Source organism: Corynebacterium sp. CNCTC7651 (assembly GCF_021496665.1).
GTDB lineage: Bacteria > Actinomycetota > Actinomycetes > Mycobacteriales > Mycobacteriaceae > Corynebacterium.
The window spans coordinates 792,793-850,463 of sequence record NZ_CP071246.1 but is presented as its reverse complement, the minus strand read 5'-3'; the positions used below and the strand labels follow the sequence as shown (position 1 = coordinate 850,463).

The 57,671-nt window shown below is 63.6% G+C and carries 41 protein-coding genes, 1 tRNA gene and 4 pseudogenes (2 of these 46 only partly in view); 16 read left to right on the top strand and 30 right to left on the bottom strand.

Going from position 1 to position 57,671, the window contains the following annotated elements; translation table 11 throughout:
* On the top strand, window positions 1-300 hold the end of the coding sequence (locus JZY91_RS04145; protein ID WP_234948693.1) for a cadmium resistance transporter. It extends 300 nt beyond the left edge of the window; the window shows 300 of its 600 coding nt (coding positions 301-600); its start codon lies off the left edge, out of view; it ends in the stop codon at window positions 298-300.
* Between the two features lie 271 nt (window positions 301-571).
* On the opposite strand, the gene JZY91_RS04140 is transcribed toward JZY91_RS04145, so the two are convergent.
* From JZY91_RS04140 to JZY91_RS04100, 9 genes are all read right to left on the bottom strand, one after another.
* Window positions 572-645, bottom strand: a tRNA-Arg gene (locus tag JZY91_RS04140).
* Between the two features lie 151 nt (window positions 646-796).
* On the bottom strand, window positions 797-1,162 hold the full coding sequence (locus JZY91_RS04135) for a type 1 glutamine amidotransferase domain-containing protein (protein ID WP_234948692.1): 366 nt from the start codon (window positions 1,160-1,162) through the stop codon (window positions 797-799).
* Window positions 1,143-1,481: a hypothetical protein gene (locus tag JZY91_RS04130; RefSeq protein ID WP_234948691.1), complete on the bottom strand. Its 339-nt coding sequence runs from the start codon at window positions 1,479-1,481 to the stop codon at window positions 1,143-1,145. Before JZY91_RS04130 ends, JZY91_RS04135 begins: the two co-directional genes overlap by 20 nt.
* Before the next feature lie 213 nt (window positions 1,482-1,694).
* Window positions 1,695-1,910: a PspC domain-containing protein gene (locus JZY91_RS04125; protein WP_234948690.1), complete on the bottom strand. Its 216-nt coding sequence runs from the start codon at window positions 1,908-1,910 to the stop codon at window positions 1,695-1,697.
* Window positions 1,911-2,035: 125 nt separating this feature from the next.
* Window positions 2,036-2,569 carry a MarR family winged helix-turn-helix transcriptional regulator gene (locus JZY91_RS04120; RefSeq protein ID WP_234948689.1) on the bottom strand — a complete coding sequence of 178 codons (534 nt, stop codon included), beginning with the start codon at window positions 2,567-2,569 and terminating at the stop codon, window positions 2,036-2,038.
* A gap of 30 nt (window positions 2,570-2,599) precedes the next feature.
* Window positions 2,600-5,236: an AAA family ATPase gene (locus JZY91_RS11740; protein ID WP_304504134.1), complete on the bottom strand. Its 2,637-nt coding sequence runs from the start codon at window positions 5,234-5,236 to the stop codon at window positions 2,600-2,602.
* Between the two features lie 4 nt (window positions 5,237-5,240).
* Window positions 5,241-6,389, bottom strand: coding sequence for a metallophosphoesterase (locus tag JZY91_RS04110; protein WP_234948688.1), 1,149 nt, complete (start codon window positions 6,387-6,389; stop codon window positions 5,241-5,243).
* Window positions 6,390-6,398: 9 nt separating this feature from the next.
* On the bottom strand, window positions 6,399-7,220 hold the full coding sequence (locus tag JZY91_RS04105; RefSeq protein WP_234948687.1) for a hypothetical protein: 822 nt from the start codon (window positions 7,218-7,220) through the stop codon (window positions 6,399-6,401).
* On the bottom strand, window positions 7,213-10,233 hold the full coding sequence (locus JZY91_RS04100; protein ID WP_234948686.1) for a DEAD/DEAH box helicase: 3,021 nt from the start codon (window positions 10,231-10,233) through the stop codon (window positions 7,213-7,215). Before JZY91_RS04100 ends, JZY91_RS04105 begins: the two co-directional genes overlap by 8 nt.
* 136 nt (window positions 10,234-10,369) lie before the next feature.
* On the opposite strand from JZY91_RS04100, the gene putP reads away from it, so the two are divergent.
* From putP to JZY91_RS04085, 3 genes are all read left to right on the top strand, one after another.
* Window positions 10,370-11,944: a sodium/proline symporter PutP gene (gene putP, locus JZY91_RS04095; protein ID WP_234948685.1), complete on the top strand. Its 1,575-nt coding sequence runs from the start codon at window positions 10,370-10,372 to the stop codon at window positions 11,942-11,944.
* 3 nt (window positions 11,945-11,947) lie between these two features.
* Entirely contained in the window at window positions 11,948-12,553 is a 606-nt protein-coding gene (locus tag JZY91_RS04090) for an HNH endonuclease family protein (RefSeq protein ID WP_234948684.1), read from the top strand.
* Window positions 12,554-12,851: 298 nt separating this feature from the next.
* A complete protein-coding gene (locus tag JZY91_RS04085; RefSeq protein ID WP_234948683.1) occupies window positions 12,852-13,334 on the top strand; it encodes a DUF2269 domain-containing protein in 483 nt (160 codons plus the stop codon).
* A gap of 94 nt (window positions 13,335-13,428) precedes the next feature.
* On the opposite strand, the gene JZY91_RS04080 is transcribed toward JZY91_RS04085, so the two are convergent.
* Both JZY91_RS04080 and JZY91_RS04075 read right to left on the bottom strand, forming a co-directional pair.
* Complete coding sequence (locus JZY91_RS04080; protein WP_234948682.1) at window positions 13,429-14,367, bottom strand: trypsin-like serine protease; 939 nt, start codon at window positions 14,365-14,367, stop codon at window positions 13,429-13,431.
* A 357-nt stretch (window positions 14,368-14,724) separates the two neighbouring features.
* Complete coding sequence (locus tag JZY91_RS04075) at window positions 14,725-17,160, bottom strand: DEAD/DEAH box helicase (protein ID WP_234948681.1); 2,436 nt, start codon at window positions 17,158-17,160, stop codon at window positions 14,725-14,727.
* Window positions 17,161-17,329: 169 nt separating this feature from the next.
* Between JZY91_RS04075 and JZY91_RS04070 the strand changes: the two genes are divergently transcribed.
* From JZY91_RS04070 to JZY91_RS04055, 4 genes and pseudogenes are all read left to right on the top strand, one after another.
* A complete protein-coding gene (locus tag JZY91_RS04070; protein WP_234948680.1) occupies window positions 17,330-18,754 on the top strand; it encodes an amino acid permease in 1,425 nt (474 codons plus the stop codon).
* Window positions 18,755-18,847: 93 nt separating this feature from the next.
* Window positions 18,848-19,788: pseudogene (locus JZY91_RS04065) on the top strand (L-lactate dehydrogenase).
* Window positions 19,789-19,873: 85 nt separating this feature from the next.
* Window positions 19,874-20,272: a (deoxy)nucleoside triphosphate pyrophosphohydrolase gene (locus JZY91_RS04060; protein ID WP_234948679.1), complete on the top strand. Its 399-nt coding sequence runs from the start codon at window positions 19,874-19,876 to the stop codon at window positions 20,270-20,272.
* Window positions 20,269-23,391: a DUF3427 domain-containing protein gene (locus tag JZY91_RS04055; RefSeq protein WP_234948678.1), complete on the top strand. Its 3,123-nt coding sequence runs from the start codon at window positions 20,269-20,271 to the stop codon at window positions 23,389-23,391. The genes JZY91_RS04060 and JZY91_RS04055 overlap by 4 nt, the downstream gene beginning before the upstream one ends.
* Here the strand turns inward: JZY91_RS04055 and JZY91_RS04050 are convergent.
* The 11 genes from JZY91_RS04050 to JZY91_RS04000 form a co-directional block, all read right to left on the bottom strand.
* Window positions 23,388-24,533 carry a DNA cytosine methyltransferase gene (locus tag JZY91_RS04050; RefSeq protein WP_234948677.1) on the bottom strand — a complete coding sequence of 382 codons (1,146 nt, stop codon included), beginning with the start codon at window positions 24,531-24,533 and terminating at the stop codon, window positions 23,388-23,390. The genes JZY91_RS04055 and JZY91_RS04050 overlap by 4 nt on opposite strands.
* A 68-nt stretch (window positions 24,534-24,601) precedes the next feature.
* Window positions 24,602-25,381, bottom strand: a complete 780-nt coding sequence (locus JZY91_RS04045; protein ID WP_234948676.1) for a hypothetical protein — start codon at window positions 25,379-25,381, stop codon at window positions 24,602-24,604.
* Between the two features lie 26 nt (window positions 25,382-25,407).
* Window positions 25,408-26,253, bottom strand: a complete 846-nt coding sequence (locus JZY91_RS04040; protein ID WP_234948675.1) for a hypothetical protein — start codon at window positions 26,251-26,253, stop codon at window positions 25,408-25,410.
* Between the two features lie 40 nt (window positions 26,254-26,293).
* A complete protein-coding gene (locus JZY91_RS04035; RefSeq protein WP_234948674.1) occupies window positions 26,294-27,676 on the bottom strand; it encodes a hypothetical protein in 1,383 nt (460 codons plus the stop codon).
* Window positions 27,677-28,173: 497 nt separating this feature from the next.
* Complete coding sequence (locus tag JZY91_RS04030; RefSeq protein WP_234948673.1) at window positions 28,174-29,172, bottom strand: PD-(D/E)XK motif protein; 999 nt, start codon at window positions 29,170-29,172, stop codon at window positions 28,174-28,176.
* Window positions 29,173-29,174: 2 nt separating this feature from the next.
* A complete protein-coding gene (locus JZY91_RS04025) occupies window positions 29,175-31,817 on the bottom strand; it encodes a Z1 domain-containing protein (protein ID WP_234948672.1) in 2,643 nt (880 codons plus the stop codon).
* Between the two features lie 115 nt (window positions 31,818-31,932).
* Complete coding sequence (locus JZY91_RS04020; RefSeq protein WP_234948671.1) at window positions 31,933-33,126, bottom strand: ATP-binding cassette domain-containing protein; 1,194 nt, start codon at window positions 33,124-33,126, stop codon at window positions 31,933-31,935.
* Entirely contained in the window at window positions 33,117-33,797 is a 681-nt protein-coding gene (locus tag JZY91_RS04015; RefSeq protein ID WP_234948670.1) for an energy-coupling factor transporter transmembrane component T, read from the bottom strand. Before JZY91_RS04015 ends, JZY91_RS04020 begins: the two co-directional genes overlap by 10 nt.
* Window positions 33,798-34,589 (bottom strand): ECF transporter S component, encoded by a 792-nt coding sequence (locus JZY91_RS04010; protein ID WP_234949047.1) that lies wholly within the window; start codon window positions 34,587-34,589, stop codon window positions 33,798-33,800.
* Window positions 34,590-34,742: 153 nt separating this feature from the next.
* Entirely contained in the window at window positions 34,743-35,741 is a 999-nt protein-coding gene (locus JZY91_RS04005; protein ID WP_234948669.1) for a nucleoside hydrolase, read from the bottom strand.
* Entirely contained in the window at window positions 35,738-37,054 is a 1,317-nt protein-coding gene (locus JZY91_RS04000) for an MFS transporter (RefSeq protein ID WP_234948668.1), read from the bottom strand. The genes JZY91_RS04005 and JZY91_RS04000 overlap by 4 nt, the downstream gene beginning before the upstream one ends.
* A gap of 264 nt (window positions 37,055-37,318) precedes the next feature.
* Here JZY91_RS04000 and JZY91_RS03995 point away from each other — a divergent pair, with 264 nt between their 5' ends.
* Window positions 37,319-37,840, top strand: a complete 522-nt coding sequence (locus JZY91_RS03995) for a hypothetical protein (protein WP_234948667.1) — start codon at window positions 37,319-37,321, stop codon at window positions 37,838-37,840.
* Between the two features lie 242 nt (window positions 37,841-38,082).
* Here JZY91_RS03995 and JZY91_RS03990 read toward each other — a convergent pair.
* Window positions 38,083-38,925 (bottom strand): annotated as a pseudogene (locus tag JZY91_RS03990) (DNA primase); the annotation flags it as partial.
* A gap of 102 nt (window positions 38,926-39,027) precedes the next feature.
* Window positions 39,028-40,608 carry a carboxylesterase/lipase family protein gene (locus JZY91_RS03985; protein ID WP_234948666.1) on the bottom strand — a complete coding sequence of 527 codons (1,581 nt, stop codon included), beginning with the start codon at window positions 40,606-40,608 and terminating at the stop codon, window positions 39,028-39,030.
* Between the two features lie 133 nt (window positions 40,609-40,741).
* Between JZY91_RS03985 and JZY91_RS03980 the strand changes: the two genes are divergently transcribed.
* From JZY91_RS03980 to JZY91_RS03970, 3 genes and pseudogenes are all read left to right on the top strand, one after another.
* A complete protein-coding gene (locus JZY91_RS03980; protein ID WP_234948665.1) occupies window positions 40,742-41,668 on the top strand; it encodes a hypothetical protein in 927 nt (308 codons plus the stop codon).
* A pseudogene (locus tag JZY91_RS03975) lies at window positions 41,628-45,368 on the top strand (ABC transporter ATP-binding protein); the annotation flags it as partial. The gene JZY91_RS03980 and the pseudogene JZY91_RS03975, both read left to right, overlap by 41 nt.
* Window positions 45,369-45,525: 157 nt before the next feature.
* A pseudogene (locus tag JZY91_RS03970) lies at window positions 45,526-49,277 on the top strand (multifunctional oxoglutarate decarboxylase/oxoglutarate dehydrogenase thiamine pyrophosphate-binding subunit/dihydrolipoyllysine-residue succinyltransferase subunit).
* Between the two features lie 79 nt (window positions 49,278-49,356).
* On the opposite strand, the gene JZY91_RS03965 reads toward JZY91_RS03970, so the two are convergent.
* Window positions 49,357-50,040, bottom strand: coding sequence for a hypothetical protein (locus JZY91_RS03965; RefSeq protein ID WP_234948663.1), 684 nt, complete (start codon window positions 50,038-50,040; stop codon window positions 49,357-49,359).
* Between the two features lie 55 nt (window positions 50,041-50,095).
* Window positions 50,096-50,734, bottom strand: a complete 639-nt coding sequence (locus JZY91_RS03960) for an ABC transporter permease (RefSeq protein WP_234948662.1) — start codon at window positions 50,732-50,734, stop codon at window positions 50,096-50,098.
* 103 nt (window positions 50,735-50,837) lie between these two features.
* On the opposite strand from JZY91_RS03960, the gene JZY91_RS03955 reads away from it, so the two are divergent.
* The gene (locus tag JZY91_RS03955; protein WP_234948661.1) at window positions 50,838-51,992 is read left to right on the top strand and encodes an Mrp/NBP35 family ATP-binding protein; all 1,155 of its coding nucleotides are present in this window, start codon (window positions 50,838-50,840) and stop codon (window positions 51,990-51,992) included.
* On the opposite strand, the gene tatB is transcribed toward JZY91_RS03955, so the two are convergent.
* The 3 genes from tatB to sigE all read right to left on the bottom strand — a co-directional run bounded on the left by tatB (window position 51,989) and on the right by sigE (window position 53,506).
* A complete protein-coding gene (tatB, locus tag JZY91_RS03950) occupies window positions 51,989-52,396 on the bottom strand; it encodes a Sec-independent protein translocase protein TatB (RefSeq protein ID WP_234948660.1) in 408 nt (135 codons plus the stop codon). The two genes, JZY91_RS03955 and tatB, sit on opposite strands and share 4 nt — an antisense overlap.
* Window positions 52,397-52,406: 10 nt before the next feature.
* Complete coding sequence (locus JZY91_RS03945; protein ID WP_234948659.1) at window positions 52,407-52,781, bottom strand: anti-sigma factor; 375 nt, start codon at window positions 52,779-52,781, stop codon at window positions 52,407-52,409.
* A 137-nt stretch (window positions 52,782-52,918) separates the two neighbouring features.
* A complete protein-coding gene (gene sigE, locus JZY91_RS03940) occupies window positions 52,919-53,506 on the bottom strand; it encodes an RNA polymerase sigma factor SigE (protein WP_304504132.1) in 588 nt (195 codons plus the stop codon).
* 88 nt (window positions 53,507-53,594) lie between these two features.
* On the opposite strand from sigE, the gene JZY91_RS03935 reads away from it, so the two are divergent.
* Window positions 53,595-54,272, top strand: a complete 678-nt coding sequence (locus JZY91_RS03935; RefSeq protein ID WP_234948657.1) for an O-methyltransferase — start codon at window positions 53,595-53,597, stop codon at window positions 54,270-54,272.
* A 66-nt stretch (window positions 54,273-54,338) separates the two neighbouring features.
* Here JZY91_RS03935 and glgC read toward each other — a convergent pair whose 3' ends face one another.
* Window positions 54,339-55,556 (bottom strand): glucose-1-phosphate adenylyltransferase, encoded by a 1,218-nt coding sequence (glgC, locus tag JZY91_RS03930; RefSeq protein WP_234948656.1) that lies wholly within the window; start codon window positions 55,554-55,556, stop codon window positions 54,339-54,341.
* A 115-nt stretch (window positions 55,557-55,671) separates the two neighbouring features.
* Here glgC and glgA point away from each other — a divergent pair, with 115 nt between their 5' ends.
* Window positions 55,672-56,826 (top strand): glycogen synthase, encoded by a 1,155-nt coding sequence (gene glgA, locus JZY91_RS03925; protein WP_234948655.1) that lies wholly within the window; start codon window positions 55,672-55,674, stop codon window positions 56,824-56,826.
* A 17-nt stretch (window positions 56,827-56,843) separates the two neighbouring features.
* Window positions 56,844-57,671, top strand: partial view of a GH32 C-terminal domain-containing protein gene (locus tag JZY91_RS03920; protein WP_234948654.1) — the 5' portion only. 612 nt of this gene lie beyond the right edge of the window; only the first 828 of its 1,440 coding nucleotides appear in the window; its start codon is at window positions 56,844-56,846; its stop codon lies beyond the right edge, outside the window.

Here is a 57,671-nt window from a genome sequence, read left to right as displayed (position 1 = left end):
GCCAAGGTTTCCGGCAAGAAGGTCGGCGTAGGGACAGTCGCAGGCGTCACTTTTGCCAATGGCGGCGACAACATCGGTGTCTACACCCCTGTCTTCCTCAGCGTGGAACCTCTCGCAGTAGTCGCCTACTGCGTTATCTTCCTCGCACTCGTTGCGGTCTTGGTGGCCCTGGCAAAGTTCGTCGCCACCCGCCCCCCGATCGCGGAAGTGCTCGAACGCTTTGAGAACATCCTCTTTCCCATCGTTCTCATCGGCCTCGGCATCGTGATCCTCGTCAGCGGCGGAGCCTTCGGGCTCTGACGTAGCGACAGAGTTCCAAACGGCCCCGACCCGACCGGGCGCACCCCTCTCGGTTCAGGCCCCAACAACCCACAGCCAGTTCTGCGTGATCGCAGCAACAAGACCGCCACGAAGCGCTGAAATAACCCGCCACCAAGCGAACGAAATCACAGCCTCTGGGTGATCAGGCGGAGCCGGATTGACGGGCGCCAAAGAAAATTGAAAACCGAGACGCTGGTTTATCAACCATGCCGCGACTGAACTGTCAAGCATGTCGCGACTGATGACATAGTGTCCCCGACAGGATTCGAACCTGCGACCTTCGGTACCGGAAACCGATGCTCTAATCCACTGAGCTACGAAGACGCGCTAGCCAGTAACCGCTAAACGGCGATCAAGCCAACACCGAGAGGTTACCACTGAGCGTTGGCACGCCTGTAATCGCTCCCGGGGTGGGCAGCGGTAGCGGGCCAAGACTGCTCGGCCGAACCACTGGCCCGCTTACCAGCCCGCAGGTCTAGCGCCCCAGCAGCTCCACCACGGCCTCGCCAACGCCCGACGCGCTCATCGGGTTCTGGCCGGTAACCAGGTTGCCGTCCACAACCACGTGCTTGGTCATCGGGACGGTAGCGGTGGAGTACTCGCCCGCTTCGGCCTCGAGCCGCTCTTCCAGGCTGAACGGAACTTCCTCCGCGCGGCGTGCGAGCTTCTCCTCTGCCCAGGAGTAGCCGGTGACTTTCTTTCCGGCGAGGAGGGAGGAACCGTCGGCAAGCGTAACGCCCAGGAGCCCGCAGGGGCCGTGGCAGACGCCGGAGACGATCTTGCCCGCGTCGGCGAAGTGGGCCACTGCGCGGGAGAGATCCTCAGAGTCGAAGTCGAACATCGTGCCGTGGCCGCCGATGAGGTAGATGCCGTCGAACGCGTCGAGGTCGAATGTCGGCGATGGCCGGAGTGTCGTCCAGAAGCGACATGAACTCCGGGTCCTCGTAACGCTTGTTGGTGCCGCCCATCTGGATCACCGGGGTCTTGAGGCTGACCGGGTCAATCGGGATGACGCCGCCGGCGATGCTGGCCAGTTCCACTTCGTGGCCTGCTTCGGTGAGGACGTCGTAGAAGTGAGTGAACTCCCCGAGCCACATGCCTGTACGCAGGCCGGAGGAGGTGTAACGGTGGGCGCTTGTTGATACTGCAAGAATCTTCATGCGGCCCATTACAGCACAGCTTTCCTCCCCAGGTTTCTGCTAAGAAATCGCCCAAGAACACACAGCGCGATGCCATGGCACTCGAGGGTTGCTCCCCCATAATCACTCATGCGCGCGATGACAAGCGTGGCACGGGAAACAATGACAGCGAGACGGCCAGTCGCTTCCGCAAGGGAGTGGCTGGCCGTCTCGTTTCCGTGAGGCGGTGAGTACCTAGAACTCAGCCGGCATGATCATCCAGGAGATGAAGTACGCCAGCAGGCCCGGCATAACGCCCATCAGGGCGAGGATGACAAAGATGATGCGGACCAGGGTGGAGTCAACGCCCAGGTAATCGGCGATGCCGCCGCAGACACCGGCGATCATCTTGTCGGACATGGAGCGGGTGAGGCGCTTCTCTGGCTGCGGTGCGGGGTACGGGGTGCTCATTGTGGGCCACCTTTCAAGGGGAGGGTGTGTTTTCTAACACTTCCCATTGTCCGAACTTTCGGCCGAGCCGGCAACGGGGCAAACCCTGAACTTCGCCCCTGAAGTTTCCCGGGGGCTCCCCCGAGCTACTTCCCCGTGTTCAGCTCCCCGGCGATCTCCGCCTCCACCTCGTCGCAGGCGGGGCAATCCCGGGCCAGCAGGTCGGAGGTGTCCGTCTCCAAAATGTTGGTCAAAAACTGCTTGATGCCGTCCACGCTCACTACCTCGAGGCCGTCGAACACCAGGCGGCGCACCACCTCGACGTGGTCGGGGGCGGCTTCGATAAGGCGCTGCATGCCATCGTCGGTAAGCGTAATCAGCACCCCGCGCGCGTCGTCCGGGCACGGGCCCTTGGTTACCAGCCCGCGCTTCTCCATGCGGGTGACCAGGTGCGATGCGCGAGAACGGTCCCAGGACAGGGTGCTGCACAGGTCGCGCAGACGGCACTGGTGGTCCTCGGCTTCAGAGAGCGTCACCATCACGGCGAACTCGGACGAGGAGAGGTTCGCGTTGCTCTGCAGCGCATCATCGATCGTGCGCGTGACCTTGCCCCCGGCGGCCAGCATGAGCCGCCAGAGTGCCTGCTCATCGTCCGTGAGCCAGTTCGCCGTTTTCGCCATGCCAGGAATATATCACCGCACGTCGCGCGCTTACCTGCTACCGGTCTTAAGATCCTCGATAGCAAACCGCCGCGCGGCATCCACCCGGTCGAAGCGCTGCGGGTAGCACGTGAGCACGAGTACCTGAGCACGCTTCCCCACCTCCTCGAACAGGAGATTCATGCGGATCAGGCGCTCGGGGTCGGTGGCGCCAAGCGCGTCATCCACAATCACCGGCACCGGCGCGGTCCCGCCGCTTGCGGTCACCACATCCGCAATGGCGAAGCGGGTGAGAATGGCCAGCTGCTCCTTCGCGCCGCCGGAGAGATCCGCGACCGGAATCGGCGTGCCGTCAACAGTGCGCTGCGTGATATCCAGCGCGTCGCCGAAGCCGAAATCCACGCTCGGCCCGTAGATCATGCGCGCATGAGTGCGCAATGCCTCATTGAACGGGGCCGCGTACCTCGCGCGCGCCGCGTCCCGGTGCGCAACCATCGTGTCCCGCAGCAGTTTCGCAGCCTCCGCGCGGCGCGTCATGCTCGCCAGCGCGGCCTCCGCCGCCTCTAGCGCCGCCTTCGCACGGTCCGCGCGCTCCGCCGCACCCGCCGCCAGCTCAATGCGCGCCGAAAGCTCCGTGATCCTGGTCCGCGCATCCGCGTGCCGCTTCTCCAGGCTGACCACGCGGTTCGCGGCGCCGTCCGCCAGCTTCTGCGCCAGCTCCGGCTCCGCAGCCGCAGACGCCGCAGCCAACTCATCCGCCTCCGCCTTCGCGCCGGCCACCGCCACGCGCGCGGCCTCCAGCGCCGCCTTCAGCGTCTCCCGCGGGGCACTCGCCTCCGCCGCCTCCAGCTCGGCCGCAGCCCCCTTCGCCTCCGCCGCCTTGGCCTCCGACAGGATCTCCGCGCGCGTCAGCGCCTGCGCCGCCGGCCGCTCCAGGTACGGGCGCAGCGCGGCCTCAGCCTGCTCCAACTCCCGCTCGGCGCCGGCCAGGGCAGCTTCCTGCTTATCGACGTTCCCCTCACCGCCCTCAACCCCCGAAAGCTCAGCCGCCAGCGCCTCCACCTCGCGCTCCAGCCCGGCCCGCTGCGCCCGCAGCGCCGCCACATCCTTGCCGCCGAGCAGATCGTCCCTGCGCTGGCGCGCTGCAGCCAACTTGGCCGCGTGCTCCGCGTGCACGTCGCGCAAACGCCGCGCCTCCTCGACGCTGTCGCACCGCACGCGTTCAAGCAGTTCCGCTAGCGTCCGCTCCGCTTTCTCCAGCGCGTCCCCGGCGGCCGCATCGCCGCCGCTACCAACCCGCCCGGCGCGGAACACCACGGTGTACTCGCCCAGGGCGACCTCGGTGCCGTCGTACACAGCCAGGGTGGCTGGGGTCTCGCTTAAGGGTTGCTCGGTGCCGTCGATAAGCGCGGAAGCCCCGGCGGGACCGGTGACCTCGAGCTTTGCCGCGGCGGCCTCGCGCAGGGTGCGTTGGAGGGTGACCTCGGTGGCGGCAGCGTCGAGAGCGCGGATGTCCTTGTCGGTGATGGGGCGCTCGGGCGCGGATTCGAGCAGCGCCGCGTACTCCGCGTCCGCCTTCTCGGCGCGCCCCAACGCCTCGACCGCATCCGCGAGCGCCTCCTTGGCCCGCGCCAGCTCGCGGACACGGCCGGCGCGGCGCGGCGCCTCGCGCGCAGTCTCCACCGCGGTCTTGGCGGCATCGCGCGCGGCGGTGAGTTCCGCAATCTTCGCCTCCTCCGCCTCCGCAGCCTCGCGCGCGGGGGCGACGCGCTGGGCCAACTCTGCGGCCTGCTTCGCCGCCTCGGCCGCGCGCTCCCGCACCGCGTCCCGCCCGGCCAAGTCCTTCTCCGCCCGCTCCAGCGTGACCAGTTCTCGCGCCAAGCGCTCCGCCGCGGCCTGCGCGCGCTCCTTCAGCGCCGCTGCCTCGGCAGCCTCCGCCGCACGCAGCGCCGCATCCTCGCGCGCATCCGGCAGTTCGGCCTGCGCCGCGCGGGCCTGCTCCTCCTGCCGCGCGTACTCATCCACGTACCCGGCCAGCGCCGCAACCTGCGCCGCGTGCTGCTGGTGCTCCTCGCGCGCCGCGTCCACGGCCTTGATCACGGCATCATACTGCGCGCGCGGCTTCTCCCCGGAGGTGAAGTATCGCGCGTACTCGCGCTCCACCGCGGCCATCAGCTCGGTGTCCTCCGCTCCCCCGCCGTCCCCGGCCGCCGCGTCGAGGGCCTTGCTTATCGACGGTATCCCAGCCGCCGCAATCCCCACGTCCAACTGGCCTTGCCTGAGAAACAGCGTGGCAGCCAGCTCGCGGTCCAGGTTGTCGTCCAGGATGCGCTCCAGCGCATCATCCGCTTCTCGCCCGGTGAGCTTCTGCGCGCGCGGCGCGGTGATGGTGAGGACGGACTGCGGCGATTTTAACCAGCGCTTGTGGATGGTGAAGGTGGTCTCCCCCACCGTCGCGGTCAGCTCCACCTCCGGCCCCACGTCCCGTCCCACCGGCGCGCACGCCTTGACCTCTTTCTTCTTCGAGCTGTGCCGCTCCCGCAGCACCAGGTCGATCGCGTCCGTGATGGTGGACTTGCCCGCCTCGTTGCAGCCGTGGATGACAATCACGCCGGTGTCCGGCAGGTCCGCCATCTCAAGGCGCTCGATGCCGCGGAAATTCTGCACGGTCAGGGAATGGATGCGCATGTGTTTAACCTTCCTTGGACAGGCGGTAGAGCAGGTTGACCGCGTCGCGGGCGGCCGGGTCGGAGCCGTCGGCGGCGTGGGCGACAAGCTCGTGCATCGCCTCGCGCGCATAGCCCGCCAGCGGCAGGTTCTCCAGCTCCTCATCGCTGGGGGCCAGCCGCAGGTCGAAGAGCCGCTCGCGCTCGTACAACGCCGCGAACACCGGCTCCAGCGCCGCCAGCTCCCGCTGCAGCTCCGCGTTCGCTTCCAGCCCCAGCGTGCCCGTGATCGCGTACTTCACCACCGTGCGCGCCTTGTCCGGGTACTCCCGCAAGTCCGCCACCAGCCGCGCAACGTCTTCCGCGCCCGCGACCTCCCACGCGCGCGCCTCAAACGTCCACGCCCCCGTTGGCACCTTCTCCACCTGCACGGTTGCTTGGAGCCCTTGCTTTTCGACGCTCACCACCAGCGCATTGCCCGAATCAACCTCACCGCCGCCGGAGTCCCGCTCGAAGTAGTCCGTCGTCTCCGGAGAGCCGGAGAACCACACTCGGCCGCTCCCGCCGAGCGACTGCGTGGAGTGCGTATCCCCCAGCGCCACGTAATCCACCGTGCCGTTCTCCAGCGCAGCCTCCAGGCACGGAAGGTTGATCAGCGCCGCCGTTTCCTCCTTGCCGTAGCCCTCCACCTGGCCGTGGCCCACCAGCACGCGGATGTGCTCCGTCGGCTCCAGGTCCCTAATGGCCAGGCTGCACAAGTCCTCCGACGGGTACTTGGTGGTCAACGGCGCGGCAACAATCTCCACGCCCCCGCGCACCGTGATCGGCTCCGAGCTACCCAACACGTGCACCCCCTCGATGCCCTCCGCGGAGGCGAAGATGGAATCCGCAACCAGCGGGTCGTGGTTGCCCGGCAACAAGTACACCGGGACCGGCAGGGCGCGCAGCGCCTCCAGCGCGCGACCCAGCGTGGCGCGTTCCAGCGCGTTGTGCTCGAACACGTCGCCCGCCACCACAATGAATTCCGCCCCGCGCTCGGTAGCCAGGGCACCAATGCGTTCGATGGCGCGGAGCCTGCTGTCGTCGAAACGCGATTGCGCCTCGGCCGGGAGGAAGCTCCTGGTCATGCCGATCTGCAAGTCGGAGGTGTGGATGAAGGTTACCGCGTGCGCCATGCCTTCAATCTACTGCCCGTCAATGAGCATGTCGTAGAGCTTCTCAATGTCGGACACCGCGAACATCTGGTCGATGTTGGTGAAGCTCACCGTGCCCATGGCGGTGCGCAAAAGCTGCAGGTCAGAATCGTCGATCATCGGGGCGACCTTGGGATTCGGCAGCTCCGGCAAGTCGCGCCCGGACCAGAAGTAGGGCGAGCCCTTCTCCGCGTTCTCAGCGGCCAGAGCGTGGGCTCCGCGGCGCAGCGTCTCCTCCACCACCCGCGAGTTCAGGTCCCGCATGGCAAAGACCAGCGAGGGCTGCTTGTCCACCCGCCCCGCAACAACCTCCGCCAGCGCCACCGCGTGCTTGCACACCCGGGACGAGTCCGGGCAGTCGCAGTAAAAGTGCACCTCATTGGCCTTGGCGCCCAGCATGACGTCTAAGAACGGGTCCGGGAAGTCGCCGCGGTCCGCTCGCACTTGGCCGCCCGGCATGAGCGCCAACTCCCGCACCGCCGCGCGCAGCTCCTCCGGCGTGCGCCGCGGCAGCAGCAGCCCAGCCACAAAGGGCTCGTTCTGGCTGCCGGCTACGCGCCCCTCCACGCCGCCGGTGCGGAAGCGCAGGTCCATCACGTGTCCGTGCGCGGCATACGCGTGCCCGCGCTTCGCACGCGCCACGTCCGTCTGGCGCACCGCCGCGTTCAAGATCCGCATCGCCGCCGGCGACAGGCTCGCCGCCGTCACCTCGATCTGCGGCAAACCCGTCTCTGCGGCGGTGTACACGCGCCGCTTGGCGCCGAAGTTGGCGTAGATGACGTTGTCCTCGCCGCCGCGCACGCCCTTAGCCATGGTCCCCCCTAAAGCTGATCAAGCGGGCCAGGTCCTCCGTATTCAGCTCGGTGATCCAGCCCTCGCCCTCGCCAACCACGCCGGCGAGCTGCATCTTGCCGTCCAGCACGTCCTGGATGGATTCCTCCATCGTGCCGCGCGTAATCATCTTGTACACGGTCACGTCCCGCTCTTGGCCGATGCGGTAGGCGCGGTCCGTCGCCTGGTTCTCCACCGCCGGGTTCCACCACCTATCCATATGCACCACGATGGAGGCCGCGGTCAGGTTCAATCCCGTGCCGCCCGCCTTCAGGCTGAGCAGCATCGCCGGCGGCCCGCCCGCGGCCTGGAAGCGCTGCACCATCGCGTCACGCCCGGACTTGCCCACCCCGCCGTGCAGGAAGGGGATGTCCTCGCCCAAGTAGTCGCTCAAGTACGGCTGCAAGATGTCGCCGAACGCCTTGTACTGGGTAAATATCAGCACGCGCTGGTCGCTGACCGCGGCGCGGTCCAGGATCTCTATCAGCCGCTCCACCTTGCCGGAGCGGTGCTTCCCGTTCACCGTCACCGGTGAGCCGTCACCCAGGTAGTGCGCCGGGTGGTTACAAATCTGCTTGATGCGCGTGATGGTGGAAAGCACCAGCCCCTTGCGCGCCATGCCCTCGCGCGACTGCAGCTCCGCCTGCATCGTGTCCACCAACGCCTTGTACAGCGCCGCCTGCTCCGCGGTCATGTCCACGGTGATCACGTGCTCGGCCTTCTCCGGCAAATCGTCGATAATCGCCGGGTCCGTCTTCAACCTGCGCAGGATGAACGGCGCGGTGAGCCGCTGCAGCCGCTGCCCCATCTCCTCCGCCAGCTCCACGTCGCGCTGCGATTCAATCGCCTTGGCAAAGTGGTTGCGGAAAAACGTTTGCGAGCCCAAGATCCCCGGGTTCACAAAATCCAGCAGGTTGCGCAGCTCCGCCAGCTTGTTCTCAATCGGGGTGCCGGTCAGCGCAATGCGGTGCCGCGCCGGCAGGGCGCGCACGCTCTTGGATGACCTGGTGCCCGCGTTCTTGATCGCCTGCGCCTCATCCAGCACCACGTGGTCCCACTGCACCATCGCCAGATCATCCACGTCACGGTTGGCCACGCCGTAAGAAGTGACAACCAGGTCGGCGTCCAAGCAGGCGTCGACAAGCTCCTGCCCGTGCAAGCGCCGCGAACCGTGGTGCACCAGCACCCGCATCCCTGGCACGAACCTGCCTGCCTCCCGCGCCCAGTTCCCCACCACCGAGGTGGGTGCAACAACAAGTGTGGGGCTTTGGCGCTTATCGACGTTCCTTTCAACCGCCAAAAGCGTCAACAACTGCAGCGTTTTGCCCAGGCCCATGTCGTCTGCCAACACGGCGCCCAAGTTGTTGCGGGACATGAAGTAGAGCCAATCCACGCCGCGGCGCTGGTAGTCGCGCAGGTTGGCCTTCACGGTGTCGGGGATGTCCACGCGCTCGGGGGCGGGGCGATCTGTGCCGTCGATGAGCGAGGTGAACCAGGTGGAGCCGGTGAACTCGATGTTTTCCGGCAAGCCGACCTCGCCCGACTCCGCCGCGGACTCAAGCGCTAGCTGGCGCAGCTCACCCGCGGTGACGGCGCCGTCCTCCTCTTCCCGGTTGCGCAGGCGCTGCATGTACTTGGCGGTGCGGGCGATCTCCGCCTTATCCGCCAGCACCCACTCGCCGCGCAGCTTCACCAGGCCGGACTTGGAGTTGACCAGCTCCGTCATCTCCTCTTCCGTCAGCTCCACGCCGCCGACGGACACCCGCCAGTCATACTGCATCAACGTGTCAAAGCCCAGGCGGGTCACCGTGCTGGAATTGTACGGGTTCTCCTGGCGGGTGACGTTGAGTTTGGAGCGCGTCTCCGCGCTCGCCCACGCGCGCGGCAGCATGACGGTGAAACCGGCGCCGCGCAGCTTGGATGCCTCGTAGGTGACAAAATCCCCCATCTCATCCAACGTGAGGTAGACGTCCCAGTCCCCGTCCTCGCTCGACTCCGGGACGTGCGTGGGGCGCGGGTGCATCGCCGGATTGACCAGGCTGGTGATGGTGGATGCGCGCGTGAGCTCCTGGCGCAGCTTCTGCGCCGTCTGGCCGTCAAAGTCGAACTGGCGCACCGGGCGGGGCGAATCCGTGCCGGAGCGCACCTGGATACGTACCGGCCATACGGTTGCTGCGTTGCGGTCCGCGTCGCTGACCACCTGCGCGGTCAGCTCCGTATCCGGCGGCGTGGTGGCCTCCGAGGGCTCCGCCACAATGAACACCAGCTGCAGGTTCACCGCGGTAATGGAGCCGTTCCACTGCCCCACTCGGCGCGCCAGCGCTGCATCGCCGCGGCGCAGCGGTGCGCCGGTGAGCAGGGAGTTCACAAAATCATGCGGCGCGTGGGTGCGATCTGCCTCCAAGACGCCCGCGGTGCGCAGCCGGGCGGAAGCGATCCAATGCGTGAGCGTGGTGGCCATGTCTTCCCCCAGACCGGGGTTGTTGGCAATAAGCACGCCCGGTGCCACCGCCAGCATCTCCGCCAACCATCCGCGCTCCGCTACGCCCGTGCCCAGCTGCCACTGGGCGTACCACTGGTCCTCCCGCTTGGGCACGTGGATGCTCACGCGCCCGGCGCGGATGAACTGGGTCAGACCCGCGTACATGCGGATCAGCCAGTACAGATCCGGCGCGATCGCCTCGCGCTGCGCGGCCGTGGCTGCCGGGGAGGGCGAATCCAAGAACTCCAGGCTGGCAAGAAAGCGCACGGCATCTTCCGGCGCCAGCGCCGCTGTCGGCGCGCCGAGGCTGACCTGCTTGCCCTTCGGCGTCTGGAGGCGAATGTTGGCGCGGCGGCGGAACGTCGCTTCCTCTAAAAGCGAGTGCGCCGCAGCCGGGAACGTGCCTGCCGGGACCTTCTGCATGGTGATAATGCGGTGCCCCTCTACCTGCTCAACCCACAGGTTGAGGCCGGACTCAGGGAGCCACAGGCCGTGCAGCAGGTATTTAGGCATACCCACCCTTATACCATTTGAAGTCTTAAGCCTCCCTTTGAAGAACGCTCCCGCCAACGCAACCTCATTCCGCTAGAGCTCCATGGGGCTCTAGCCCATGCAGTACGCTCAATGCGTTCGTGCAAAAGGAGAGACCGTGACTGAGAATTTCTGGCTTGTGCTGGCCATTGTGTTGTACTTCGGCGTGATGGTGTCCATCGGCTTCTATTCGTGGCTGCAAACCAAGAAGTATGACGACTATGTGTTGGGCGACCGCGGCCTCAACCCGCTCGTGGCCGGCCTTTCCGCCGGCGCGTCCGACATGAGCGGCTGGCTGCTCATGGGCCTGCCCGGCGCCCTGTTCGTCTCCGGCATGAGTGAGCTGTGGATTGTCATCGGCCTTTTCATCGGCACCTGGGCCAACTGGAAGTGGGTGGCGCCGCGCCTGCGCTCCTACACCGAGGTGTCCAACAACTCCATCACCCTGCCCAGCTTCTTTGAAAACCGCACGCGGGATACCTCCCACATCCTCCGCTTCGCCGCGGCCGTGATCATCATCTTCTTCTTCACGTTCTACGTCTCCTCCGGCATGGTCTCCGGCGGCCGGTACTACGAGTCCACCTTCGGCGGCGATTACATGACCGGCATGCTCATCGTCGGCTCCATCACCGTGCTGTACACCTTCATCGGCGGCTTCCTCGCCGTGAGCTACACGGACGTAGTGCAGGGCGGCCTGATGTTCCTGGCCCTGATCATCGTGCCAATCATGGCGCTGTTCGCCCTGGATAACCCGGGCGACATCTTCACCTGGGCCACCGACAACGCCTACGGCCCGCACCCGGACGGCAACGCCACATACTTCAACATGGTCGCGGGCGTCTCCGCCGCCACCATCATCGGCAACCTCGCGTGGGGCCTGGGCTACTTCGGCCAGCCGCACATTGTCACCCGCTTCATGGCGCTGCGCTCCCCCGCGGAGGCCGCCTCCGCCCGCCGCACCGGCATGATCTGGGTGGCTATCTGCTACGTCGGCGCCATCTTCACCGCGCTCGTCTCCACCGTCTACTTCTCCCAGAACACCGCCACCGTCACGGACCAGACCAACTTCGAGACCATCTTCCTGGACCTCTCGCGCCTGATGTTCCACCCGCTGATCGCCGGCATCATCCTCACCGCAGTACTCGCCGCGATCATGTCCACCATGTCCTCCCAGCTGCTGATCACCTCCTCCGCGCTCATCGAGGACCTCTACCGCATCTTCAACAAAACCCCCTCCCAGACCACCCTGCTGGTGCTGTCCCGCACCATGGTCGTCCTCGTCGCCGTCGTCGCCATGTTCCTGGCCGTCAACCCCTCCGACACCATCCTCGGCCTCGTCGGCTTCGCCTGGGCCGGCTTCGGCGCGGCGTTCGGCCCCGTCGTGCTGGCGTCCCTGTACTGGAAGCGCCTCACCGCGCCGGGCGCCATCGCCGGCATGATCGTCGGCGCGCTGACTGTGTTCATCTGGGGTTCCGTCCCGGCCACCTCCGCGATGATCTACGAGATCGTCCCCGGCGTCATCTTCGCCACCATCGCCATGGTCGCTGTTTCCCTGTTCACGCAGCCGAAGCCGGGGGTTGCCCAGGAGTTCGACCGCGCCGTGGCCATCACCGATTACGCCCTGGCACACCCGGACTCCACCTTCCGCGACGCACTCGAGGGAACCGCGGCCGCCCGCCCAGCGTCTAACTAAGGTGTGAGAACGTACTTAACACTGCTACTTATCTGCACCCTCGCCATCGCCCCGTTCCCGACGGGGCTTTTGCGTATCGACGTCCCCTCGACCCCAACCCGCTACACCATCCTGGGCTACGACCGCGCGAGCGCCTTCGGCCCCGGCTGGGCGCCATTGCCAGGCGGTTGCGACACCCGCACCGCCGCCATGTCCCACGCCTGGGGCGGGGTACCCTGCACCGCACCCCTGTACGCCTGGGACGTGCAGCCGATTGCGGACCCTTACACCGGCCGGCCAATCATGCCCACCGACGTGGAGCTGGACCACCTCTTCCCCCTCGCCGCCGCGTGGGACATGGGCGCCTACACCTGGCCGCGCGACAAGCGCCTCGCTTTCGCCAACGACCCAGCCAACCTGGTTGTCACCTCCACCGCCGCCAACCAGGCCAAATCGGACCAGCTGCCCTCCGAGTGGCTGCCGCCCGATTGGCGCGCCCGTTGCGCCTACTCCCGCCAGCTCGCCCACGTCGCCGCGAAGTATGCGCTCCCCCTCCCCGCCGCCGACCAGCGCGCCATGCGCCGCTCCTGCGCGGGGCTCAAAGCCCTTGCTTCACGACGTTCCCTTTAACCCCGCCGACCAGCCCCGTCGCAGGCTCCTCGCCGCCCGCCGACCAGCCCGCCCAGCCCCTCCGCTCAGGGGCATATGTTTAAGTCGATAGGTTCAGGGGCATAACTGCTGGTCTCAGTCTTAACGGTCACGTGTCTACAATTTTCTGCATAAAATTCCTACCGGCAGTTATCGACGTAAATCCATCGACCTAAACATATGCCCCTGAGCCCCGGCCCGGGCACTTGTCCGAACGCAGAGCTCGACCGCCCTTACGTTAGCCAGAGCAAACCTTATCCGTGCCGTAGAGTAAGGGGACATGATCACATTTTTCACCTTCATTCACGTCGCCGCGGCGATCATACTCCTCGGCCCCGTGATGGTGGCCACCTCCATGTTCCCGGCTGAGGCAGTGCGCGCTCGCCAAGGCGGCGAGGAGTCCACCGGCCGCGCATCTGTCCTCCACCGCATCACCAAAACCTACGGTCTGATCTCCGTGCTCGTGCCACTGCTCGGTGGCGTGATCCTGGCGGTCGACTGGCCAAGCTACAAGTCCAACTACTGGCTGCACACCGCAATCATCCTTTCCGTGATCGCTTGGGCCCTGCTGTTCTTCATGGTCATCCCGCAGCAGCGCAAGATCATGGGTTCCCTTGGCGCGCTTGACCCGGCGGACGCAGACCCGTCCGACGTTGCAGGCAACTTTGAGAAGGCGAAGGCCACCGCAGCAGCCGGCGCAGGCATCTTCAACCTGCTCTGGTTCCTGGTGCTCATCCTCATGTTCCTGCCGTCCCCGGCCTAACACGCCCGCAGCGCTTTTAAGCCCCTGTTCACCACGATGTGAACAGGGGCTTTGTCATGCCGGCCCAGCGCCGAAGCGCCAGAGCACCCAGAGCCTAGAGGCGGATGAACTTGGAAACCTGGCTCAGCAGGCCCAGGATCGGCAGCACCACAGTGAAAATAATGGCGACAATCTGTCCCACCGACTTACCGGTGCCGCCGACGGTCTCGCCGTTCGAGGAGCTGGAGGAGCCTTCGAAGCCCAGCTTCGTCTTCACGCCATCGACCAGGCCGTCAACCAGACCCGCCTCGTCCACACCCGCGGCGCCCTTGATGGCAGCTTCGATCTGCGCCTGGGTGAGCTTCTTGCTGTCATTCAGCGTGGTGGCCCACATGTAGTCCTTGGCGGGAATGCGAACCGGGCCGATCTGGACCCAACCGGCCTTGCCCAGCTCATCCGGGCCGCGGGAGACAATGCCCACTAGGCCCTTGCCCTCCACAAAGATCGGGCCGCCGGAGTCGCCCGCGCGCGAGGCAGCGGTGCTTCGCACAGTGAAGTGCTCATCAGTTGCGGCGAAGAAGGTGCCGCAGCTGGTGTTCTTGGTACCCGTGTGAGAGGTCTCGCCGTGGTAGCAGACCTTGTCCCCGCGCGTCATACTGGAAACTTTGAGCACGGTGTCGCCGGAGTACGGGTTGCCGCCCAGCTTCACGCCCGGATCCCACTCGATCGTCGCGATGTCGTTGGACCACATACCGTCGAAGTTCTTGGAGTGGCGCAGCGTACCCATCGGCTGGGACAGGTTGACTCCGTAGGTGGCGCCCGGGACGCTGCGGTCGACCAGGCTCACGCGTGCACCGTCCCTACCGCAGTGTGCAGCCGTGTAGCTCACACCCTTCGCGGCGTCGTTGTATCCAATGGTGCAGGTCAGACCACTATCAAGGAAGAGGGCATCACCCTGGGTAGGAACGGTGGGAACTGCAGCGATGGCCTGCAGCGGGTTAGCCAGGATAGCTGCGGTGCCGAGAGCGGCAACGAGCGCGCGGGAACGCTTCATAGTCAAGGTCTTTCTGCTGAGGGAAACTCGACGGGGAAAGCGTAACCCACAGCTGCCTTTAATGTTCAGGAATTTGCATCTGTCTACCTCACCCGCCATTTCCTCGGTGATCTGCGCAAACACCGAGACCTAGGACCCGAAGCCCAGACCACGAAAACGTCATCCGCAAGGCGCTTTTTCGGACCCTGCCCCTCGGGTCCTGCCCCTCGGTGTCTAGGTCTCGGCATCTGGGTCCCCCCACCTCACCGGCGCAGCCCCGACACCTGCACACCACGAACAAACCCTCGCTCCAAGTGGAGCGAGGGTTGAGCTTCTTGCTTATCGACGTTCACTACGCCGACCTAGCAGCGCAAACGCCTAGTAGCGGTCCCGGTCCCTGCCGCCACGGTACCCACCACGATCGCCGCGATCTCCGCGGCCACCGCGGTCGTCCCGGCCGCCACGATCATCGCGGTCGCGGTTCCAGCCACCACGGCCGCCGCGGTCGTCCCGGCCGCCACGTCCACCTCGGTCGAAATCACGGTCGCGGTCACGCCCGCCACGGTAACCACCTCGATCGCCACGGTCGCCGCGATCAAAATCCCGGTCACGGTCCCCGCGGTAACCGCCACGGCCACCGCGATCCCCACGGTCGCCGCGATCAAAATCGCGGTCGCGGCCACCACGGTAACCACCGCGGCCACCGCGGTCGAAGTCGCGGTCACGGCCACCGCGGCCGCCGGACGGCGCACCGTGGTCGCGCTGAATGTTGATCAGCTGGCCGGAGATGCGGGTGTCCTCCAGGCGGTCCAGCACGGACTGGTCCAGGTTCTTCGGCAGCTCCACTAGGGTGAAGTCGCTGCCGATGGTGATGCGGCCGAAGTCCTTGGAGTTCAGGCCGCCCTCGTTAGCCAGCGCGCCAACGATGGCACCCGGGCGCACGTGCTGGCGCTTGCCAACGTCCAGGCGGTAGGTGTCAAAGTTCTCGTCGTTGTGCTCGAAGCGGCCGCGGCCGCCGCGATCACCACGGTCCCCGCGATCGTCGAAACGCCCGCGGCGGTCCCCACGCTCGCGGTCGCGGCGGTCCTCGCGGTCAAAGCGCTCACGGTCGCGGCGGTCGCGCTTGTCCTTCGGCGGCTCCTTCATCAGGAACTCGTCGCCGGCCTGGGCCTGGGTGGCCAGCGCGGCGGCGATGTCGTCCATCGGCACGTTGTTGGCGGAGGAGTACTCGCGCACCATGGCCTTGAACACCTGCAGGTCGCTGGCCTCGAGGGACTCGGTGATGGAGTCCATGAACTTGGCCTTGCGGCTCTCGTTCACTTCGTCGACAGTCGGCAGCTCCATCTCCTCGATGGTCGCGTTGGTCACGCGCTCGATGGAGCGAAGCATGCGGCGCTCGCGCGGGGTGACAAACAGGATGGCCTCGCCGGTGCGGCCCGCGCGGCCAGTGCGGCCGATGCGGTGCACGTAGCTTTCCGTGTCGTTCGGGATGTCGTAGTTCAGCACGTGGCTGATGCGCTCCACGTCCAAACCGCGGGCGGCAACGTCGGTAGCAACCAGGATGTCCAAGCGGCCGTCCCGAAGCTGGTCCACTGTGCGCTCACGCTGCGCCTGAGCAATGTCGCCATTGATGGCGGCGGCGGAGAACCCGCGGGCGCGGAGCTTCTCCGCAATTTCCTCGGTCTCCTGCTTGGTGCGCACGAACACGATCATCGCCTCAAACTCCGTCACCTCGAGGATGCGGGTGATGGCGTCCAGCTTGTTGCGGTGCGCGGTGTACAGGTAGCGCTGGGTGATGTTGGTGTTGGTGCGGGTCTCGCTCTTCACCGTCACCTCAACCGGATCGTTGAGGTACTGCTTGGAAATGCGGCGGATCGCGCCCGGCATGGTCGCGGAGAACAGGGCAACCTGCTTCTCATCCGGCGTATCTTCCAGGATGCGCTCCACATCCTCCTGGAAGCCCATGTTCAGCATCTCGTCCGCCTCGTCCAGCACCAGGAAGCGCAGGCTGGAGATGTCCAGCGAACCCTTCTCCAGGTGGTCGATCACGCGGCCCGGGGTACCCACAATCACCTGCGCACCGCGGCGCAGGCCGGACAGCTGGATGCCGTACGCCTGGCCGCCGTAGATCGGCAGGATGTGGATGCCGCCCAGGTTGTCGGCGAAGGATTGGAAGGAGTCAGACACCTGCAGCGCCAGCTCACGTGTCGGCGCCAGCACCAGCGCCTGCGGGTAGCGCTTGGACGGATCGATCTGGCTCAGCACCGGCAGCGCAAACGCCGCGGTCTTACCCGTACCCGTCTGCGCGAGGCCGACCACGTCGCGGCCCTCCATCAGCAGGGGGATCGTCTGCGCCTGAATCGGCGACGGCTGCTCAAAGCCAACCCGTTTCACAGCCTCCAGCACGCGCTCCGGCAGGCCGAGGTTGTCAAAGCCGTTGCCCTCTTCTTCGGGCTCTTGCTTTTCGACGTCCGCTTCCGCCAGCTCCCCAGCTTCAGCCTCCGGTGCTTCTGCTTCAGGCGCGGCAGGTTCCGGCTCCTCGGCCGGCTCCTCGGCAGGCATCTCAGCCGGATCTTCCGCCGGCGTATCTTCAGTCGCGCCGACCACGTCGGCGAGGCTCAAAATCGTGTTCTCTTCAGTTTCGGCAGTGGCCGCGAATTCCTCCGCAGCGCCGGTCTCCTCAGAAACCCCCGCATCCCTGGTGTCCTCAGCTGCAGCCTCAGCGGCTGCGACATCCTGCGGGTTGTCCTGATTTTCCGACGTATTCATGTCCGGCTCAAATTCGCCGCCGGTGGCGTTCTCGGAAATAGTCATTGCCGCCCCAGCGTACGCTACATGCGCGGTGATCTGCTATTTCGCTTATCGACGTTCGCCCAAGAACCATCCCGCAATCCCCAGCAGGCGAGAAGCCTGCGCGCCGCGGCACAGCGGCGCGCTAATATACGAGCGTCTATAAAAACCTAGCCAACAGGGGCATTCCGCTATGTCATCCCCCACTGCCAGCACCACCACCGCTGGAACCGCACCACGCAGAGCAACAACGCCGCGGAGGGGGTTGACGCACCGCCACATCCACTTCATCGCCCTCGGCTCCGCCATCGGCACCGGCCTGTTCTACGGTTCCGCCGGCGCAATCCAGGCGGCTGGCCCCTCGGTCTTGCTGGTGTACCTGCTCGGCGGCGCGGTGGTGTACTTCATGCTCCGCGCTCTGGGTGAGATGAGCGTGCGCCACCCCGTCCGCGGGTCCTTCGCCGTGTACTGTCGCGAGCACCTCGGCGGCCTGGGCGGCTACATCACGGGCTGGATGTTCGCGTTCGAGATGATGATTGTCTGTTTGGCGGACCTCACCGCCATCGGCATCTACATGAAGTTCTGGTTCCCCGAAACGGCGAGCTGGGTGTGGATCACGGTCACGCTGCTCATCATCGGCGCCGCCAACTTGGCCAGCGTGCGCTGGTTCGGCGAGCTGGAGTTCGCGTTCACCTTGATCAAGGTCGCGGCTGTGGTGGCCATGATCATCGGCGGCGCGGCCATCCTCGCGTTCAACCTGGGCGATCCGGGCACCCACACCGGCATTGACAACCTGTGGAACGACGGCGGTTTCTTCCCCAACGGCCCCCAGGGCATGATCGCCGCGTTCATCCTCGTGCTCTTCGCGTTCGGCGGCACGGAAATCATCGGTGTCGCCGGCACAGAGGCGGACGACCCGGACCGCGCCATCCCCAAAGCCGTGAACACCGTCCCGGCGCGCATCCTCATCTTCTACGTGCTGGCAATCCTGATCATTCTCATCCTCAACCCGTGGCGCACCATCACCGGTGAGGAATCCCCCTTCGTCCAAATCTTCACCACCCTGGGCGTGAACTGGGCGGCGGGCTTGCTCAACGTCGTCGTCATCACCGCGGCGCTCTCCGCCATCAACGCCGATCTCTTCGGCACCGGCCGCGTCCTCACCGGCCTGGCCAAGGAAGGCCTCGCCCCGCGCGCCATGGCCAAGACCATCCGGGACATCCCCGTCATGACAACGGTGTCCCTGCTCATCGTCCTCATCGTCGGCGTGGCCCTCAACGCCGCGTTCCCCAACGTGTTCGAGACCATCGCGGCGCTGGCAACCTTCGCCACCGTCTTCGTCTGGCTCATGATCCTGCTGGCGCACCTTGCTTCCAGGCGCCACATGACACCCCAGCAGGTGCAGAACCTGCGGTTCCCGGTCCCCTTCTGGCCCTACGGCCAGTACTTCGCCGTCGCGTTCATCCTGTTCACGTTCGGCATCATGGCGTGGCTGCCGCAGTACCACCTGGCCCTCGCGGTGGGGGTGGGCTTCACCATCCTGATGACCGCGCTGTACTTCCTCACCGGCCGCCCGAAGGCCATGGCGCAAGCCCCGGCTGTGCACGAACGGAAATAATCGGGCACTGACCGGAAATAGTCGGACCAATGGCGTAAACTCGGGTTTGCAAATCAAGAGACACCCCGCTACCCAGCGAAAGGGAGACTTCACATGCAGACCCCAGAACCCAACCTCCACCCGGCACCCGTCACTCCCGGCACCAAGGTCGTGCTCATCGGCGCAGGCGCCGTCGGCATCGCCTACGCCTACGCCATCCTCAACCAGGGCCTGACGGACCACCTGGCAATCATCGACCTCAACGAGGAGCTCACCTGGGCACAGGTTGAGGACCTGTCCCACTCCGTCCCGTTCTCCGGCAACAACATCAAGGTCACCGTCGGCACCTACGAGGACTGCCGCGATGCCGCCCTCATCGTCAACTGCGCCGGCGTTGCCCAGCGCGAGGGTGAGACCCGCCTGGACCTAGTCGCCCGCAACGTGAAGATCTTCGACTCCATCAACTCCCCGTGCTCACCTACGTCACCTGGAAGCAGACCGGCCTGCCGTCCAACCAGGTCATCGGCTCCGGCACCGTGCTGGACACCGCCCGCTGGCGCCACAACCTGGGCAAGCACTTCAACCTCGCCCCGTCCGCGGTCCACAACTACATCATCGGCGAGCACGGCGATTCTGAGCTGCCTGTCATCTCCACCGGCACCGTCGCCGGCGTCCCGCTGGCTTCCATGCTGGAGAAGGAGGCAGAGCACGATCCGGAGATCTACGACAAGATCGATGAGCTCTTTGTCAAGACCCGCGACGCCGCCTACGACATCATCAAGCGCAAGGGCAACACCTCCTTCGGCATCGGCTCCGCGCTTGCCCGCATCACCCGCGCAATCCTGCGCAACGAGGATGTGGCCCTGCCGGTCTCCGCACTGCTCCAAGGCGAGTACGCGCTCCAGGACATCTACATCGGCACCCCCACCATCCTCAACCGCCACGGCGTGCGCAACGTTGTGGAGCTGCGCCTCTCCGAGGAGGAGTACGAGAAGTTCGCCTCCTCCGCCAAGACCCTGCGCGAGGTAGTCGAGTCCACCGGTCTCACCGACTAGGTCCGGAGCTTCCCCCGAAAGCCCCCTCCGCGGGGCTTTTCGCTTTTCGACGATTGATTTCAGCCGGACACCTACAATGAGCCCCATGCCTAAACAGATCGACGTCGTCGGAGCTGTCCTCGTGAAGGACGGTCTTGTCCTCGCAGCGCAACGCGGGCCGGGAATGTCGATGGCCGGCATGTGGGAATTTCCCGGCGGCAGGATTGAGCCCGGCGAGACCCCTGAGGAGTCACTCGCCCGCGAGCTTCTCGAAGAACTTGGCATTCGCGTCGAGGTCGGAAACCACGTCGTCACCACAAGCCACGAGTACGACTTCGGCATCGTGAACCTCTCCACCTACTACTGCACCTTGCTCGACGTAACCCCAGCCGCTGTCGAGCATGCAGAAATCCGCTGGGTGGCGCCCGCTGATCTCGGCAACCTCGAGTGGGCACCCGCCGACGTGGAAGCGGTAGGAATGCTGCAACAGATCGGATGCCAATGACAAGCAGGGCAAACGAAGCTCTCCCCGAAGGTGTTTATGAAACCGCTGTAACGCGGAGGATCCGAGAGCGCATCGCTGCCACTGAGAATGCGGATCCTTTCACACGGAGTCGAATCGCGCCCGTAGACGAAGACCTGCAGGAACGCTATACGGAGGCGATCACTCGGGTAATTGCTGAACACCTCGCGCAGAAGCTGTCTCGGACTAAAACTCCTCTCGAACGAGTTGGACTCATTAATGCCCTCGCTCAACTCATCGATCCAGATGATGCCGTGGAGTCAGAAGAGTTGTTGTATGCGGTATACAAAACGGGCCTAGGTGATCCTCCGGCGATCCTTCCGACCCCACTTACCGGTGCGTCCCTTTTGACTAACGCGAATAATGACCTCAGCATGGCCGCAGAAATCAAACGTGAGATCCGCACCGCAGACAGCGTCGATCTCTTGTGCGCTTTCATTAAAAACTCCGGCATCTCAGTTATCCGCGATCAACTCGAATACTTGCGTGACAACCAGATTCCCCTCCGCGTAATTACTTCGACATATTGCGGCGCGTCGGAGATTCAGGCAATCAACCGCCTCGTCGAGGAGTTCGGCGCGCAAGTTAAAGTGGGCTACGAATCGCAAGACACCAGATTGCATGCGAAAGCTTGGCTCTTCAGGCGAAACTCCGGTTTTGATACCGCCTACATCGGCAGCTCCAATCTTTCGAGTTCCGCGCTAATCGACGGTGTCGAGTGGAACGTTCGGGCTTCGCGAACAGCGGCACCGGCGATTCTGAACAAGTTTGAGGCGGTCTTCGATACGTATTGGAAGGACAGCCACTACCCCTCGTATGTGCCGTCGCAAGACCAGGCCCGTCTAAAGCAGTCACTTCAGATTGCGAAGCGCGGAACTGAATACGGCATCGAACTTTCAGGGTTGCGCGTGGAACCGTTCCCCTATCAAGATGCGATGCTTGAAGCTCTAGCGGCCGAGCGCCGCATGCACGGCCGCCACCGAAACCTCATTGTCGCCGCTACGGGTACTGGTAAGACAGTCGTCGCAGCCCTTGATTACCGACGCATGGTCGAGGAATCCAAAAGGTATCCAACTCTTCTCTTCGTTGCGCACCGCAACGAGCTACTCAAACAGGCCGTTCGCACATACAGAGAGGTGCTGCAAGATCCAAATTTTGGAGAGCGCCTCGACGGCTATACCTCGCCCTCACAAGGAACTCAAGTCTTCGCCACAATCCAGAGTCTCAGCAAAGTGCTCGACAGTTTCGCACCGGACCATTTCGACATCGTTGTTATCGATGAGTTCCACCACGCAGAAGCCTCGACGTACCGAAAACTGTTGGACTACGTCCAACCAGCCGAGCTCCTCGGGCTAACAGCGACACCAGAACGGGGCGACGGTATCAACGTCCAGAGTTTCTTCAACTATCGCGTTGCGTATGAGCTGAGGTTGTGGGATGCCCTCCAACTCGGGCTCGTCGCGCCAATGCACTACTACGGTGTTAACGACGAAACTGACCTGAGCGATGTGAAGTGGTCACGCACTAGTAAAGCCTACAACGTTGCGGACCTGAGCGAGTTTTACATCAAGTTAGGAGATTCCCGTGTTCGCCTCGTACTCAACGAGTTGCGGAAACGCCAGTTTGACCTCGATGAGGTAAAGGCGCTGGGCTTTTGCGTCAGCATTGACCACGCGGAATACATGGCAAATCGCTTTTCGGCTTTCGGGGTACCCTCAGCAGCAATAACTTCGAGAACGGATTGGAGCGTACGCGAAAAAGCCATCACTGATTTGAGGCACGGCACGTTGAAAGCGCTGTTTACAGTCGACCTTTTCAACGAAGGTGTGGACATCCCAGAAGTCAATACTCTCCTAATGCTCCGCCCCACAGAAAGTCCGATCGTTTTCCTGCAGCAACTGGGCCGAGGTTTGAGGAAGCGTCCTGGCAAGGTGTGCACAGTTCTAGATTTCATAGGAGAGCAGCACAAGTTGTTCGACTTCCATGCCAGATTCTCCGCACTAGTAGGAAAAAGAGGAACTCATCTGGCTCGTGAGGTAGAGGACGAGTTCCCAAATCTCCCAGGAGGATCAAGCATCCAGCTTGACCGCGTGACTCAAGAGCGAGTTCTTCGTAACATCCGTCAACTAGCGAACCCGGATATCAGGAAGGTTCGGTCACTTGTCGAGCAGGAAGCTACGACTAACCTGTCTCAGTTCTTGGCGAATACCGGCCTTCAAATAGAAGACATCTACCGCAATCGGAAACAAGGTGGTTGGACTCGGCTACTTCGGACTTCAAATGTTGTGGGGACAGTTCCACCGAACGAGCTCGAGGACTTTCTTCTAGGGCGCCTGAGGTCATTTCTCCACGTAGATGACCCGGTCCGCGCTGATGCATACGCCAGTCTGGTTGCGCCTGGCGCAGCGCCCTACTCGTCTCTTAGTGAATGTGATCGTGCATTCGCGCGCATGCTCGTAATTCAGTTCTTCGGCCGCCTGGCCAACATTCAACCACCTACAGATTGGGATGCGGCACTGGAATTAATTAGAGCGGTTCCGTCCATCGCAGACGAGCTTTCTGAGATTTTCAGTTACCAACTTGACCGCGCCGCGTACACGCCCTTACCTCTTTCTGGACCTGGCCAGGGCGTACTCTTCACACATGCCCACTACTCAGTGGGCGAGATGACAGCAGCTTTGAGCCAAAATGACCTCCCCACGCTGCTTAACATCCCAAGGGAGGGCGAAACTTTTATTTCGGACTCGTCAACCGTATTAATTTTCGTGACTCTCGAAAAAGACGCTCGAAACTTCAACGAAAATCGCAGATATAAGGATTACCCGACCTCGGCGGATTCATTCCACTGGATCTCGCCTGCGACCGTTTCTCTTACTTCCAAGAAGGCGGAGCGCTACCTCAACGGGGCTACTCTTGGAATTACAAATTTGCTGAGTGTCCGAACTGAAAGGAACTCCAGCATAGGAACAGCGAATGCTTACCAGCTTCTCGGACAAGTTGATCCAAAGTCCCACACAGGGGAAAAGCCAATTCAAATCGACTGGGCTCTTCGCAGACCGATGCCTGCCGAACTGTTCGCAAAGCAGAGAGAGGCAATCTAGTAATCAAGTTTGCTAAGAACTTCAGCGATGACCGCAGCCACGAAATACCCAAGCATGACTGGAACCGCATTGCCAATCATCTGCTCGTTGTCAGTCTGAGCTGCGCCCATTCGAAAATCCTTTGGAAACGTTTGAATCTGCTTCCGGAGATTGGTGTCTAGCCGATTCGCCTCTGCCCTAACCGCATTTTCCACTTCGGGAGTCACCTCTTCCAAACCTTTTGTCTCCTTGATGACAAGGTGGTCCGCCGGAATGAACTTGTAGTTTCCCGGCATAGGGCGGTTGACCCCACGAATAGTTGGAGACGGTTCGTGAGACGAGAAGAGGCCCCTCCGTTCGTAGGTCCTAGGATGCCGGTAATAGAGTTCAGGGAAATAGCCGGGTCCGAACCAATCATCGAGCGACGGCGGCAACATCTGCGAACGGGTCTCAAGTGCGCTTTGAAGAACCAGTCCGATCCACTTGGCAAGATATTTATCCTTCGAGCCGATAGCGATGAGTCGCTTTCGCTTCTGCGGTACTCCCAGCTTTGAGGCATCAATCACATATTTTTCAATGTGAAACTGTTCGTCTTGAAGGTGCGCAATCGCTTTTCGATAAGTCGGGAAGCGATCAGCATTAGGTACGTTCTCCATTACGAAAAACGGAGGCGAAAAGTGACTAACCAGTTTTGCGAACTTCATGGTCAGATCCGCATTCTTATCTTCTTCTCGTTTCCCGGCAAGTGAGAAGTCCTGACACGGGGGGCCGCCGATGATAGATGGAAAATTTTCCGGCTCTCCCCAACTACTCAATTCGGAAATGCATTCGTCGAGGTCTTTGAGATCTAGCAACTTCGCATGGTCACCTACGTTCATGTTGTAAGTCGAAATAGCTTTATCCCAATAGTCATAGCCAGCTAGGATTTCGAAACCCGCGGTCTGGAAACCAAGAGACAATCCCCCACATCCGCAGAACAAGTCCACAACCTTATGGTCTAGACTCTTGTGGGATTCCTTTAGTTTGGTCTCCCATTCATCCACGTCATCAGGCAAAGTGCCGATAATCTTATTCGCGATATCGAAACCTGCATCACCCTGTTTCGAGAACCAGCGATCTAGGGCGACGCGGCACCTGGATCCACCCTCGGCTCTAGAAGACATACCGAGCGATGTTACACATGAAAGTCGAATATAGGGATTCCACTCTTTCCAGATGACTTCGTGTATCCCTACTTCTTGCTTAACCGTGTCTTCGTTTCGTTCATAAAATCACTGACTAGCAATTGAGACTCTTCCTCATCTAGAGCGATGTCGTCTACAAACGCGAGACGCCGCAGCATTCGACGGGCTGAATCGTCGAAGATGTCTCGGCGCGACACGGAATCATCACCGGAGAAAGTTTCGTTGAGGTCAAGAAGCTGGCGTCCGAAACTCACCATTAGACCGGGATTAGCTCCCAGAGTGTCTGCTCTCTCAAGAAGGTGGTTCAGATCATGTTCATTAAGCTCCATTAGCAGCTCCGGTGCTACCTCGAACTGCACTGCCCTCCACCAATATCTTGCCCAGGTATGCCGTGTCAGATCTGAGCCAATCCACCGGGGCTTGTACCACTCCCCCTCTCGGGCTCCCGCTTTCTTTGCGACTGCAGCCTTCCACCGCCAATGGGTTAAATCTGGCAGCAGAGCCAAAGCGAACCAAGACCACACTTCACGGGAACCTGCTTCGGCCCAACGCATTGGAGCCAGGTCATGGAACCGAGCGACAAAAGCCCGGTCTATGGACCGTGCAGTTTCTCGATCTGGATAGGAAACCTGCTGATAACCATGCCTAGCCTTGAAGCCAAATTGAGAAGCGATTTCCAATAATTCATCGCGCATTTCCTGTAGATCGCTTCGATTGACTCGAGATCCAATTCCGTCAAAGTCGAATTGGTTCGTTCCCAACTCAATCTTTGGACCTGCATCTAGCTGGACCTCAGAAAAAACCTCCTCCGCTTGATTTCGGGACATTCTCGGCCATATCAGAGGGCTATTCATTAAAATTGCCTCCCGACACCCAATGTCCTAGCCATGGCTTCGAATTGTGCGCGAGCTAGTGCCAGCTGCGAAGGGTCCGTGAGTGAGTCCAACGACACGTCTCCTGTTCTCTTGACCAGGTTCGAGAGGACCTCGCCGACTGATCCGTACTCATAGCCGTCCAACGCCAACTCTCCACTGCTGCGCAATGCGTATGCCAATCGAAGTGTCTCCTCCATAACACCCGCCATTAGATTTTGAAGAATCAAGTTTTGTTCTTTGGTTGGCTTATCGGCTTCCATGGCCTTGATCAGCTTTTCATCACGCTCGTTGACCAGAACCTGAAAGCTTGAGCTAAAGCGATCTTCAAGAACTACGGAGGTCTCTAAGTGCCAGGATGCCTCGATCGGCAGAGTTGTAAGCGCAAAATCTACGACCGACATGGGGAATCCTGACTCGCTAAAGCCAAGTCCAAAGACGCGTCTTTCGGCAAGAAGGATTGAGCCCACTTCGGACGCAACCCATGGGTCAGTTCCCTCGATAGAACTGTTCAGGATCACCGTCGTGCGGAGATCTACTTCACCACTAATTTCGTCACCGTTTAGGTTAGCGATGATCGAGATCGGCTCGTCTCTGATTGCAGATCTGAACACCCGACGTCGGATCTTCGTGGAGCTACTCATCCATGAAACGCTAACGCCAATCTCGGCCGTATTTGGAAGACCAGATTGAGAAAGGAGAGTAGGCAGATCGATCTCAATACGTCGCGTTAACCGGAATGAAGTGCCTTGCGACCAAGATTCGAATTGATCTGGCAATGGTATCCGTTCATCTCCGGTTTCAAGATGCCAATTCTCTGCCGCCACTACCGCAGGATCCGGAGTTAGGTATGGGGCCTCGATTGCCTTAAACATTCTTCCCCTCGACATAGGTCTTAATTGCTGCACCCGCAACATGTTCGAACCTAGCCTCGATTACTAAACCGGCTACGTTCTCGATCGAAATGCGGTAGTCAGTTGATAGGAGGTCTCCAGTATCCGGGACAAACCAGCCGCGGAACCGTGGTTGGTCGGAGCCAGCAGGCGCAGAGTCCGGCGACTCCCGTCCTCCGTTTGCCAGTTTCACAAATGCGGTGGCCTCCAGGTGAGAACCTGGAGCAACAGAATCACCTATTTGTACTAAATGCCCGGCGTAGGGTCTACCCATTTCAAGCCGGATAGGCTGTTGTCCCAAATCCCTGAAGGACTTTTTCGTTCTGCTCCCTGAGCGACTTGGCCGTGTCGCCGAGGGCTCCGAGGGGTTGCTTGGCTCGATGACCGGCGCGAGGAAATTTCCCAATTCATTTGAAATCTTGCCCAAGCCTTGAACGAGCTTGGACCGGGCCCCCGACCGGGCGGCCACTAACGCATTAGTTTCATTCTCAAGAAAGCTCTTAGCACCGCGAACAATCCCCAGGTTATTCCCCGTCAAACCTGCCGTCGACCAGGCATCATGCGTCGGAGGTTCAGCGGCCGCAAAGGCTTCGTCTGCGAAGGCGCTGCTTCGGAACGTCCCGACGTAGCCAACGTCAGTCGTCGGCATAGGAGCGGCCTTAAAGTAGTCGACAACGAGTTCTGCTTGCCTCATCCTGGCGATATGGCGATACGGGGCATCGATTTCGGAATAGCTCATGATCGAGATGATTGAGGTATCTCGAATAGGGGCTGGTGCCTTGATGACATAGTCAACGGCAAACTCGCCCAGTGAATTCGGAAGGTACTTCTTTAACTCATAATCGGCACCTTGGCGTCGCGCAATGTCGTCCAATGATTTGGCTAGATTGCGAATCACCGGCACAGTGGCCACGTCTGGAAAATCGAGAAGCCGGTCTTCCACGGAAACATTAAACCTGATGCCATGAGGTCTCTGAGCGGTCGTAAACTTCGGCCAAAGATGCCAATAGATGTGGCCGCGTATCCGTTCACCCAGACTTTCCAAGTCGTCATCACCTGACTCCAGTTGGAGATCTGGGGCGATAATCACAATATCGGTGCCGGTTTCATCCTCCTTGAATCCAGGAAGCCCGAGCTCAGCTGAGAGCAATGCTGCATCTTCATCGAGTACCGGATCAGGAACTCCGTCGTTGACGACTCCCCACCAATGGCGGCCGGTAAACCTTCTCCCGTCATGGGAATCAAAGGCATCACTCAGAGCGGCCCCCATGAGACGCCGGTGGGCCCGACCATCTGTCCCATTCTTCGAATCTACCAAGATCCATGAGACGCCGGTGGGCCCGACCATCTGTCCCATTCTTCGAATCTACCAAGATGGCAGATGCGGAACTTATTCGATAGAAGATTCCCTTGCCATAGCCATATGTTCCCCCTCCGAGTTCGGAATCCCTAGCCTCACCCACGTTTCTCATAAATTGAACGAAGTTTGCGACTTCGCCAGAGGTGTTTGAGCGGTCCGATCGAAGGGGCCCACCCAAACCGGTAGTGCCTCGATCAGAAACAATAAGAACTGGTGTTTGTTTGGAGAGGTTTGTAAGGATAGAGCTTTGTTCTTCCGGGAGCGCCGAGGACCCCAGATGCACTCGCCAAGCAGGTGCAAACTCTCCCAGCGTGCGCAGACTAATCGAAAAGCGCACATTAGCACCGGCTCGACGAGCGTCCCATGAGTTCTGCACTGCTTCTCGAACCAGAATTGCGTATTCGCCCAAGCGGTCTGGGCGCCCAAGCTGATTCTTGATTCCGCTGCCGGTGTTGTCGCCCTCTGGGCGCATCGGCTGCGACCACCACTGCGGGCTACTCATCGATGAACCCTACTAAATCGGCCGGCTGGATAGCCATTGCGTGCGCGAGTACTGCGCCTAGATCAATCGAATAATTTACTCTCGAAATCGCTTCCGTACCCAGAACCGCTGGAGTGATCCGAGGAAAAGTCTCCTCGACCTCAGCATGGTACAACCCGGTAATGATCATCCGATCAGTGTCATCGCTTGTACCGTAGATCCCGGCTTTAGCCGCAAGCTCACGCAATGATTGTTCTTGGGGATCTCCGGAAACGATTTGCTCAAGCAGTTCTCCGATCGTAAAACCTTCATGAGAAAACATCACGCTCGCGAGTATTAAGTTGAGGTCTTTTCCATCAACCGAGTCCAGCTGTCGCAAACCGTTGATTCGCACTTGATCGGATCCGTCGGTAATGGCTTTAACTTCAATGGAGAGAGAAGGCAGTTCGAAATCGTGAGGCTGCCTCAGAGGTCCAGTCCACCAGGAGGGATCGAAACCCTCCATTCCGTTATTCAAGGCATCTAACACGGTTAGCTCAGCGAAGAGCCCAACCTTCTCTTCGACAGAGAGGGGCGACAACCTCGCTAAGGTAGCGAAGAGTCGTCGCCAGCGAGCGACTTCAATTAGCGCTACATCTGCACCGTCACCACCCCCGCGGATGGCCTCTAAGACGGCCATTATCACGTGGTCGAACTGTTCATATAGTCGCTGGTCAGAACAAAAAATATCCAGAAACCGACCTGACTCGGCGGTACCATCGAAAAATCTGAAACTCTGGTGCGCAACCTCTACAGAAAGCGCACTCGGCGGCGCGAGCGGGTACCTTTGTTTCAATGCCGGAACCAAGAGGTGTCTTCCGTTTTCGCCGTCGATAGCCGCGAGCACTTCTCTGCCATTCGTTTGAACTCCCAAGCGAACTGCGTTCCAGGAATCCGCCACTTGAAGTTCGCCGAGATTCCCGGGATTCTTTAGGAGGTGCCAGGCATCTGTTATAGGTGTACGCGAAACCATTCTTAAGACTCCCCGTAGACCTCGACCGAGTTGTCCACAATCTCTGGGCTCTCGGCAAGCTCAACCTCAGGTGCGCTTGTTTCGACGCTTGCCAGATCCACCCACTGGTGAGTGACCTGCATCTTTGCCTTTTCGCTTTCCGAGTAATTCGCTCGGGGGAAGACCAGACCAAGTCCCAGGATGTCGTGTTCGGCGCTCATGTTCTCGCGCGTGGGACTACCCGTCTTCGGCTTACTATTCGCATCAATCGGGTAGAGAACAAGCAGACCCTTGTCCTTCACCTCTTCTGTCTTCCAACGCAGCTCCTTCATGCCTGCTTCTTTCTTGCTGCGCGCTTCAGTTGAAGAGATGCCGGGTATATCGATAACGAGATCCTGGGGAACCATTAGGGTGCCGATATCGGCAAGTGTTCCTTTAGAACCAATCAAGGGTGCACGATTCACGAACTTCATCTTTCGGCCCGCGAAGGTTTTCTCTGCGCTCTCACCGGCACGGACCGCGACATTCCAGTGGCTTAGCTGCTGAGCCTCTGAACGGAGGCGCTCCTGGATGTACTTCTTGATCATTTCGGTGTCCATATCAGCCTGTTCCGCGCTGATTACGTAGGAATCCAGAAATTCGAGTATGGAGGCAACGGGAACATTCCGATAAAGCAGACCACCATCGATCTCCTCTTCCTTGGTGCGACGCCTCGCGTCGTTGATGAGCGTCTCACCAGCTTCCCAGTTGGAAATAATCTCTTCTTGGTTTCTCCGTTCATATTCACGAACTTGAAGACGCGCTCCGCTAAAGGAGGTCCTGGCCGGAACAGCAGCTCCCATCTTCGCTGTGATGCGGAGCGAAGGATGGGTGCGAATTCGAACTGCGGCGTCTCTCGGAGTGAGGTTTTGACGCTCGTAAACCTCCATGTCACTACGCATCTCGTGTTCAACCAAGGAAAGGTGTCTGAACGAACGACGCAGCTGGTCAGTCATCCAAATACGAGGAAGATCCTCGTAGCCGGTTCTGAAACCAAACCAGCGCCCCATCTGCAGCAGTGTGTCGTAAGTATTTGTCGGCCTGATGAACACACTCGAAATCAGACCTTTGAGTGTGATGCCACGGGAAAGTGTGTTTCCTCCAATCGCAATGATCGTGTTTGATTTGCCCTTTTCATATTCGAGACGCTCGTCGCTCCCACTATTTTCGACGATCACCTTCACATCATTGAGCACCGCGGGGAGATTGCCGAGCACCTCGTCAAATCCCTCGCCTGTGATACCGAAATCTGAGGCCTTTACGCGTTCAGTTTCCGTTTCCCATTGCTTGCGCAAACGTGCAAGCAGCTCTTTATCACCGCGTCGGATTCCAGCTTTGAGTCGTCGAACCTCCCCGCTGATAACATCTCGAAACTTCTCGTGAACCTCGATCTGGAAGGAGGTGTGCACCAGCATGGAACTGTCGACATGCTCTTTCGCTGACTGCCGGCGATGCCATCGAGCTGCAGTCGCCATGCAGAACCAGTAAATTGCATCCTGCAATTCGTCCGTGACTGTGGGCTCAAAGTCTGGTACTTCGGCACGTTTCCGCGGCCTATAGAGAAACTCGTCTTCCTCAGGGATGATTCGAATCATGTCGTAGCCGTCGAAGTCGTCGCCGGTTCCGTCTAGAACATCTCGCCCAAACAGCTTTTCTGGACCGAAATACCCTTCGGGTCGTGGAAGTGGGTAAATAAAATCGCTTGGGTAAAGGTCATCAGCCTCGAATGGATTGATGAAAACGTTCGCAAAGGGTGTGGCTGTGTAACCGATGTAAGTACTGCGCGGCATCAATTGCAGTATTTCGCGAATCAACGGGTTTATAGTCCGGGTTTCGACGCTCGCTTGATCTGCCTCATCGTCGATGACTAGAACAGCGTTATTTTCAAGTTGAGTTTGTGCACCGTCTGCGGAAAGCCAATCCCTCAGCTTCCTCAAAACGACGTGGTTCTTTTTTACAACTAAGAGCAGCGTCTTATTTTGTGCGCTGAGCATTGACGCAGCATTAAACGCTTTTCCACCTTGCCGCTTGTCCTCGTTGAGTTTGACTAGGTCAAAATCCTGTTCTGGTCGCGTTACCGAAATCCAGCGCGAACCCTGATCGCCGGCGAGGAGAACTTCTTCCAATCGTTCCTGAGTCTGCTTTCGGAGCGAGTTGTGGATGCCTGCGAGAACAATGACCATTCGGTAATCAAGGTCCGCAGCCTTGGCTGCAACCGCTGTGAAGTTGGTTGTCTTGCCACTTTGCACAAAACCGACAACCAGACCTTTTGCCCGTCGCGGATCATTCTTGGGATCTGGTGTCAGGCCAATAATCATGTCACTAGCCCTGTGCACCTCTGGCACCTGATCAGAGCGACGTTCTTTATCCATGTACTCCACGAAGTTGGACCAGCTGGGATCCCCCGGCTGCGCCCCCGGGTACCAAGATTCATCGCCTTTCGCGATGACAGGTCCCCCGACACCCACAACTCTTTCGACTCCTGTCTTATAGCGCTCGACCATCACATCGGCGACATCATCGGAAACAACGCCCAGGAGCTTAAATCGCTGAATCGCTACATCGGGACCAAATCTAATTGCGGCGCTGTGGAAAAGGCCATACGTCATCTCATCAACTTCAACCATTTGACTCTCCAAGCATTTGACTCTCCAAGAAAGATTCAGGCCCTGAAACAATAGAGCCAGCTTATACAGCAAGTTGGGAGTTCACAGCGCTTCACTCTCATTGGCTTGCATAGAGCTAGGGAAGATGGTTTTCACTAACCACCGCGTACTCCCCCACCTCGGCGGCGAAGGATTGGTCGTGGCAGGTGAGGATCACCGCTGCGCCGGCGGCTAGGCCCTCCGCAATCAGCGCGTGGGCGCGGGCGCGGTTGGGTAGGTCCAGGCCCACGTCGGGCTCGTCCAGCAGCACAAGCTGGCGGCGCTGCGAGAACACCTGGGCAAGCTGCGCCAAGCGCAGGTGCGCGGCGGGCAGGTCCAGCGGGTGCTCCTCGGGGTCCAGTTCCACGCCGAGCTCCGCTAGGCGGGCCAGTGCGTCCGCGTCGTCAATGAAGGCGCCGACGGTGGATTCGGCAAGCTGGTCGGCTGCGCGCTGCAAAGCTAGCGACACAGTCACGCCGCTGGAAGCCTCAAGGCCGGGGTTGCCGTCCAGGCCAGCCATCGCCCGCAGCAGCGTGGTCTTGCCGGCACCGTTCGCGCCGCGCAGCCACACCACCTCGCCAGGTCGCACCCGAAGGTCAATCGGCCCGGCGGTGAAGACCGGTTCTTCCGCCGCGCGGAATTGCCACCACTTCCGCTTCTTGCCGCCGCGGGTGGCAGCCACTTCGCCGAGGTCTAACTCGGGCAGTGCCGAAGCCGGCACGGGCGCTGGCAAGACAGGGGTGGTTGGGGCTGGGATGAAGGGGTGCAAGGAAGCGTCGTGAAGCGAAAGCTGCTCCCCCGCCATGTCGCGCGGGCGGGTGCCCAGCAGGACGATGCGGGAAGGCAGGGTCTGAAGCAGCGCGGCGATGCGGGCGGCGGAGTCGGTGTCCAGGCCGGCGAAGGGATCGTCGAGGACCAGGACCTCCGGCTCCAAGATGGCAATGGCGGCGATGGCCACGCGACGGGTCTGGCCGCCGGAGAGCTTGGCGGGGTTGCGCTCCGCGAGGTCGGTGAGGTCCGCGGCGGCGAGGATGCGCTGGCAGCGCTGAAGCATCTCCGCCTGCGGCACGCCGCGCTGCTCCAGGCCCACGGCCACCTCCTCGATCACGGTTTCGCGCAGGTAGGTGATGTGGGCGACGGGGTCTTGGCCGACGACGGCGGCGTTCGGCCAGGTCTCGTGGATCTGGTTGGCCAGGCTGGTCAAACCCGCGCCGGAATTGGCTATCACCTGGACGGTGTCGCTGCGCCGCAACGCCTGCGCAAGCGGCGCGAGGTCGAAGGTCAGAGCCATATCGCCACCGCCAGGCAGATCAGAGGGGTGGCCCACCGGACGGTGCGCTGCAGGGCGCTATCCGGCACGGGACGCAGCACGGTGCGGCGACCGGGGAGGTCGTAGCCTGCGGTTTCCAGGGCGCGGCCGCGGTGGGAGGACAGTGTCAACAGTTCGGTGAGGACGGGCATGATGAGGTTTGGAATGACCGTCGAAAAGCGAATGTCCCTGTGCTTGAGGCGGTTGACGTCGCGCGCGATGCGCACGCGCTGCGTGCCCTGGGGAAACAGCTGCAGCGTGGAGCCGGCGATGTAGCTGATGCGGTTGCCGCCGGGCAGGGCCTGCAGCGCTTTGGCCAGATCCGGGGTGCGCACGAACGTGCCGGCGGCCAGCAGGCACGCCATGAGCGCGGTGAAGCGCAGGGCCAGCTCGCCGGCCACCAACAGGCCGTCCGCGGTGATCAAGGGCGCGATGCGCTCCTCGCCGTAGGGGGCGTGGATGAGCAGCATGGACAGCGCCACGGGCAGCGCAAGCGCAAACACGGCGATCGCGGGGGCGAGGTTTTTCGTCTTCGCGGTGGCGATCACCAGGGAGATAAGCACAATCGCCGCCGATGCCTGCGGGGTGTTGATCCCCATGACGAGGATCCACCCGGAGGCCCCGACGGCGAGCGCGGTGAGCGGGTTGACCACTTAGACGGTGGCGGCGGTGGCGCCTGCGGAACCCTGGCCCTCGCGCGGGGCGAACGCGTCCACGGTGCGCTTCGGCAGCGCCTTCACGGTGAAGAAGGCCACCAGCATGACAATGATCTTGTCCACCGGGTCAGAGATGAACGCCTGGGTGGTCACGGAAGCGATGAGGCTGGCGCCCATCTCGCGGAACAGGCTCACCAACGCGCCGGTGCCCACGCCGGCGGTGCCGCCGTAGACGAATGCCGCGACCGGGGCGGCCACCATGCCGCCGACCAAGCCCAACAGCAGGCCGTAGAGGATCACGGTGCCGATGTTCTTGAAGGCGTGGAAACGGTGGATGAACTCGCCGGAGAGGTAGCCGATCAGCGCGGCGCCAGCTGCGAACGGCAGCGCGGCCGGGTTCAGCAGGCCCCACACCACGTTGTTCAGCGCACCGGTGGTCATGCCCGCAACCGGGCCGGCCAGCGCGGCAACCAGCACGGTGCCGATGGAATCCAGGTACAGCGGCAGGCCAATGGAACCGACAATCTCACCCACAACGGAGTTGATGATCATGGCGATAGGAATCAGGCCCAAGGTACGCGCCGGCAGGACCGGCACGGTGGCGATGAGCAGCAGGATGGTACCAATGCCGTAGCCCAGCAGGGTGATGATGCCCTGGGTGGAGCCGGTGACGTTCTCCCAATCCGTCGGGCGAACAAGCACCAGGTAGAGCCAGGTGAGGGCGATCACGGCCGCGCCGGCGATAACAAGCGCGCGGCGGCCCGGGGTCCACTCTGCGCCGCCGCGCATCGGCTGGCCGGCGGGGGTCGAGGTGACTGAAGACATGAATCCTCCGTAAAACGGGTCAAGGGTGTGTGAGGTGGCCCGGGCCACCTATGTCACCTCGGCATCCCGCGCGTCCGGTGAGGCAGTGTAGCAGGTCAGCGCGGTAGTGGCGCTGCGCTAGTCCTCCGCCTGGCGGTGGTACCCGGCCGCAAGCGCCGCGTCGCCGGAGAAGAACTGGTTGTGGATCTCGCAGGCGTGCTCGAATACTTCCCACGCCTTCGCGGTGTCCGCGGCGGTGATCACGCGCGCGTTCGGCTCGCGCTCCCACATCCCCTTCAGGTCCGCCACCACCGTGCCGCGGGTGAGTTCGCTGGTTGGCTCTACATCGAGCGTCGCCAAGCAATGGCCCGAATCCACCGCGCCGAGCGCAAGGAGCACGGTCAGCAGATCATGAATCTGCGCGCGGTAGCCCTCCCCCACTTCCTCGTGGAACTCGAAGTAGAAGCGCGTGATCTCAGCCAGGTCCGCCGCAATCGGCGCGGGCCCAAGCTTATCGACGATCCCTTCCAACCGCCCCGGCTCCAAAATCATCCGCTCCGTGGCGTTCAGCGGGCAGAGTGTGATGGGCGTGTGGGCGGCGGCGAACACCTCCTGGGCTGCGTGCGGGTCCACCCAGAAGTTCCACTCCGCCGTGGGCGTGGTGTTGCCCGGGTAATTCACCGCACCGCCCATCACGGTGACGTGTTGGAGCTTGGCGAAGTACTGCGGGTGCAGGCGCGCGAAAGCGGCGAGGTTAGTCATGGGGCCGGTGACAATGAGGTGGAGGTCCTCCGTCCCCCGCTCGATTGCGTCGATCCAGAGCATGTCCCAGTCGTGCTCCACATGGCGCTGCGGGGCGGTGACGTAGCCCAAGCCGGTATCCCCGTGCGTCTCCGGAGTGGTGGTGAGCGGGAGTTTCAGCGGGCCGGGCAGACCGGCTGCGATGGGGATGGTGCGAAGCCCGCACTGTGCGAGCACCCAGGCGGCGTTGCGGGCGCACTGCTCCGCACCTACGTTGCCCGCCGTGGTGGTGACGCAATCCAGCTGCAGCTGGCCCGCGTGGTTCGCGGCGGCCAGGTAGATCAGGGCGTACGTGTCGTCGATGCCTGGGTCGCAGTCCAAGATCACGCGGGTCATTGCTGGGCCTTTGCTGGTTTTGTGGCTGGTTGCTTGGTGTTTTGGGTCGCAAGCGCGGGCAGGGTTTCGGCGCCCATCCTAAGCCAGGCCAAAAGCGCGACCGCCGCGATAGCGCCGCAGACGGCGAACGCGACGGTGAAGCCCGCCGTCTGCGCCACCCAGCCGATGGCAACCGGTGCAAGAATCTGGCCGGCATCCTGAGCCATCTGGTACGTGGAAAGCACTTTGCCGCCTGAGCGGTCGTTGCCGATGATGTCCGCCACCACCGCCTGCATCGACGGGCCCATCAGGCCGCCGCCCACGCCGGCGAAGGCGGAGATGATCATGAGCGGCCAGAAGCTCGACGCAAGGCCGAGCACCGCGGTAAACCCGGCGATGGAGGCCAGGCCCGCGATGATCAGGGGCCGGCGGCCGTGCTTGTCCGCCAGCTTGCCGGAAAACTGCAGCGCAATTGCAGTGCCGATTGCGTAGGCGGTGAGCGCAAGGCCTGACGCAGCGGCGCCGTGCTCAAACACCGACGCCGCGAACAGAGGCACGATAGCCACCCGCGCGCCCATGTTGACGAATCCAGACACAAACGCCACCGCCAACACCGCCTTGTACGTGGGCAGGCGCCAGGCGTCGCTGAACTGCATTGCCGGCTTCATGGGCGGCAGCGGCTGTGCTCCCGGCTTCGGATTGGTGAGCAGCCATACGATCAGCGCAGCCAGCGCCACGCCCAAGCCGTACACCGCGAACGGCACGCGGAATCCCAAGAACGACAGCGCCGCGCCGATGATCGGACCGAAGATGTTGCCCAGCAGAAACGCTGTGGCGTAGATGGCGTTGGCGCGGCCGCGGATACTCGGAGGCGTCACCCGCACGATCAACGCCTGGGCCGACAGCGTGAACATTGTGGAGCCGAAGCCCGCAAAGAACCTTAAGCCCAGAATGTGCCAGTACGCCTGGGCAAACGCGACGAAGAACGTGCCAACTGCCACGATGAGCAGGCCCGTGATGTAGACCTTGCGGGACCCCAGCTTGTCCACCAGGCGCCCCGCCCCCGGTGCGCCGATCAGCCTGGCCAGCGCGAAGGCGGAGATCACTGCGCCGGCAGCGGCCATAGAGACGTTGAAGCTCGCCGCAAACTGCGGCAGCACCGGAGCAATGAAGCCGTATCCGAGCGCGATGATGAATGCCGCGATGGAGAGTACCCAGATCTCGCGCGGGATCGGCGGCTTGGCGGCTGGGCTGGCGGCGTTGCTGGTTGCGCTGGCGGCGTTGCTGGTTGGGCTGGCGGCGGCCCGGTCTTGGGGTTGGGAGGGCGTTGTCATAGCGCTCGCTAGCGTAGCCCGGTTGGCTGAGCAGGGCTGAGGTGGCCCCCTGACCTCGCCTTTCTCCGGCGAAAGGCTCACTGGTCCAGATGCCGAGACCTAGAGTCCTATACCTAGATATCGAACTATGCCGTCTCGGGGCCATTTTTCGGTACCTGCCCTTCGGTGCCTGTAGTTCGATGTCTGCAATCGGCGCTCAGGCAATAGAATGCATGTTCGAACGTGAGTGAAAGCGTCTCGGAGCGGGGTTTTAAAGTCCAACGCATGTTCAACACAGCATTTGGCCCCAAGGCCCACACGTCCACCCGTCCCTCCTACATCCGCCTTACCACCCCGGAGGCAATTGCAGCCGAGATCACCGAGCACTACCCAGACATGCTCGATCGTGTCAACGCAATCATCCACCACCCGCGCAGCCTGTCCCGCCCCCAGGCCTCGTGGCGCCCACCGACAAAGCTGCTGCCCCGGATCGGCACAGGCCCGCAGCTCTCCATCGCGGTCACCCGCCGTCGCGTCGGACCCCGCGCGCAGGCACGCATCCGCGGCTACGGGGAAACCCAGGTGCCGGCATACGTGGTTGAGCTACGCATTACGGACGCATCAGGTTTGCCGGCGGACCGCCGCTACACCGAGGCGTGGGTGCGTGCGCTCATCCCAGAGGAGCACATTCACGCGGTGCACGAGCTGCCGTCTGCACGCGCCGCAAGCTACGTCTGGCTTGTCGACGGCGCGTACACGCCGATCCCGTCGCCGTCCTCCCTGTTCGAGGGGATGGTAGCGGCCTAAGCCTCGTCTTCGCTGTCGACGGCTTGGTCCGGATCAATCCCGGTCGGGCCGTCGATGCCGTCGGAGAGAGCCTCGTCCGGGTCGGCGAAAGAATCGGTGTCGGCGGGGTGAGCGTCCTCGTCGGCGTCGGCGTCCGCGTTCTCGTCGCCAGCGTCTTCGTTTTCGTCGTCTTCGTCGTCCTCGAAGTCCAGGGCGTCTACGTCAGAGAAGTCGAGACCGTCCTCGTCGTCCTCATCATCTTCGTCGTCGTCATCGTCCTCATCGTCGAAGTCGAAGTCGTCGTCATCGTCCTCGTCGTCGATGCCGTCGTCATCATCAACGTCGTCGGAGTCCTCGTCGTCTGCGTCGTCGTGGCCGAAGATGTCGTACACGTCAGGCTCGTCGTCCAAGTCGTCCTCAACCGGCAGCAGCTGCGCCTCCCAATCCTCGGCCTGGTCGGCGGCAAGGGAGAGGACCTCGAAGAGGCGGTCAAAGTCGGTGAAGCGGCCAAGGTCCAAAACCTCGGACTCATCCACAACCTCGGCGTGGATGGCTTCGAAAAGGCGGATGCGGTCCTCGTCCGAAAGCTCGGCATCCCCGTCGGACTCCCACAGTTCACCGATGGCATCATCCATCATGTCGTCGTAAGAATCGCTCAGCGCCACAAACTGCACCTCAGCGCACGGGGTGCCGTCCACAACCTCAACCAGAACCTGCAGCTCCGCGTTCTCCCCCACCTCGGCGCGGACAAGCTGCGGATTCACGCCGTCCTGGAAAAACTCCAGATCGCCGATCCGCTCATCCGTGCCCTCCAGCAGGTCGCGCAGCACCGTCACCACCTGGTCAGTAGCAACGTGGTCGGCCACAGTCTGCACCGCATCCTCCACCGAGAAGACGACGGAGACCAGCACGGCCTCAAACTCCTCATCGTCCTCATCCACGTCCGCGGCGGCAATGTACACGTTTGCAGCGGGCAGATGCGGATCAATCTCCACAAACTGGATCTCCACGTCCGCGGTGATGGGAACGAACATGGTCTCATCGTGCACGCGCGATTCAATGCCATCGCGGTCCAGCGCAGCGGCAATATCCTCGAAAAAGCTCATGGTCGCACCCTTTACCTTCCAGTTGAGTTCAGGCCTGCCCCAGCCTAGCTACGAAACACCCGCGTGGGGAACCAATGTGGCCGAAATGTTGCAGCTCCCCGGCTACTCCGCCTCCTCGGGCAAGTCGAACCCGAAGAACAGTGCCATAGACTCCCAGATGTCGTCCCTGCTGTCGCCCCATTCGCGCATGTCAAACGCCTCCCAGGCGCGGCGCTGATCCGCCTTCGGGTCCAGCACCACCGAAGGCTCGCTGTCCAGCACAAACGTGGCGCGCCCCGGCTCGTCCTCGCTGCGGAAGCCGTACACCGGCCACTCCTCGCCCGGCGCGCCCGTGTGGAAGAAGGAACCCCAGTGGTACTGCATCACTTCCTTCACCTGGTCGAAGCCTGCAAGAGAGCCGAAGCGGTCGATCTTGGAGGCCTTGGTGGCAAACGGGTCGCCGAACACCGCGCCAAGGTCGGACGTGTGCATCGCGCCGAGGCCAAGGCGCCGCATAGTTTCGGACGCATACTCGAAGCGGTACATCCACGTCGGCGCTACCCGGCGGTGCGCGGTAGCCAGCATCACCGAGGGCGCCCAGAAGATCGCGTCCGCCACCAGCTCTGCGAAGTCCGCGCGCCCGCCGACGTTGTCGTACGCGTCCAGCACTACCTGCGCGTTTTCCCGGTCGTACACGTCCAGCACGCGGCGGGCGGCGCGTTGGCGCTGCTTGACGGTTTGGTACATGGCCTTGGCAAAGCTGGCTTCCTCGGAGTTCGTGCCAATAATCAGTGGCACCGCGGCCTGTTTCCCGCTCTCAAACATGTCGATGGGGTGTTCCGGCAACGTCACCTCATCCACCGTCGGCATGAAGCTGGTGTTCAGCTGCACCAGCTCCTTGCCGTTCACCAGCATGGATTGTCCCGTGCGCACCAAATCCTCCGCGTCGGCGGCACGAAGATCGTCGAGGGTGGAAAGGCGCGACATGCCCATGCCGTCGATAAGCTCGCGCACCCACATCGCAGCCTGCATTTTGGAGTGCACGCTTGCCGACGGCGGTGATTGCGCCACCGCCCCGTGAAACAGCCCCCTCGCCGCCGGGGCGCACATGAGGTGAATCACGGCGGCACCGCCTGCGGATTCGCCCATGATGGTGACGCGCGACGGGTCGCCGCCGAACGCGCGGATGTTCTCCTGCACCCACTCAAGCGCCTGAATCTGGTCCAGCATCGCCGGGTTGGCCACGCAATCCGCGCCGATGGAGCGGAAATCCAGATAGCCCAGTACACCCAGACGGAAGTTCACCGAGACGTAGACCACCTCGGTGGCCTTGGATAGGTAGTAGCCGCGCAGCACCTTCTCATTGCTTGCGCCGGTGACAAAGGTGCCGCCGTGGAAGTAGACCACCACCGGCAGCTCATCCTCCGTGTCCGGGCGGACGATGTCCAGCGTCAAGCAGTCCTCAGTGCCAAACACACTGTCTTTCCACCCGAAAGATCCCTGCATTGCTGGCTTGGCAAACCGCGACGCGTCGCGCACTCCGCTCCACGGCACCGGCGGGCGCGGGGCGCGGAAGCGGTGCTGCCCCGCGGTTGTCGCACCGTACGGCACGCCCCTCCAGGTGCGTACGCCTGTACGGTCGTGCAAGAAACCGCGAACTGTGCCCGCGCGGGTGGGCACGTCAAACGTTTTCGCAGCATCCATGGCCCCAAGCCTAGCCACGAACATCACAATCCAATCTCAGTTGGAATGACGGGGCCTGGGCGGATGCTGAATACTTTGCTACGTCATACTTTCCCGCACGTATCCAGCACATCCCTGCCCCGAGGAGGCACCCATGTTCAACCGCAAGAACCGAGATAGCGATACCAGCGAGATCATCGCGGAAGCGCTCGCCTCCGACCCGGCCGAGCTGGAAAAAGACGCAGGTCCGATCGGGCGGGCGTTTATTTCTGCCGTCGATAAGGCAGTGCACCTGCAGTCCGGCACCATCCGGGCGTACGTGCACTGGCTGCGCCGGCAGAACCCGGATGCCAGCCCGGAGGAGATCCAGAACCTGATGGCCAAGCACTTCCGCAACACCGTCACCGGCACGGGTGCGGGCGTGGGCGCCACCGCCGCGGTGCCCGGCATCGGCCTGATCACCGGCTCTGCCGCCGTGGCCGCGGAGTCCGTGCTGTTTCTGGACCTCGCGGCGTTCTACACCGTCGCCGCCGCCTACCTGCGCGGGGAGGACATTTCGGACCCGGAGCGCCGCCGCGCGATTGTGCTCACCACCCTCATGGGCACCCAGGGGGTCGCGGTGGTGGACGCCCTGCTTGGCGACGATACATCGACCATCCCCGGCAAACACACCATGGCCAAGTTCTCCGGGCCCGGTTTGGCGGAGGCCAACAACATCCTCACCCGCGTGGCCATGCGCTCGCTGGGCAAGGACATGCGCCGTGCCTGGTTGGGCAAGCTGCTGCCGCTGGGACTGGGCGCCATTGCGGGCCGTGCCGCGAACCGCAAGCTGGCGGACGCCGTGTTGGACAACGTGCAGTCCAGCCTCGGCCCCACCCCGGTGCGCTTCCTGGAGCCGCTGCCGGCGAAGGAAGACGAGGACGACGAGGTCAAGGCCGTCGAAGCCAAGCTGAGCACCAACCCGCGCGAGTTCGCCGCGTGGATCATGCAGATCTTCGGCCGCGGCAAGGGCGAAGACAAGGCCGCCAAGGCCGGCAAAAACGCCAAGGCCGGCAAGAAGGAGGCCGAGGGCGACGAATAACCTCCTCGCACGCGCGCTCAAAGCCAACGCCGCGCCAGCCGCAGCCGCGTTCACGGCGGCCGCGCTCAGCGCGTTTTTGCAGACGTCCATGCCGGCGCTGACCGGCCGCGCCGTGGACATCGCCACCGGCAACGCGGACGGCTCCGTCACCCGCATCGCCTGGCTGATGGTGGCGGTTGCGCTGGCCACCTACGCGTTCAACTGGGTCCGCCGGTACACCTCCGGCCGGCTTGCCTCCACCTCGCAGCACTGGCTGCGCGTGGAGCTGCTGCGCACGCTCCACCGCCTCGACGGCCCCGGCCAAGACAAAATCGAAGCCGGGCAGATCGTCTCCCGCTCCATCACGGACCTCAACCAGTTCCACATGGTGCTCGCCTCCGCGCCAATGCTGCTCACCCGCGCGCTGCAGTTGGCCGCCACGTTGGTGGTGATGTTCATCATGGACATCCCGCTCACCCTCATGGCGCTGGCGCTGCTCCCGCTCATCCTCTTCGAGGCCAACCGCTCCCGCCGCTGGCTCTACGCCGCCACGTGGGCCAAGCAGCAGGCGGAGGCGGACCTCACCCAACACGTCGAAGAAACCGTCTCCGGCGTGCGGGTGGTCAAGGCGTTCGGCCAGGAGCAGCGCGAAATCGACCGCCTAGACACACTCGGCCGCGAGCTCTACGGCCAGAAGATGCGCAGCGCCAAGCTCACCGCGCGCTTCCAGCCGGTGCTGGCGCAGCTGCCCAAGATCGCGCTGGTAATCACCATCGTCGCCGGCGGCATCACCGCCATCCGCGGCGACATCACGGTCGGCGCCTTCGTGGCGTTCACGGGCTACCTCACCTCCATGACATCCCAGATGGCCATGCTGACCAGCCAGTACGTGCGCATGCAGATGGGCATGAGCTCCGTCGACCGCCTCGAGGATGTCCTCTCCCTCGCCCCCGCGCCCACACACGCTCCCACCGGCACCGCCCCCGCCGGCGCGTGCGGCATCGCCTTCCGCAACGTGGACTTCGCCACCGGCGGGCACCAGGTCTTACGCGACGTCTCGCTCACCGCCGCGCCCGGCGAAACCGTCGCCGTCGTCGGCCCGCCCGGCGCGGGCAAATCCATGGCGGTCCAGCTCGCCGGCGGCTTTTACGAGCCGGACGCAGGGAGCATCCTGCTTATCGACGCTTCCTCGAACACCCCAATCCCCTACCCCAGCCTCCCACTTAAGGAGCTGCGGACAAAGGTCACCTGCGTGTTCGACGAGGCCTTCCTATTCTCCGCCTCCGTCTTCGACAACATCGCCCTCGGCGCCACGGAAGAACTGCGCAACCAGGGCCCGGACGCGCTCGATGCCGCGGTGCGCGAAGCCGCCCGCCTCGCCCGCGCAGACGAGTTCATCGAGCGCCTCCCCGACGGCTACGCCACCGAGGTCGGCGAGCGCGGCCTCACCCTCTCCGGCGGCCAGCGCCAGCGCATCGCGCTCGCCCGCGCCCTGCTCACCCGCCCCGCGGTGCTGCTGCTTGACGACGCCACCTCCGCCATCGACGCCCAAAACGAAGCCATCATCCTGGCCAACCTGCGCCAACACCTCGAGGGCGTGACCGTGATTGCGGTGGCGCACCGCCAATCCACCGTGGACCACGCGGACCGCGTGGTGGTGATGGACACCGGCCGCGTCGTCGCCGACGGGCCACGCGAGGACATCGTGGCCACCGCGGCGTACGCGCGGGTGATGGACCCGGGGACGGTTGAAACAAACGTCGATAAGCACGAGCCCCCGCGGGAGCTGCTGTGGCCCGAGGCTGCATCCGGCACCGAGCCCACCGGCGAAGGCCGCGTGCTCGCGCCCACCGTCGGCAGCAAGGGCGGGGGCGGCGGCAGGAACGCGCCGGTCAACGCCACGCCGGAGCTTTTGGAGCGCGTGGCCAAGCTCCCGCCGGCGTCGGAGCGCCCCGGTCTCGCCGACGCGGAACTTGAGCGGCTGCGCACGCCGTCCAGCGAGTTCAAGGTGGCCAACCTGTTCAAGGCGGTGCGCTGGCTCATCGCCGCGACGGTGGCGCTGCTGGTGGTCGGTGTGGTGGCGGACCTGGCGTTTCCCACGCTGATCCGCGCGGCCATCGACGGCGGCATCGAGCGCGCCGACACCGGCTACCTCGTGCGCATCGGTGCGCTTGCGCTCATGGTCGTGCTCGCGGCGTGGGCGGCGGACGCGGCCGTGACCGTCCTCTCCGCCCGGGCGGGCGAGCGCCTGCTCTACGGCCTGCGTCTGCGCAGCTACGCGCACCTGCAGCAGCTGGGCTTGAGCTACTTCGAGTCGAGGCTGTCCGGCAAGATCATCACCCGCATGACCACGGACATAGACACCTTGAGCTCCTTCCTCCAATCCGGCCTGGCCCAGGCGATTGTGGCGGTGGGCAGCCTGGTTGGCGTGTCCGTGATGCTGGTGGCCACGGATCTCACGCTCACGCTCGTCGCACTTATCGCCGTGCCGCTGATCGTGGCGGCGACAGCGGTGTTCCGCCGCTTCTCCAAACGCACTTACACCGCGGCGCGCCAGCAGGTCTCCGCCGTCAACGGCGAGTTCGCGGAGCTCATCGGCGGCATCCGCATCACCCAGATGCACCGCGGCGAAGCAGCTGCGGAAGCCCGCTTCACCGCCATGTCCGACGAGTACCGCCGGCTCCGCGTACGCACCGCCGCGCTGGTGGCCACGTACTTCCCCGGCATGCAGGCGATCAGCCAGGTCATGACGGCCGTGGTCATCGGCGTCGGCGCGCAGCGCGTCGCGGAAGGCAGCCTCTCCGTCGGCGTCCTTGTCGCCTTCACCATGTACCTCGGCCTGCTCTACGGCCCCATCCAGCAGCTCGGCCAGATCTTCGACTCCTGGCAGCAAGCCACCGTCAGCTTCGAGCGCATCACCGCCCTCCTCGCGGAACGCACCACCGTCCCCGACACCGGTGCTACCCCCGGGGCTTCCTCCGCCGCGCGCGGGGAGCTCATGCTTGACGACGTCTCCTTTACCTACCGCCCCGACGACCCGAAGTCGCCCCAGGTCATCGACCACATGGACCTTGTCCTGCGCCCCGGGGAGACAGTGGCGTTGGTGGGGCCGACGGGGGCGGGGAAATCGACCGTCGTCAAGCTGCTGGCCCGGTTTTATGATCCAACCTCAGGCGCGGTGCGCGCGTCCGGGAGGGATGTCGCGGAGTTCCCGCTCGCGCAGTGGCGGCGTGCGCTCGCCCAGGTGCCGCAGGAATCCACCCTGTTCGAGGGCACGGTGGCGGCGAACATCGCATACGGCGTACCCGGCTCGAGCGATGCCGAGGTGGAGGACGCCGTGCGGCGCATCGGCGCGCTGGACGTGATTGCGGCCATCCCGGGCGGGTTCACGGCGCGTGTCGGCGGCCGAGGGCGCGGCTTGAGTTCGGGCCAGCGGCAGATCATCGCGCTCGCGCGCGCCGAGATGCTGCAGCCGGACGTGGTGCTGCTGGACGAGGCCACCGCAACGTTGGACCCAGCCACCGAACGCGCCGTGCTGGACGCCGCCGACTCCGCCACGGCCGGGCGGACCTCCGTGATCGTCGCCCACCGTCTGGCCACGGCGGCGCGCGCGGACCGGATCCTGGTGATCGACGGCGGCGAGGTGGTCGAAGACGGCACTCCGGACGAGCTGATCGCCGCCGGCGGGCGCTACGCGGCCATGTGGGCGGCGCACCGCTAGCGGTTACCGATTTTGGGGGTAACAGCGCACGTTGCCAGCGATTATTGCTATGCGGTGTCCCGCAGCAAGACATGTTTCGTTACCATCGGTTTGAAGTCTCAGCAGAAGTCTTTGTAGACAATGCACGATTCAAACGATAGGAAGGCGAACACCTGCCGTGAGCAGCGAAAACACTTTCGGCCAGAACAGCTGGCTGGTTGACGAGATGTTCCAGCAGTTCCAGGAGGACCCCAACTCCGTGGACCAGGAATGGCGCGAGCTCTTTGAGAAGAAGGGCGCGCCCACGACCGCGAAGGGCACCGCCAACGTGTCGCCTTCCCAGGACGGTGCTTCCACCGCGAAGACCGAGCCCAAGGTAGCGCGCACCACCGCCGCCCCGAGCCAGGACGGGCGCGAGACCAAGGTGGATGAGGCAGCTTCTGCAGCCGCCGCCAAGAAGACCTCCAAGCCGGTCACCCCGAAGCCGAAGCAGTCCCCGCTGGACCGCATCGAGTCCGTCGAGGTCACCCCGGGCGAGACCCAGCTCAAGGGCGCGTTCAAGGCAATTGCCAAGAACATGAATGAGTCCCTCGAGGTGCCCACCGCCACCACCGTGCGCGACATGCCGGTGAAGCTGATGTTTGAAAACCGCGCGCTGATTAATGATCACCTGAAGCGCACCCGCGGCGGCAAGATCTCCTTCACCCACATCATTGGCTACGCCATTGTCCAGTCCAGGCCACCAAGCTGCACCCGGACATGAACAAGAGCTACCGCGAGGAGGAGAAGAAGTCCTTCGCCGTCCAGCCGGAGCACATCAACCTCGGCCTGGCGATTGACCTGCCGCAGAAGGACGGTTCCCGCTCCCTCGTCGTCGCTGCGATCAAGGAGTGCGAGACCCTGGACTTCGCGGGCTTTGTCAAGGCCTACGAGGACATTGTGGACCGCGCCCGCATTGGCAAGCTGACCATGGATGACTTCTCCGGTGTCACCATCCAGCTGACCAACCCGGGCGGCATTGGCACCCGTCACTCCATCCCGCGCCTGACCAAGGGCCAGGGCACCATCGTGGGCGTTGGCGCGATGGACTACCCGGCGGAGTTCGCCGGCGCTTCCGAGGACCGCCTGGCAGAGCTCGGCGTGGGCAAGCTGGTCACGCTCACCTCTACCTACGACCACCGCGTGATCCAGGGCGCCGAGTCCGGCGAGTTCCTGCGCGACATTGCGCAGCTGCTTATCGACGATAAGTTCTGGGACGCCATCTTCGATTCCCTGGAGATCCCCTACGCGCCGCTGCGTTGGGCACAGGACCTGCCGGACACGGGTATCAACAAGGACACCCGCATCATGCAGCTCATCCACTCCTACCGTGCGCGCGGCCACCTCATCGCGGACACCAACCCGTTGCGCTGGCACCAGCCGGGTCTGCCCAAGCCGGATTCCCGCGACCTGCTGCTGGAGTCCCACGGCCTGACCATCTGGGACCTGGACCGCACGTTCCACGTCGGCGGCTTCGGCGGCAAGGAGACCATGACGTTGCGCGAGGTGCTCTCCCGCCTGCGCGCCGCCTACACCCTGCACGTCGGCGCCGAGTACGCGCACGTGATGGACCGCGACGAGCGCGACTGGCTGCGCGACCGCATGGAGGCCGGCATGCCGAAGCCGACCACCGCGGAGCAGAAGTACATCCTGCAGAAGCTCAACGCCGCAGAGGCGTTCGAGAACTTCTTGCAGACCAAGTACCTGGGCCAGAAGCGCTTCTCCCTCGAGGGCGCTGAAACCCTGATCCCGCTGATGGACGCGGTGATTGACACTGCCGCCGGCCAGGGCCTCGACGAGGTTGTGATTGGCATGCCGCACCGCGGCCGCCTGAACGTGCTGTTCAACATCGTCGGCAAGCCGGTGGCCACGATCTTCAACGAGTTCGAGGGCAACTTCAAGGCCGCCCAGCAGGGTGGCTCCGGCGACGTGAAGTACCACCTGGGCTTCGAGGGCGAGCACATCCAGATGTTCGGCGACGGCGAGATCAAGGTCTCCCTGGCCGCCAACCCGTCCCACCTCGAGGCCGTGGACCCGGTCCTGGTGGGTATGGCCCGCGCCAAGACCGACCTGCTCAAGGCCACCGAGGGCCGCGATGATTACCCGGTTGTCCCGCTCATGCTCCACGGCGACGCTTCTTTCGCCGGCCTGGGCATTGTCCAGGAGACGCTGAACCTGTCCCGCCTGCCGGGCTACTCCGTGGGCGGCACCGTCCACATCGTGGTGAACAACCAGATCGGCTTCACCACCACCCCGGAGTCCGGCCGTTCTTCCTACTACGCCACCGACCTGGCCAAGGGCTTCGACTGCCCGGTGTTCCACGTCAACGGCGACGACCCGGAGGCGGCAGCCTGGGTTGCCCAGCTGGCCACCGAGTACCGCCGCGAGTTTGGCAAGGACGTCTTCATCGACCTGATCTGCTACCGCCTGCGCGGCCACAACGAGGCCGATGACCCGACGGTGACCCAGCCGGTCATGTACGACCGCATCGAGCACCACGAGTCCGTACGCACCCGCTACACCAAGGACCTGATCGGCCGCGGCGACATCACCCAGGAAGAAGCGGAGATCGCGGCACAGGACTTCCACGACCAGCTGGATGCCGTGTTCTCCGACGTGAAGGCATCCGAGGGCCAGCCGAGCGAGCAGACCGGCATCACCGAGGCGCAGAAGCTCACCCGCGGCCTGGATACCTCCATCGACGAGGACACCTTCAAGCGCCTCGCAGAGACCTACGCGGACCTGCCGGAGGACTTCACGCCGAACAAGCGCCTGAAGAACGTGCTGAAGAACCGCGGCGGCTCCTTCGAGGGCGGCGACATCGACTGGGGCTGGGGCGAGCTGCTCGCCTTCGGTTCCTTGGCGGAGCAGGGCAAGTTTGTCCGCCTCGCCGGCGAGGACTCCCAGCGCGGCACCTTCACCCAGCGCCACGCGGTGCTGTACAACCCGGAGAACGGCGAGGCATACAACCCGCTCGACCACAACGCGCTTGAGGCAGACAACGGCGGCCGCTTCGAGGTCTACAACTCCGCGCTGACCGAGTACGCGGGCCTGGGCTTCGAGTACGGCTACTCCCTGGGCGACCAGGACGCCGTGGTGGCTTGGGAAGCGCAGTTCGGCGACTTCGCCAACGGCGCCCAGACCATCATCGACGAGTACATCTCCTCCGGCGAGACCAAGTGGGGCGAGCTGTCCAGCCTCACCATGCTTCTGCCGCACGGTTACGAGGGTCAGGGTCCGGACCACTCGTCGGCACGCATCGAGCGCTACCTGCAGCTGTGCGCGGAGGGCTCCATGACCGTGGCCCAGCCGTCCACCCCGGCGAACCACTTCCACCTGCTGCGCCGCCAGGCGCTGGGTGAGATGAAGCGCCCGCTGGTCGTGTTCACGCCGAAGTCCATGCTGCGCAACAAGGCCGCCGTGTCCCAGCCGGCGGACTTCATCGAGGCCACCAAGTTCGAGTCCGTGATCGATGACCCGAACTTTGTCTCCCGCGGCAACAAGTTGGTTGACGGCGCGAAGCACGACAAGGTGGAGACCATCCTGCTGTGCTCCGGCAAGATCTACTACGAGCTTGCGAAGCGCCAGGAGAAGGACGGCCGCGACGACGTTGCCATCATCCGTGTGGAGATGCTCCACCCGATCCCGTTCAACCGCCTCGCCGACGCGTTTGCGAACTACCCGAACGTGAAGCAGATTCGCTGGGTGCAGGACGAGCCGGCCAACCAGGGCGCATGGCCGTTCTACAACGAGCACCTGCGCGACCTCATCCCGGACATGCCGGAGATGGTCCGCGTTTCCCGCCGCGCCCAGTCCACCACCGCTACCGGTGTGGCCAAGGTTCACCAGCAGGAGGAGCAGGCGCTTATCGACGAAGCGTTTGCCAACTAGCGCCTAAACCCCGCTAGCCCCACGCTGAAACGGCCGGCCCGAGACGAGTTCATCCCTCGGGCCGGCCGTTTTCTTCGGCTTATTCCTCCGGCGGGCGGATGCCGGCGTATTCCATCAGCCACTCCTCGGTGGCCTCGGCGACGGACTCCCCCGCTTCCACGCGTTCCGCCATTTCGGTCAAATCACCTGTCGCGAGCACGCGGGTGATGAAGTTGATGCGGAACACGGTGCCGCGGTCAAAGGCCGTGTCCCGGAACAGCGGGATGATGTTCTGCGGCAAGTCCTCGTTGCCCATGCCGGCGCATCCCTGGGCGGGTGACGGGTCGACTGTGCGGACGTCGGCAGGCATTATGCCCTGCGCGGCGTCGTAGGTGAGGCGGGAGAGCTCCTCCCCCGTCGCGCCGGACTGCGCAAGCGCCGCGGCCGCCGCCGGGTCCTCCGCCTCCAGCAGCGCGCCGGTGCAGGACACTACAAGGTCTACGGGCTCGGTGCGCAGCGTTTCCACCCCGTCGCGCGCGGCGCCCTCGGCCAAGCTGGTGATGCCGACGGCGTACCCCATCTGGTCGAAGATGCGGCTGTAAATCTCGCCGAGCACTACCTGTTCCGGCGAATCAGATTCCACCCCGATTGCCACCGGGATGCGCCCCTCGGACTGGAACCAGGGGGATCCGCCTTGGTCCGGGTCCACGGTGCAGCCGACGCAAAACGCCGACACCGCGGCGAATGCTACGGTGCCGGCGACAGCGCGAAAGAAGGATCGCATTGGTGGGCCCATCCTTTCTCAGTCTGGGCCCTGATGTTACCGCGTTAGGCAGTGGCTACTGCGGATCGCCAGGCTGGTTCGTGCGCGCCTGGTTCGTGGCAGGCTGGTTCGTGCCCGCCTGGTTCGCAACGTTCGGCTTCGGCTGTGCCGGTGCCTCCTGCTGTGCCGGTGCCTGAGCCGGAGCCTGCTCGGAATCCTGGACGCGCGGCACCGGTCGGTTCGCAATACCTGCGATCATGTCGCGGGCTTGCGGGGCGTGCTCGGGCTCGCACAGGACATCGTAGCGCCCGGCGACGATAGTGGTCGCGGATGCGAAGTCGCGTTTGCCGCCGCTGAACCCGTACGCAATCGCGGCGAATACGAGGCCAAACAGCGCACCGATTAAGAGCGACCAGAAGAACACGGCCCACCCGGTGCCTGGCATAGCGAACAGGGCGAAGATGAGACCGATGAACAGACCCATCCACGCGCCGGACAGCGCGCCGCCGCCCAGGACGCGGCCCCACGTGAGGCGGCCGGTGATGTTCTCCACCTGCATCAGGTCAACGCCGACGATGGTCAGCTTCTCCACGGGGAACGCGCGGTCGGACAACCCGTCGACGGCTGCCTGCGCTTCCTCGTAAGTGTTGAAGCTGCCGACCGGCCAGCCGGTGGGCAGTTTGCGGGAGGTCGCCGTCGGGCTCGGGCGCGTCATAGAAAGCTCGCTTTCTTTTGAAACTTCAAGGTCTAAGGTTGCAGCCCCCGACTATACATGCGTTTCCCCACGTCGGCCCACGGCCTTATACTTGCGATTTGATATGGATACTTCCCACGCCCCCATCACCGAAGCCGATGTCCTCGAGGCCCTCGCTCGCGTCGAGGACCCGGAGATCGGTAAACCCATCACCGAACTCGGCATGGTCGAATCGGTCAAGCTCAGCGACAACCCCGCCGGCACCACGGACATCGCCGCCGGTATCTACCTCACCATCGCCGGATGCCCGATGCGCGACACCATCGAGAGCAACACCCGAGCCGTGCTCGAGGAGCTGCCGGGCGCAGGCGCCGTCACCGTCACCATGCACACGATGAGCGACGAGCAGCGCCGCGAACTCGCCCAGAAGCTCCGCGGCGAGCAGACCGGCCCCGCCATCCCGTTCGCGGATCCGGACACGCGCACGCGCATCTTCGCCGTCGCGTCCGGCAAGGGCGGCGTGGGCAAGTCCTCCATGACGGTCAACCTCGCCACCGCGATGGCGGCGCAGGGCCTCACCGTCGGGATCGTGGACGCGGACATCTACGGCCACTCCATCCCCGGCCTCATGGGCTCGGCGGACAAGGGCCCGACGGTGGTGGATGAGATGATCATGCCCCCGATCACCCACAACGTCCGCCACATCTCCATCGGCCAATTCGTGGAGGGCAACGCGCCGATCGTCTGGCGCGGTCCCATGCTCACCCGCGCCATCCAGCAGTTCCTCGGCGACGTTTACTGGGGCGACCTAGACGTCCTCTTCATGGACCTCCCGCCCGGCACCGGCGACGTCGCCATCACCGTCGCGCAGCTTGTGCCCAACGCGGAGCTGATCATCGTCACCACACCGCAGGCCGCCGCCGCCGAGGTCGCGGAGCGCGCGGGCACGATCGCGCAGCAAACCAACCAGCGCATCGCCGGTGTCATCGAGAACATGGCCGGCCTCGCCATGCCGGACGGCACCACCATGCACGTCTTCGGCGAGGGCGGCGGCCAGCGCGTCGCGGACCGCCTCACCGCGCTCACAGACAGCGACGTCCCGCTTCTCGGCTCCGTCCCGCTCGACCCCACGCTGCGCGAGCACGGCGACGACGGCACCCCAGTCGTCATCGCCCAGCCGGATTCCCCGGCATCGCAGGCGGTTGCAGCAATCGTCGAAAAGCTCAAAGTGCGCCGCGATTCCCTCGCCGGCAAGAGCCTCGGCGTCACACCGACCTAAAGCACGTCCTCCCAAGAGAAGCCCGCTTGGGGCTTCTTGCTTTCCGACGTTCGATTTTCCCGCCCCGGACGCGGACCCGACCTGCCGGGCTCCTCGTCCGCCAGGACTCGGCGGGGGTCGAACTCGTTGAGGTAGTCCTCGTCCCCGTCGAAAAGCAGGGACGACATCGCGCGCGCAGGCCCCATCGCCGCGTACTTGGAAACGGTGTCCAGCGGTTTGCGGAACTCCTCGAACTCATCCAGCTCACCGTTGAGTTCCTGCTTCGCGTTGTTGATCGCCTTGCGAGCGGCGTAAATGGCTGCACGCACATCCTCAATCACCCCGGGCAGGCGCTCTGGGCCGATCACTATGAGGCCGAGGATAAGCAGGACGAAGAATTCAACCCAACCGAAACTGGAGAACACCTACGTCACCCTACCCCCGCGGCCGCAGCGAGCGAATCGCGGACTCCACCTTGTGCAGCACGGTGGAGTCCCCCGGGGGATGCCCAGTAGCATGCCCGGCGGCGTACCCGGCGGCATGCTCTTGCGGCCCGGCCGCGGTGCTGGGCGGCTCCTCCTCGCACAACATCGCCAGCCTGGCCACCAGGGAGCGCGGTGCCCGGACATCATCCTGGCCGTTTGAGCCCCGGACGCGTTCCGCCGCCCGGCGCTGCACCGCCACGTCTTCGCGGCATTCCGGGCAGCGAGCGAGGTGAGTGTTCGCGCGACGTGTGGCGGACGGGGAAAGCTCATTATCCACGTACGCCGCCACCGCTTCCGCGCTCAAATGATCCGTCGACGCGAACACTGCCACCTCCTTCAACGCCTGCGCTCTCAACGCGTGAGAGTGCCACTCCTGCGCGCTCTCGCGATTGGACCCAGGCTACTCCCAGATGCAGATTCGCGTCGGCGGCGCTCCGCGTGCCCGCACTCCGCCGGTCGGCGCTAGCGGGTGCGGATGAGCTCGAGCGCCGCGGCGTCGTAACGCGCCTGCGCCTCAAGCGACGCCTTGAGCTGGGTGCGGCCGCGGTGGATGCGGGAGCGGACCGTGCCCATCTTCACGCCCAGGGTGTCCGCGATCTCCTCGTAGCTCATGCCCACCACGTCACACAGCACAACGGCGACGCGGAACTCAGGGCTCAGCTCATCCAACGCGCGCTGCAGCGCCGGGTCCAGCGTGGTCGCCGCGACGGCCTGCTCCGGCGTCGGGCCCACGCCCGGCACCCGCTCATAATCCTCCGGCAGCTCCTCCATCCGGATCAGGGAACGGTGGCGCACCATGTCCAGGAACAGGTTGGTGGTGATGCGGTGCAGCCAGCCCTCGAACGTGCCCGGCTGGTAGTGCTTCACGCTGCGGAACACGCGCATGAACGTTTCCTGCGTCAGGTCCTCCGCGTCGTGCTGGTTGCCGGAGAGGCGGTAGGCAAGTCGGTACACGCTGTCCGCGTGCTCCGCGACAAGCTCGGACCAACTCGGCATCTCGCCGTGACCTGCGTCGAAAGCGGCGGTCCCGGTGAGGTGCTCAGATGTCATGACCACCATTGTGTCAGATCAACTTTTCGGTTCTCATGAAACCAGCTGAAAACCCCCTGTGCATCGCTGCGCGACTATGATTGGCGGGGTGACCGAGACCGCGTTTTCCCAAATGACCGCCTACATCAACGAGCGCAACGGCTCCCAAGCGCAGTTCACCGAGGAGTTCCGCGAAGGCCTCAGCCACGCCCACGTAGAGGCTGAAGAAAATGGGGTGCGCGCGCCGAGTGCGATCGTCGGCACGCTGCTGAGCACGCTTGCCGCCGCCCACCCGGCGAGTGCGGGCCAAGGTGCGGTAGCAGTGACGCCGGCCGCCGGTGTCGTGGGGCTGCACATTCTGCGCGGGCTGCCGGAAAAGGCCACGCTGACCTGCATCGAACCGGAGGCCGCGCTGCAGGCGGAGGCGAAGGCGGCGTTCAAGCTCGGGGGATACGCGCCGTCGCGCGCCCGCTTCCTCACCGCGCGCCCGCTGGACGTGATGGGGCGCCTGGCCAACGGCGCGTACCAGCTCATCTACGCGGACGTAGCGCCGCTGGAGCTCCCCGCGCTTATCGACGTCGCCTGGCCACTCCTCTCCCCCGGAGGCACCCTGGTCATCGCTGATTCGCTTCTCGACGGCACCGTGGCCGACCCGTCCCGCCGCGACCGCGAGACGGAAGCCGCGCGCGAGGCCGACGTGCGCATCGACGCGCTTGCCGTGGACACCGGCGCGGTGGTGACCCGCCTGCCGCTGGACGGCGGCTTGACGCTGATCACCAAAAAGTAACCCGCGCCGGAACTCCGGCGCGGGCACGGGCAGCAGCGCGGGCGGGGTGTTTCACCCCACCGGCTGCTAGACCACTTCGTTCTTGCCAATCACCACAACGCCGCCGTCGGAGACGGTGTAGCGTGCGCGGTCGCGCTCCAGGTCCACGCCGATGATCTCGCCGTCGGACACATAGACGTTCTTATCCAGGATGGCGTGGCGCACCACGGCGCCCTTGCCCACGCGCACGCCCGGCAGGAGGACGGAGCCCTCGACGGTGGCGCCTTCCTCAATGCGAACGTCGGTAGACAGCACCGAGTTGCGCACCGTCGCCCCGGACACGATGGAGCCGGACGCCACGATAGACCCCTGCGCGATGCCGCCCAGCACGAACTTCGCCGGCGGCAGGTTGCTGTCCTCCGTGGAGTGGATCGGCCACGCCTTGTTGTACAGGTTGAACACCGGGTGGGAGGAGATGAGGTCCATGTGAGCCTCGTAGAAGGAATCGATGGTACCTACGTCGCGCCAGTAGCCCTTGTCGCGCTCCGTCGCGCCCGGCACCTCGTTGGAGGAGAAGTCGTACACATTCGCCTCGCCCTTGGCCACGAAGTACGGGATGATGTCCCCGCCCATGTCGTGTGCGGAATCCTCGTTCTGCTCGTCCTCCAGCAGCGCCTGGATCAGCGCCTCGGTGGAGAAGACGTAGTTGCCCATGGACGCGTACGTCATGTTCGGGTCATCCGGCGTGCCCGGCGGGTCGGCCGGCTTCTCCAGGAACTCGGTGATCGTCCCGTCGTCGTCAGCCTGGATGCACCCGAACGCCGTCGCCTCCTCGCGCGGCACGCGGATGCCGGCGACGGTGGCGGCCTTGCCGGATGCGATGTGGTCCTCCACCATCTGGGACGGGTCCATGCGGTAAACGTGGTCCGCGCCGAACACCAGGACGTAGTCCGGCATATCGTCGTAGATCAGGTTGAGGGACTGCACAATCGCGTCCGCCGAGCCGGAGTACCAGCGCTTGCCGCGGCGCTGCTGCGCAGGCACGGACGCGATGTACTGCGGCGTCGGACCCGACACGTTCCACGCGGTGGCCACGTGGCGGTCCAGGGAGTGGGACTTGTACTGCGTCAGCACCGCGATACGCATGTAACCGGCGTTGACCAGGTTGGAAAGAACAAAGTCGATGAGGCGGTAGTTACCGCCGAACGGGACCGCCGGCTTAGCGCGGTCCGCGGTGAGAGGGAACAGGCGCTTTCCCTCACCGCCGGCAAGGACGATGGCAAGAACACGTGGCTGACTCTTCATACCTGCCAGCGTATTGAATGCGCCCCGTTCCTGCAGTGTATTTTCCCGCCCGGTGTTGCCGCGCGGAATAAAAGGTGCGTGCAGCGAGGTTGCAACGTAACTAAGCTCGGCGGATATGAGAGTGGGAATGATGACCAAGGAGTACCCGCCGGAAATTTACGGCGGTGCGGGCGTGCACGTCACGGAGCTGACACGGTTTATGCGCGAGATCGTGGACGTGGATGTCCACTGCATGGGCGCCCCGCGCGATGAGGCAAACGTTTACGTCCACGGCGTTGACCCGGAGCTGGAAAACGCCAACGGCGCGCTGAAGACCCTCTCCACCGGCCTGCGGATGGCCAACGCCGCGACCGGGCTGGACGTGGTGCACTCCCACACCTGGTACTCCGGCCTGGGCGGGCACCTGACGGGCCTGCTGTACGACATTCCGCACGTTGTCACCGCCCACTCGCTGGAGCCGGACCGCCCGTGGAAGCGCGAGCAGCTTGGCGGCGGGTACGACATATCGTCGTGGAGCGAAAAGAATGCGATGGAGCACGCGGATGCCGTGATCGCCGTGTCCTCCGGGATGAAGGACGCGATCCTGCGCGCCTACCCGAACATTGACGCGGACAAGGTCCACGTGGTGCTCAACGGCATCGACCCGGAGCGCTGGTTCCCCGAGACCGGCACTATCGCGGAGGAGCTCGGCGTGGACACCTCCCGCCCCATCGCTTCTTTCGTCGGTCGCATCACGCGCCAGAAGGGCGTGCCGCACCTGCTCAAGGCAGCTCAGCTTTTCGACGATAGTGTTCAGCTCATCCTCTGTGCCGGCGCCCCGGACACTCCGGAAATTGCGGAGGAGACCAACGCGCTCGTGGAGAAGCTGCGCGCTGAGCGCGACGGGGTGTTCTGGGTGCAGGACATGCTGCCGCCGGAGCGCATCCGCGAGGTCTACTCCACCTCCGACGTGTTTGTCTGCCCCTCCATTTATGAGCCGCTGGGCATTGTGAACCTTGAGGCGATGGCGTGCGGCACCGCCGTGGTTGCCTCCCGCGTGGGCGGCATCCCCGAGGTTGTGGTCGACGGGGAAACCGGCACGCTCGTGGACTACGACGAGAATGATCCCGAGACGTTCGAGCGCTCCATCGCAGAAGCTGTGAATGCTGTGGCGTTGGACAAGGAAGCGTCGGCACGCATGGGCGAAGCCGGCCGCGAGCGCGCCGTCGCGGACTTCTCTTGGGCTACCATCGCGCAGGAAACGGTAGATATCTACTCCAAGTTGATCTAGGAAGAACACCGAAGCCAATGAACGAGAACTCCACTGCACAGCGCAGCGTGCTGCGCCCCGAACTGCACGTGACCGCCGATAGCGGGATCCTGGAGGGGCCCGCCGGCGTGATCCGCCTGGGCAAGGAGGACGAGCGCGTTTGGCACATGTTCTACCAGTACAAGCCCGCACCCGGCGAGGCCAGCCGGTGGGGCCACCACACCAGCGAGGATGACCCGTTTAGCTGGTACGAGTGCAACGACGCGATCGTGCCCGATGCTGGCGAGACCCAGATTCGCGCCGGTGCCGTTGTGGGCGGCGAGGCGTCCTCCGGCGGCGTGGACATGTATTTCACCTCTGTGAGCGAGGCGGGCAACACCATCAAGCTCGCGCGGGTGGAGAACGTGGACGCGCTGTGCGAGGACTTGGACGAGGACCTTGATGTCTCCGCGGCTGCCGAGCGCGTGGACATCACCATCGAGGGCGCCGGCGAGTGGTCCAACTTCCGCTCCCCCTGCGTCATCCCAGGCTGGTTCGCGCTCGGGGACCGCGACGAGGGCCACGAGGGGTGGCTGATGCTGGCCGTGGCGGGCGACACCGAGCGCCCGCGGCCGGTGGTGCTCAGCTCGCGCGACGGCCGTACGTGGCACTTCGACGGTCCGCTCGAATTCGAGGGCGATCCGGGCATTCAGCTCGACGACACGCTGGTCGCGCCCCGCCTGGTGCGCCTGCGCGACCAGGTGGACGGCAGCATTTACGACGTGCTGTTTATCACCGCAGAGCGGGACAACAAGGACTACTCCAGCTACATCATCGGCACGCTGGAAGGCAACCGCTTCACTGTGGTCACGCCGAGCCAGCTCTTC

What these genes read in the sequence shown, in the direction of transcription:
- JZY91_RS03995 (WP_234948667.1), top strand. Translation starts at nt 37,319, where the DNA reads ATGTTCAACACAGCATTTGGCCCCAAGGCCCACACGTCCACCCGTCCC.
- JZY91_RS04045 (WP_234948676.1), bottom strand. Translation starts at nt 25,381, where the DNA reads ATGTCCCGAAATCAAGCGGAGGAGGTTTTTTCTGAGGTCCAGCTAGAT.
- JZY91_RS04050 (WP_234948677.1), bottom strand. Translation starts at nt 24,533, where the DNA reads ATGTCTTCTAGAGCCGAGGGTGGATCCAGGTGCCGCGTCGCCCTAGAT.
- JZY91_RS04080 (WP_234948682.1), bottom strand. Translation starts at nt 14,367, where the DNA reads ATGAAGCGTTCCCGCGCGCTCGTTGCCGCTCTCGGCACCGCAGCTATC.
- JZY91_RS04000 (WP_234948668.1), bottom strand. Translation starts at nt 37,054, where the DNA reads ATGACAACGCCCTCCCAACCCCAAGACCGGGCCGCCGCCAGCCCAACC.
- JZY91_RS04130 (WP_234948691.1), bottom strand. Translation starts at nt 1,481, where the DNA reads ATGAAGATTCTTGCAGTATCAACAAGCGCCCACCGTTACACCTCCTCC.
- JZY91_RS03980 (WP_234948665.1), top strand. Translation starts at nt 40,742, where the DNA reads ATGTTCAACCGCAAGAACCGAGATAGCGATACCAGCGAGATCATCGCG.
- JZY91_RS04105 (WP_234948687.1), bottom strand. Translation starts at nt 7,220, where the DNA reads ATGGCTAAGGGCGTGCGCGGCGGCGAGGACAACGTCATCTACGCCAAC.
- JZY91_RS04035 (WP_234948674.1), bottom strand. Translation starts at nt 27,676, where the DNA reads ATGGGACAGATGGTCGGGCCCACCGGCGTCTCATGGATCTTGGTAGAT.
- glgA (WP_234948655.1), top strand. Translation starts at nt 55,672, where the DNA reads ATGAGAGTGGGAATGATGACCAAGGAGTACCCGCCGGAAATTTACGGC.
- JZY91_RS04030 (WP_234948673.1), bottom strand. Translation starts at nt 29,172, where the DNA reads ATGGTTTCGCGTACACCTATAACAGATGCCTGGCACCTCCTAAAGAAT.
- JZY91_RS04075 (WP_234948681.1), bottom strand. Translation starts at nt 17,160, where the DNA reads ATGACTATTTCCGAGAACGCCACCGGCGGCGAATTTGAGCCGGACATG.
- JZY91_RS04135 (WP_234948692.1), bottom strand. Translation starts at nt 1,162, where the DNA reads ATGTTCGACTTCGACTCTGAGGATCTCTCCCGCGCAGTGGCCCACTTC.
- JZY91_RS04120 (WP_234948689.1), bottom strand. Translation starts at nt 2,569, where the DNA reads ATGGCGAAAACGGCGAACTGGCTCACGGACGATGAGCAGGCACTCTGG.
- JZY91_RS04070 (WP_234948680.1), top strand. Translation starts at nt 17,330, where the DNA reads ATGTCATCCCCCACTGCCAGCACCACCACCGCTGGAACCGCACCACGC.
- JZY91_RS03985 (WP_234948666.1), bottom strand. Translation starts at nt 40,608, where the DNA reads ATGGATGCTGCGAAAACGTTTGACGTGCCCACCCGCGCGGGCACAGTT.
- JZY91_RS04110 (WP_234948688.1), bottom strand. Translation starts at nt 6,389, where the DNA reads ATGGCGCACGCGGTAACCTTCATCCACACCTCCGACTTGCAGATCGGC.
- glgC (WP_234948656.1), bottom strand. Translation starts at nt 55,556, where the DNA reads ATGAAGAGTCAGCCACGTGTTCTTGCCATCGTCCTTGCCGGCGGTGAG.
- JZY91_RS03965 (WP_234948663.1), bottom strand. Translation starts at nt 50,040, where the DNA reads ATGCGATCCTTCTTTCGCGCTGTCGCCGGCACCGTAGCATTCGCCGCG.
- JZY91_RS04055 (WP_234948678.1), top strand. Translation starts at nt 20,269, where the DNA reads ATGACAAGCAGGGCAAACGAAGCTCTCCCCGAAGGTGTTTATGAAACC.
- JZY91_RS04100 (WP_234948686.1), bottom strand. Translation starts at nt 10,233, where the DNA reads ATGCCTAAATACCTGCTGCACGGCCTGTGGCTCCCTGAGTCCGGCCTC.
- JZY91_RS04005 (WP_234948669.1), bottom strand. Translation starts at nt 35,741, where the DNA reads ATGACCCGCGTGATCTTGGACTGCGACCCAGGCATCGACGACACGTAC.
- sigE (WP_304504132.1), bottom strand. Translation starts at nt 53,506, where the DNA reads ATGACATCTGAGCACCTCACCGGGACCGCCGCTTTCGACGCAGGTCAC.
- JZY91_RS04020 (WP_234948671.1), bottom strand. Translation starts at nt 33,126, where the DNA reads ATGGCTCTGACCTTCGACCTCGCGCCGCTTGCGCAGGCGTTGCGGCGC.
- JZY91_RS04010 (WP_234949047.1), bottom strand. Translation starts at nt 34,589, where the DNA reads ATGCGCGGCGGCGCAGAGTGGACCCCGGGCCGCCGCGCGCTTGTTATC.
- JZY91_RS11740 (WP_304504134.1), bottom strand. Translation starts at nt 5,236, where the DNA reads ATGCGCATCCATTCCCTGACCGTGCAGAATTTCCGCGGCATCGAGCGC.
- JZY91_RS04060 (WP_234948679.1), top strand. Translation starts at nt 19,874, where the DNA reads ATGCCTAAACAGATCGACGTCGTCGGAGCTGTCCTCGTGAAGGACGGT.
- JZY91_RS04125 (WP_234948690.1), bottom strand. Translation starts at nt 1,910, where the DNA reads ATGAGCACCCCGTACCCCGCACCGCAGCCAGAGAAGCGCCTCACCCGC.
- JZY91_RS04025 (WP_234948672.1), bottom strand. Translation starts at nt 31,817, where the DNA reads ATGGTTGAAGTTGATGAGATGACGTATGGCCTTTTCCACAGCGCCGCA.
- JZY91_RS03955 (WP_234948661.1), top strand. Translation starts at nt 50,838, where the DNA reads ATGGATACTTCCCACGCCCCCATCACCGAAGCCGATGTCCTCGAGGCC.
- JZY91_RS04085 (WP_234948683.1), top strand. Translation starts at nt 12,852, where the DNA reads ATGATCACATTTTTCACCTTCATTCACGTCGCCGCGGCGATCATACTC.
- JZY91_RS03960 (WP_234948662.1), bottom strand. Translation starts at nt 50,734, where the DNA reads ATGACGCGCCCGAGCCCGACGGCGACCTCCCGCAAACTGCCCACCGGC.